This is a genomic window from Mycobacterium intracellulare ATCC 13950, assembly GCF_000277125.1.
Lineage (GTDB): Bacteria > Actinomycetota > Actinomycetes > Mycobacteriales > Mycobacteriaceae > Mycobacterium > Mycobacterium intracellulare.
In genome coordinates this window covers 1476870-1533194 of the sequence record NC_016946.1, presented here as the reverse complement: position 1 = coordinate 1533194, position 56325 = coordinate 1476870, and the positions used below count along the sequence as shown (strand labels likewise).

The 56325-nt window shown below is 64.3% G+C and carries 55 protein-coding genes and 1 pseudogene (2 of these 56 running past the window's edge); 24 read left to right on the top strand and 32 right to left on the bottom strand.

Annotated elements, in window-relative coordinates:
• The 3 genes from OCU_RS32365 to OCU_RS32355 form a co-directional block, all read right to left on the bottom strand.
• On the bottom strand, nucleotides 1–575 hold the 5' portion of the coding sequence (locus tag OCU_RS32365; RefSeq protein ID WP_009953908.1) for a 3-phenylpropionate/cinnamic acid dioxygenase subunit beta. 13 nt of this gene lie to the left of the window's left edge; 575 of the gene's 588 nt are visible here — the first part of the coding sequence; the start codon lies at nucleotides 573–575; its stop codon lies off the left edge, out of view.
• A complete protein-coding gene (locus OCU_RS32360; RefSeq protein ID WP_009953907.1) occupies nucleotides 572–1975 on the bottom strand; it encodes an aromatic ring-hydroxylating dioxygenase subunit alpha in 1404 nt (467 codons plus the stop codon). The genes OCU_RS32365 and OCU_RS32360 overlap by 4 nt, the downstream gene beginning before the upstream one ends.
• Nucleotides 1976–2286: 311 nt before the next feature.
• Nucleotides 2287–2787, bottom strand: a complete 501-nt coding sequence (locus OCU_RS32355) for an Lrp/AsnC family transcriptional regulator (protein WP_014379553.1) — start codon at nucleotides 2785–2787, stop codon at nucleotides 2287–2289.
• A 241-nt stretch (nucleotides 2788–3028) separates the two neighbouring features.
• Between OCU_RS32355 and OCU_RS32350 the strand changes: the two genes are divergently transcribed.
• From OCU_RS32350 to dmpG, 3 genes are all read left to right on the top strand, one after another.
• Nucleotides 3029–6409 carry an indolepyruvate ferredoxin oxidoreductase family protein gene (locus OCU_RS32350; protein ID WP_014379552.1) on the top strand — a complete coding sequence of 1127 codons (3381 nt, stop codon included), beginning with the start codon at nucleotides 3029–3031 and terminating at the stop codon, nucleotides 6407–6409.
• A 405-nt stretch (nucleotides 6410–6814) separates the two neighbouring features.
• Nucleotides 6815–7747 carry an acetaldehyde dehydrogenase (acetylating) gene (locus OCU_RS32345; RefSeq protein ID WP_014379550.1) on the top strand — a complete coding sequence of 311 codons (933 nt, stop codon included), beginning with the start codon at nucleotides 6815–6817 and terminating at the stop codon, nucleotides 7745–7747.
• Nucleotides 7748–7795: 48 nt separating this feature from the next.
• Entirely contained in the window at nucleotides 7796–8875 is a 1080-nt protein-coding gene (gene dmpG / locus OCU_RS32340) for a 4-hydroxy-2-oxovalerate aldolase (protein ID WP_009953902.1), read from the top strand.
• Between the two features lie 272 nt (nucleotides 8876–9147).
• Here the strand turns inward: dmpG and OCU_RS50280 are convergent, their stop codons facing one another.
• The 4 genes and pseudogenes from OCU_RS50280 to istB all read right to left on the bottom strand — a co-directional run.
• The gene (locus OCU_RS50280; protein ID WP_225323321.1) at nucleotides 9148–9753 is read right to left on the bottom strand and encodes a TetR/AcrR family transcriptional regulator; all 606 of its coding nucleotides are present in this window, start codon (nucleotides 9751–9753) and stop codon (nucleotides 9148–9150) included.
• Nucleotides 9754–9956: 203 nt separating this feature from the next.
• Nucleotides 9957–10598: a hypothetical protein gene (locus OCU_RS50275; RefSeq protein WP_014379547.1), complete on the bottom strand. Its 642-nt coding sequence runs from the start codon at nucleotides 10596–10598 to the stop codon at nucleotides 9957–9959.
• On the bottom strand, nucleotides 10577–10810 hold the full coding sequence (locus tag OCU_RS32330; RefSeq protein WP_014379546.1) for a hypothetical protein: 234 nt from the start codon (nucleotides 10808–10810) through the stop codon (nucleotides 10577–10579). The genes OCU_RS50275 and OCU_RS32330 overlap by 22 nt, the downstream gene beginning before the upstream one ends.
• A gap of 834 nt (nucleotides 10811–11644) precedes the next feature.
• Nucleotides 11645–12233 (bottom strand): annotated as a pseudogene (gene istB / locus OCU_RS32325) (IS21-like element helper ATPase IstB); the annotation flags it as partial.
• Between the two features lie 331 nt (nucleotides 12234–12564).
• Here istB and OCU_RS32320 point away from each other — a divergent pair.
• Entirely contained in the window at nucleotides 12565–13020 is a 456-nt protein-coding gene (locus OCU_RS32320) for a nuclear transport factor 2 family protein (protein ID WP_009953895.1), read from the top strand.
• Between the two features lie 377 nt (nucleotides 13021–13397).
• On the opposite strand, the gene OCU_RS50265 is transcribed toward OCU_RS32320, so the two are convergent.
• Both OCU_RS50265 and OCU_RS32315 read right to left on the bottom strand, forming a co-directional pair.
• On the bottom strand, nucleotides 13398–13790 hold the full coding sequence (locus tag OCU_RS50265; protein ID WP_020415599.1) for a DUF732 domain-containing protein: 393 nt from the start codon (nucleotides 13788–13790) through the stop codon (nucleotides 13398–13400).
• A 300-nt stretch (nucleotides 13791–14090) separates the two neighbouring features.
• On the bottom strand, nucleotides 14091–15536 hold the full coding sequence (locus OCU_RS32315) for a class I adenylate-forming enzyme family protein (protein ID WP_009953892.1): 1446 nt from the start codon (nucleotides 15534–15536) through the stop codon (nucleotides 14091–14093).
• A gap of 118 nt (nucleotides 15537–15654) precedes the next feature.
• Here OCU_RS32315 and OCU_RS32310 point away from each other — a divergent pair, with 118 nt between their 5' ends.
• The 4 genes from OCU_RS32310 to OCU_RS32295 all read left to right on the top strand — a co-directional run bounded on the left by OCU_RS32310 (nucleotide 15655) and on the right by OCU_RS32295 (nucleotide 19280).
• Nucleotides 15655–16476 (top strand): SDR family NAD(P)-dependent oxidoreductase, encoded by an 822-nt coding sequence (locus tag OCU_RS32310; RefSeq protein WP_009953891.1) that lies wholly within the window; start codon nucleotides 15655–15657, stop codon nucleotides 16474–16476.
• A complete protein-coding gene (locus OCU_RS32305; RefSeq protein ID WP_009953890.1) occupies nucleotides 16473–17615 on the top strand; it encodes an acyl-CoA dehydrogenase family protein in 1143 nt (380 codons plus the stop codon). Before OCU_RS32310 ends, OCU_RS32305 begins: the two co-directional genes overlap by 4 nt.
• Nucleotides 17612–18058: a Zn-ribbon domain-containing OB-fold protein gene (locus OCU_RS32300; RefSeq protein WP_020188798.1), complete on the top strand. Its 447-nt coding sequence runs from the start codon at nucleotides 17612–17614 to the stop codon at nucleotides 18056–18058. Before OCU_RS32305 ends, OCU_RS32300 begins: the two co-directional genes overlap by 4 nt.
• Nucleotides 18059–18161: 103 nt before the next feature.
• On the top strand, nucleotides 18162–19280 hold the full coding sequence (locus tag OCU_RS32295) for a phosphotransferase (protein ID WP_036458407.1): 1119 nt from the start codon (nucleotides 18162–18164) through the stop codon (nucleotides 19278–19280).
• 19 nt (nucleotides 19281–19299) lie between these two features.
• Here OCU_RS32295 and OCU_RS32290 read toward each other — a convergent pair whose 3' ends face one another.
• The 6 genes from OCU_RS32290 to OCU_RS32265 are packed head-to-tail and all read right to left on the bottom strand — an operon-like array spanning nucleotide 19300 to nucleotide 24838.
• On the bottom strand, nucleotides 19300–20121 hold the full coding sequence (locus tag OCU_RS32290; protein WP_020188800.1) for a mycofactocin-coupled SDR family oxidoreductase: 822 nt from the start codon (nucleotides 20119–20121) through the stop codon (nucleotides 19300–19302).
• Between the two features lie 16 nt (nucleotides 20122–20137).
• The gene (locus OCU_RS32285; protein ID WP_036390490.1) at nucleotides 20138–20548 is read right to left on the bottom strand and encodes a Zn-ribbon domain-containing OB-fold protein; all 411 of its coding nucleotides are present in this window, start codon (nucleotides 20546–20548) and stop codon (nucleotides 20138–20140) included.
• Entirely contained in the window at nucleotides 20545–21681 is a 1137-nt protein-coding gene (locus tag OCU_RS32280) for a thiolase C-terminal domain-containing protein (RefSeq protein ID WP_009953884.1), read from the bottom strand. Before OCU_RS32280 ends, OCU_RS32285 begins: the two co-directional genes overlap by 4 nt.
• A 13-nt stretch (nucleotides 21682–21694) precedes the next feature.
• Complete coding sequence (locus tag OCU_RS32275; RefSeq protein ID WP_014379543.1) at nucleotides 21695–23845, bottom strand: acyl-CoA dehydrogenase; 2151 nt, start codon at nucleotides 23843–23845, stop codon at nucleotides 21695–21697.
• Nucleotides 23846–23864: 19 nt separating this feature from the next.
• Nucleotides 23865–24473: a nitroreductase gene (locus OCU_RS32270; protein WP_009953882.1), complete on the bottom strand. Its 609-nt coding sequence runs from the start codon at nucleotides 24471–24473 to the stop codon at nucleotides 23865–23867.
• Nucleotides 24473–24838: a DUF4286 family protein gene (locus tag OCU_RS32265; RefSeq protein WP_009953881.1), complete on the bottom strand. Its 366-nt coding sequence runs from the start codon at nucleotides 24836–24838 to the stop codon at nucleotides 24473–24475. Before OCU_RS32265 ends, OCU_RS32270 begins: the two co-directional genes overlap by 1 nt.
• A gap of 240 nt (nucleotides 24839–25078) precedes the next feature.
• On the opposite strand from OCU_RS32265, the gene OCU_RS32260 reads away from it, so the two are divergent.
• Nucleotides 25079–25999 (top strand): TIGR03619 family F420-dependent LLM class oxidoreductase, encoded by a 921-nt coding sequence (locus OCU_RS32260; RefSeq protein WP_020188801.1) that lies wholly within the window; start codon nucleotides 25079–25081, stop codon nucleotides 25997–25999.
• Nucleotides 26000–26022: 23 nt separating this feature from the next.
• Here the strand turns inward: OCU_RS32260 and OCU_RS32255 are convergent, their stop codons facing one another.
• On the bottom strand, nucleotides 26023–27213 hold the full coding sequence (locus tag OCU_RS32255) for a cytochrome P450 (protein ID WP_009953879.1): 1191 nt from the start codon (nucleotides 27211–27213) through the stop codon (nucleotides 26023–26025).
• A gap of 167 nt (nucleotides 27214–27380) precedes the next feature.
• On the opposite strand from OCU_RS32255, the gene OCU_RS32250 reads away from it, so the two are divergent.
• Entirely contained in the window at nucleotides 27381–27971 is a 591-nt protein-coding gene (locus OCU_RS32250) for a TetR family transcriptional regulator (protein ID WP_009953878.1), read from the top strand.
• Nucleotides 27972–27977: 6 nt separating this feature from the next.
• On the opposite strand, the gene OCU_RS32245 is transcribed toward OCU_RS32250, so the two are convergent.
• Entirely contained in the window at nucleotides 27978–29018 is a 1041-nt protein-coding gene (locus OCU_RS32245) for a spirocyclase AveC family protein (protein WP_014379542.1), read from the bottom strand.
• Between the two features lie 232 nt (nucleotides 29019–29250).
• Here OCU_RS32245 and OCU_RS32240 point away from each other — a divergent pair, with 232 nt between their 5' ends.
• Genes OCU_RS32240 through OCU_RS32235 form a run of 3 tightly spaced genes read left to right on the top strand, consistent with a single transcriptional unit; the run spans nucleotide 29251 to nucleotide 31267 of the window.
• A complete protein-coding gene (locus OCU_RS32240) occupies nucleotides 29251–30165 on the top strand; it encodes a spirocyclase AveC family protein (RefSeq protein ID WP_014382043.1) in 915 nt (304 codons plus the stop codon).
• A 16-nt stretch (nucleotides 30166–30181) separates the two neighbouring features.
• Nucleotides 30182–30349, top strand: a complete 168-nt coding sequence (locus tag OCU_RS51260; protein ID WP_155254932.1) for a DUF7156 family protein — start codon at nucleotides 30182–30184, stop codon at nucleotides 30347–30349.
• A 54-nt stretch (nucleotides 30350–30403) separates the two neighbouring features.
• Entirely contained in the window at nucleotides 30404–31267 is an 864-nt protein-coding gene (locus OCU_RS32235; protein WP_009953872.1) for a 3-carboxyethylcatechol 2,3-dioxygenase, read from the top strand.
• Here OCU_RS32235 and OCU_RS32230 read toward each other — a convergent pair.
• Complete coding sequence (locus OCU_RS32230; RefSeq protein WP_196233644.1) at nucleotides 31259–32263, bottom strand: CaiB/BaiF CoA transferase family protein; 1005 nt, start codon at nucleotides 32261–32263, stop codon at nucleotides 31259–31261. The genes OCU_RS32235 and OCU_RS32230 overlap by 9 nt on opposite strands.
• A 287-nt stretch (nucleotides 32264–32550) precedes the next feature.
• On the opposite strand from OCU_RS32230, the gene OCU_RS32225 reads away from it, so the two are divergent.
• The gene (locus tag OCU_RS32225; protein ID WP_033722671.1) at nucleotides 32551–33741 is read left to right on the top strand and encodes a CaiB/BaiF CoA transferase family protein; all 1191 of its coding nucleotides are present in this window, start codon (nucleotides 32551–32553) and stop codon (nucleotides 33739–33741) included.
• A 13-nt stretch (nucleotides 33742–33754) separates the two neighbouring features.
• Here OCU_RS32225 and OCU_RS32220 read toward each other — a convergent pair whose 3' ends face one another.
• The 3 genes from OCU_RS32220 to OCU_RS32210 are packed head-to-tail and all read right to left on the bottom strand — an operon-like array spanning nucleotide 33755 to nucleotide 36024.
• Complete coding sequence (locus OCU_RS32220) at nucleotides 33755–35095, bottom strand: TetR/AcrR family transcriptional regulator (RefSeq protein WP_009953868.1); 1341 nt, start codon at nucleotides 35093–35095, stop codon at nucleotides 33755–33757.
• A 12-nt stretch (nucleotides 35096–35107) separates the two neighbouring features.
• On the bottom strand, nucleotides 35108–35593 hold the full coding sequence (locus tag OCU_RS32215; protein ID WP_009953867.1) for a MaoC/PaaZ C-terminal domain-containing protein: 486 nt from the start codon (nucleotides 35591–35593) through the stop codon (nucleotides 35108–35110).
• On the bottom strand, nucleotides 35590–36024 hold the full coding sequence (locus tag OCU_RS32210; protein WP_009953866.1) for an FAS1-like dehydratase domain-containing protein: 435 nt from the start codon (nucleotides 36022–36024) through the stop codon (nucleotides 35590–35592). The genes OCU_RS32215 and OCU_RS32210 overlap by 4 nt, the downstream gene beginning before the upstream one ends.
• Before the next feature lie 78 nt (nucleotides 36025–36102).
• Between OCU_RS32210 and OCU_RS32205 the strand changes: the two genes are divergently transcribed.
• From OCU_RS32205 to OCU_RS32195, 3 genes are all read left to right on the top strand, one after another.
• Nucleotides 36103–37566, top strand: a complete 1464-nt coding sequence (locus OCU_RS32205; protein ID WP_009953865.1) for an aldehyde dehydrogenase — start codon at nucleotides 36103–36105, stop codon at nucleotides 37564–37566.
• Between the two features lie 16 nt (nucleotides 37567–37582).
• Complete coding sequence (locus OCU_RS32200; protein WP_009953864.1) at nucleotides 37583–38716, top strand: NDMA-dependent alcohol dehydrogenase; 1134 nt, start codon at nucleotides 37583–37585, stop codon at nucleotides 38714–38716.
• A 169-nt stretch (nucleotides 38717–38885) separates the two neighbouring features.
• Complete coding sequence (locus OCU_RS32195; RefSeq protein WP_224112183.1) at nucleotides 38886–39713, top strand: SDR family oxidoreductase; 828 nt, start codon at nucleotides 38886–38888, stop codon at nucleotides 39711–39713.
• 30 nt (nucleotides 39714–39743) lie between these two features.
• Here the strand turns inward: OCU_RS32195 and OCU_RS32190 are convergent, their stop codons facing one another.
• Both OCU_RS32190 and OCU_RS32185 read right to left on the bottom strand, forming a co-directional pair.
• A complete protein-coding gene (locus OCU_RS32190; RefSeq protein ID WP_011724946.1) occupies nucleotides 39744–40247 on the bottom strand; it encodes a cupin domain-containing protein in 504 nt (167 codons plus the stop codon).
• 184 nt (nucleotides 40248–40431) lie between these two features.
• On the bottom strand, nucleotides 40432–41514 hold the full coding sequence (locus OCU_RS32185) for a Gfo/Idh/MocA family protein (protein ID WP_009953861.1): 1083 nt from the start codon (nucleotides 41512–41514) through the stop codon (nucleotides 40432–40434).
• Between the two features lie 143 nt (nucleotides 41515–41657).
• On the opposite strand from OCU_RS32185, the gene OCU_RS32180 reads away from it, so the two are divergent.
• Genes OCU_RS32180 through OCU_RS32160 form a run of 5 tightly spaced genes read left to right on the top strand, consistent with a single transcriptional unit; the run spans nucleotide 41658 to nucleotide 45667 of the window.
• Complete coding sequence (locus tag OCU_RS32180) at nucleotides 41658–42932, top strand: cytochrome P450 (RefSeq protein ID WP_009953860.1); 1275 nt, start codon at nucleotides 41658–41660, stop codon at nucleotides 42930–42932.
• A complete protein-coding gene (locus OCU_RS32175) occupies nucleotides 42929–43732 on the top strand; it encodes an enoyl-CoA hydratase/isomerase family protein (RefSeq protein ID WP_014379541.1) in 804 nt (267 codons plus the stop codon). The genes OCU_RS32180 and OCU_RS32175 overlap by 4 nt, the downstream gene beginning before the upstream one ends.
• On the top strand, nucleotides 43726–44160 hold the full coding sequence (locus tag OCU_RS32170; protein WP_009953857.1) for a Zn-ribbon domain-containing OB-fold protein: 435 nt from the start codon (nucleotides 43726–43728) through the stop codon (nucleotides 44158–44160). The genes OCU_RS32175 and OCU_RS32170 overlap by 7 nt, the downstream gene beginning before the upstream one ends.
• Nucleotides 44157–45080, top strand: a complete 924-nt coding sequence (locus tag OCU_RS32165) for an SDR family NAD(P)-dependent oxidoreductase (RefSeq protein WP_009953855.1) — start codon at nucleotides 44157–44159, stop codon at nucleotides 45078–45080. The genes OCU_RS32170 and OCU_RS32165 overlap by 4 nt, the downstream gene beginning before the upstream one ends.
• Nucleotides 45077–45667: a nuclear transport factor 2 family protein gene (locus OCU_RS32160; protein ID WP_009953854.1), complete on the top strand. Its 591-nt coding sequence runs from the start codon at nucleotides 45077–45079 to the stop codon at nucleotides 45665–45667. Before OCU_RS32165 ends, OCU_RS32160 begins: the two co-directional genes overlap by 4 nt.
• Here OCU_RS32160 and OCU_RS32155 read toward each other — a convergent pair.
• The 5 genes from OCU_RS32155 to OCU_RS32135 form a co-directional block, all read right to left on the bottom strand.
• Nucleotides 45664–47265 carry an AMP-binding protein gene (locus OCU_RS32155; RefSeq protein WP_014379539.1) on the bottom strand — a complete coding sequence of 534 codons (1602 nt, stop codon included), beginning with the start codon at nucleotides 47263–47265 and terminating at the stop codon, nucleotides 45664–45666. The two genes, OCU_RS32160 and OCU_RS32155, sit on opposite strands and share 4 nt — an antisense overlap.
• Before the next feature lie 16 nt (nucleotides 47266–47281).
• Nucleotides 47282–48103, bottom strand: a complete 822-nt coding sequence (locus OCU_RS32150; protein WP_014379538.1) for a mycofactocin-coupled SDR family oxidoreductase — start codon at nucleotides 48101–48103, stop codon at nucleotides 47282–47284.
• Entirely contained in the window at nucleotides 48100–48939 is an 840-nt protein-coding gene (locus tag OCU_RS32145; RefSeq protein WP_009953851.1) for an NAD(P)-dependent oxidoreductase, read from the bottom strand. The genes OCU_RS32150 and OCU_RS32145 overlap by 4 nt, the downstream gene beginning before the upstream one ends.
• A gap of 25 nt (nucleotides 48940–48964) precedes the next feature.
• Nucleotides 48965–50122, bottom strand: a complete 1158-nt coding sequence (locus OCU_RS32140) for a cytochrome P450 (protein ID WP_009953850.1) — start codon at nucleotides 50120–50122, stop codon at nucleotides 48965–48967.
• 312 nt (nucleotides 50123–50434) lie between these two features.
• Nucleotides 50435–51514, bottom strand: coding sequence for a hypothetical protein (locus OCU_RS32135; protein WP_009953849.1), 1080 nt, complete (start codon nucleotides 51512–51514; stop codon nucleotides 50435–50437).
• A 242-nt stretch (nucleotides 51515–51756) separates the two neighbouring features.
• Here OCU_RS32135 and OCU_RS32130 point away from each other — a divergent pair, with 242 nt between their 5' ends.
• Nucleotides 51757–52359 carry a TetR/AcrR family transcriptional regulator gene (locus tag OCU_RS32130; RefSeq protein ID WP_020188803.1) on the top strand — a complete coding sequence of 201 codons (603 nt, stop codon included), beginning with the start codon at nucleotides 51757–51759 and terminating at the stop codon, nucleotides 52357–52359.
• A gap of 280 nt (nucleotides 52360–52639) precedes the next feature.
• Here the strand turns inward: OCU_RS32130 and OCU_RS50260 are convergent, their stop codons facing one another.
• The 4 genes from OCU_RS50260 to OCU_RS32115 are packed head-to-tail and all read right to left on the bottom strand — an operon-like array spanning nucleotide 52640 to nucleotide 55646.
• Nucleotides 52640–52849 carry a hypothetical protein gene (locus tag OCU_RS50260; RefSeq protein ID WP_009953846.1) on the bottom strand — a complete coding sequence of 70 codons (210 nt, stop codon included), beginning with the start codon at nucleotides 52847–52849 and terminating at the stop codon, nucleotides 52640–52642.
• A 4-nt stretch (nucleotides 52850–52853) separates the two neighbouring features.
• The gene (locus OCU_RS32125; protein ID WP_009953845.1) at nucleotides 52854–53309 is read right to left on the bottom strand and encodes a Zn-ribbon domain-containing OB-fold protein; all 456 of its coding nucleotides are present in this window, start codon (nucleotides 53307–53309) and stop codon (nucleotides 52854–52856) included.
• The gene (locus OCU_RS32120) at nucleotides 53306–54505 is read right to left on the bottom strand and encodes a thiolase C-terminal domain-containing protein (RefSeq protein ID WP_041787039.1); all 1200 of its coding nucleotides are present in this window, start codon (nucleotides 54503–54505) and stop codon (nucleotides 53306–53308) included. Before OCU_RS32120 ends, OCU_RS32125 begins: the two co-directional genes overlap by 4 nt.
• A gap of 4 nt (nucleotides 54506–54509) precedes the next feature.
• A complete protein-coding gene (locus tag OCU_RS32115) occupies nucleotides 54510–55646 on the bottom strand; it encodes an amidohydrolase family protein (RefSeq protein ID WP_009953842.1) in 1137 nt (378 codons plus the stop codon).
• A 136-nt stretch (nucleotides 55647–55782) separates the two neighbouring features.
• Between OCU_RS32115 and OCU_RS32110 the strand changes: the two genes are divergently transcribed.
• On the top strand, nucleotides 55783–56325 hold the 5' portion of the coding sequence (locus OCU_RS32110) for a TetR/AcrR family transcriptional regulator (RefSeq protein ID WP_009953840.1). It continues 144 nt past the right edge of the window; the window shows 543 of its 687 coding nt (coding positions 1–543); the start codon lies at nucleotides 55783–55785; the stop codon falls past the right edge of the window.

Below are 56325 nucleotides of genomic sequence, written 5' to 3'. Positions count from 1 at the left end.
GCCAGATTCTGCATCCGGATGACGGATTCGTCGACCGAGATGATGCGACGGGCCAGCCGCCACTGCTCGCCCTCGAGCCGCAGCAGGTCCTCCCGGCCCGCGGATAGAAAGGCACCTTCCCGCACGTCGCCTCTACTCCGGAACAGGAGGGTGGCGGACTCGACGATCAGGTGGTCCGGGTCGTCGGTAGCGAAGGTCCGCACGTTCGACAGGTGGTGGCGCAGCCGGGACGGCGGATCCTCGGTCCAGGCGTGTTCGGTGAGGAAGCGGGCTACCCGGCGAGACAACGAGTACTTGTCTTCATCGAAATGTGCCATGCCAGGCGAAGTGTCGTAGCCGGCGGCCAGTGCCGTCGTGACCCTGACCGGCATCAGATAGTGGATGTCCTCAGAGAGAACCTCGAGCCACTGCGAATACGCTTGTGCGTCCAGCAGATAGGACTCGTCCACCAGCCACTGGTGGGCGACCAGGTGCCGCTCATCGTCGAATCGCAGTGTCTTGCCTGTCCGGGTGACGCGCGATGCCGACCCTCCGAGTCGGGACCGGCTGGAATGGGTGTCGGGGGCGGTGCTCATACTCGCGTCACCGTCCCGGGGCCGCCATTGACCGTCACACCGTCGGATGGTTCCGGGCGTGCCGTCTCAGCAGAACCTGCTTGTAGATCATTTGCCCAGCGCCGCAAGAGCTCTCGCTGATTGAACTCGCTGTAACCTTGACGGGCGATACCCGGTCCGCTGAATCGGTCGGCAGGCAGTGGAGGCGCTACCTCCGAGTCATCGGCGAGCAGACCCATCCGGCTGTTGAGCAGTAATCGCCGCGCCATCGAGCCGGCCGCGGTGTTGGTCAGCGACACCCAGTTCTCGACATCGTCCTGTTCGAACATGCCGGTACTACCGAAGCACATGAGATAGGCCTTGTAGGACAGCGCCTTGAACTCTTCCGGGGCGTCGGCGTCCACGGCGAACCATGACAGCACCTCGGTCTCGTCCTCGCTGATCGGCTGCCACTGCCGCAGCGTGATGAACGGAAGCACATCGTCGCTGTCGGCGACCTTCGGCCAGTTGTGCACGAATGACAGGTTGGGATACAGCGTTGCGGCACTGAACATGAAGCCGTCGGTACCGATAAGGGCGATCTGTTCCGGCGACCAACTCTGCTTCATCCGCTCGATCATCTGGTCGGGATAGCCGACGTACCGAAGCCGGTCCACCAACGATCCGTCAGGCAGTTTGTAGGTGGTTCCGCCGCCATTGCCGGCCCAGTACAGCGCGCCCTCTTTGCGCTTCTGCGCGTTGGGCTCACGAAAGAGCCCGATCTCGACCACCGAGGTGTGCGTTTGGGGCGTGTGGTACATATCGCCGGCGAAGTTCTCGGCGCCGATCTTCCAGTTGGCCTTGATCCGCCAGCGTTGTGGTCCGTGCAGCTCAATGCCACGCGAGCTCTGCCGCGTGTAGAAGTCGAGGTAGAACCGGAAGTCCCCCAGGTAATCTTCCAGTGGCGGCGCCTGGGCGTTCAGGCTGAGAAAGATCATGCCGTTGTAGACGGCAACGTTGGGAGCCGGCAGAAGCCGTTGTCCCTTGCGGGCAAATCCTTCCTCGCCGCCGTAAGCATCCTGATGGAAGGGTAATCCCACGATCCTGCCGTCATTGCGGTAGGACCATCCGTGATACGGACAACGGAAGTGCGAGGCGTTGCCCATCTCCGCCCGGCATACCTGCATGCCGCGGTGCAGACACATGTTGAAATGCGCACAGACATTGCCGTTTTCGTCGCGGGTGATGATGAACGAGTCCTCGAGAATCCGCCGCACGACATAGTCTCCTGGCTGTGCGATCTCCGATTCGTGGCCGACGAAAATCCACGCCCGGGCGAAGATGTGCTGCTTCTCCAACTCATAGATCTCCCGGTCGTTATAGATGTGGGCCGGGATCATGCCTCGGCGAACCTCATCGAGGACCACGGACTGGTCGGTCATGACACCTTCCTTCTGCAACGGGGCAACGCCCCCTTGGTGGCAGGACCGCTCTCTGCAGGAAGACATGAGCTGCAAATGAGTTGGGTCCTATGATCGGGGGCTACGTTGGACAACGCCTGTCCCACAACGACGGGATCGATACCCATGCCTGGTCGCAACTCTCCGTTCGTTGGCCCCGCGGGTACGAATAAGTCAGCTCAGATGACGAAACGTCTACTATGGATAGTACAGATTGCATAATATGTGTTCAATAGGTAACCCTTGCCCGCCGGTACGGTGCTGACAGCGAACCAGCCCCGACCGCCGACCCCTCAATCCTTCGGCGTCGACCGTCCCCAACCCGCGTTGCGCGTCATGTCCTTGAGCAGCGGCACGGCCCGAAAGGTCAGCGGAGTCGTCAGCGCCAACGTCGTCGTCGAGTGCACCACCCCCGGAATACCGACCACCTGCTCGATCAACTGTTGGAGTCCGGCCTGTGTCTCGGTAGCGACGCGGACCAGAAGATCTTCGCGCCCTGTGGTCGCGTGGATCTCCAGCACCTGAGGTATCCCGATGAGAGCTTCCACGATTGGGCCGAGGCGGCCCTGTTGCACCTCGAGTCCGATGAAGGCCTGCGTGGCGATTCCGATCCGTGCGAGGTCGAGTTCGGGGCGGTAGCCGGCGACCAGCCCGCCCTCTTCGAGTCGCTTCAGCCGGGATTGCACGGTGTTACGCGAAATGCCCAGCCTGGACGCCAGTTCCAGGACTCCGGCCCGCGCGTCGCGCGCGAGCATCTCGAGCAGATCGACGTCGAGCCGATCAATGCTGAACATTCGAGTCACCCCACTAAGTTGTTTTACCTGTACAACTGAACTATTTGCTCAGTTGAAACAAGATTAGTTGACCTGAAATCCATTCCAGACCAACCTGATAGGAACTTTCGAACCACATGCCACCCGCGACTCATTAACCCCTGAACGGCGCATCACCTTGACTGATCTTTGTACAGCCGGGCCCGACCCCGACCTCAACGCGCGGTACCGGCCATCCTCCGGGCCAGTCCTGCTGACTGGAGTGCAAGCAATCGCTCGATTGATGGTCGAACAGCACGAACGGGACGCCCGCAATGGCCACCACGTCGCCACCTTCGTCTCGGGGTATCAGGGCAGTCCGCTTGGCGGACTGGACCAGCTGTTAGCCAGCCTGCCCAACCTCGAATCCGAGCATCATGTCTACCTTGTGCCGGGAGTCAACGAAGAACTCGCCGCCACGTCGGTGTGGGGTAGCCAGAATGACCTGCCCCGTGGTAGCCGCAGCTACGACGGGGTGATCGGTGTCTGGTACGGCAAGGGCCCTGGGCTAGACCGCGCCAGCGACGCCCTGCGCCACGGAGCGATGTATGGGGCAAACCCCGCAGGCGGTGCGCTCGCCCTGGTCGGTGACGACCCCGGCGCGAAGTCCTCGAGCCTCCCGGTCGCCAGTGAGCGATCCCTGGCGGCCCTATCGATGCCGATCCTGTTCCCCCGCAATGCCGAAGAGGTCATCAGGTTCGGCATGTACGGCATCGCGTTGTCGCGCGCCTCGGGATGCTGGGCTGCCATGAAGATCGTCGCCGACGTCGCAGACGGACTCTGGACGCTGGACCGCGACTTCTCCGACTTCGACATCACCGTCCCCACCATTGAATGGGACGGCCGACCCTGGACCTACCGCCAACGCATCTGCGCCGCTCCGCCGGACAGCCTGCTCGCCGAGGCGGACCTATACGGCCCCCGCTGGGCGATGGTGCGAGCATTCAACGCCGCCAACGACCTCGACCGTATCGAGGTTGATCCCGCGCAGGCATGGCTGGGCATCGTCGCCGTCGGCACGGCCTACGACACGGTGCGCGAGGCACTCGTCGACCTAGGGTTGACCGACCCGGCCCTGACCCGATCAGGCATCCGCATCCTGCGCATCGGTATGCCCTATCCCCTTGACCCACAAATTGTCTCCCGCCTGGCCGACGGCGTCGAGCGGATATTGGTGGTCGAGGACAAATCGGCGTTCGTCGAGACGCAGGTCAAGGACATCCTCTACGGCCGCCGCGCGGCGCCCGAGATCCTGGGTAAGAAGGCGTCCAACGGGAGCACGCTGATACCCCCGGATGGCGAACTCACCACCGCACGCCTGCTCGTACCGCTTCGCGCGGTATTGAAGGAACGGGTGGCACTCGCGCCCGCCCCGCCGCCGGCGCTCGACCTGACGGTGCTGCCCTCCACCCGGACCGCCTACTTCTGCTCCGGTTGTCCACACAACCGCTCCACCGCGGTGCCGGACGGATCGCTGGCCGGCGGCGGAATCGGCTGTCACACGCTAGTCACAATGTCCTCGCGAACAGATTCTGCGGTCACTGCCCTCACCCAGATGGGAGGCGAGGGCGCGCAATGGATCGGCCAGGCGATGTTCACCGATGTCCGACACATTTTCCAAAACATCGGCGACGGAACCTATTTTCATTCTGGACAGCTTGCGGTGCAGGCATGTGTCGCCGCCGGTGTGAACATCACCTACAAGATCCTCTACAACAGCGCGGTCGCGATGACCGGAGGCCAGGACGTCGCGGCAGGACTGACGGTTCCCGAACTCACCCACAAACTCATCGCCGACGGTGTGTCAAAAGTGATCGTCTGCGCCGACGAGCCCGAGCGACACAAGGGTGCGGTGTTCGCGGACGGAGTGCTGCTGTGGCCCCGCGATCGCCTCGACGAGGCACAGCGTCTGTTGCGTGACACCCAAGGCGTCACGGCACTGATCTACGACCAGCAGTGCGCGGCAGAAGCCCGCCGCAAGCGTAAGCGCGGAATGCTGCCGCCCCGGCGCACTCGGGTGGTGATCAACGAGTCGGTCTGTGAAGGCTGCGGCGATTGCGGCGTCAAGAGCAACTGTCTGTCGGTTCAGCCGGTCGAAACTGAACTCGGCCGCAAGACCCGAATCGACCAGAGCACCTGCAACACCGACTACTCCTGCCTGGACGGCAACTGTCCGTCATTCGTGACCGTGGAAATGCCCGCGACAAAGGGCCCTTCCACTGAGATCGAGCGACCCATCCCGCCATACGCGCCCGACCCCGAGGTGGCACCGATCTCCGGTGTCTACAACGTCTTTCTGGCCGGCATCGGGGGAACGGGAATCGTGACCGTCAACCAGGTGCTGGCGATGGCCGCCCTGCGCACCGGCTTTTACGCCGAGGGCCTGGACCAGACGGGCCTCAGCCAGAAGGCTGGACCGGTCACCTCCCACCTACGGCTCAGTACCGAAGCCGTCCCCTCATCCAACCGAATCAGCGCCGGGGCGGCCGATTGCATACTGGCCTTCGACCTGCTCACGGCCGTCGATTCCCAGAACATCCGCTATAGCAACCCGGTTCGCACCGTCGCGGTCGCCTCGACCAGCAGGACGCCCACCGGCGACATGGTCTACGACGCCGCCGTCGAGCACCCGAGCGATGACTCGCTGCTGTCTCGGTTGAAGGTTCGGACTCGGTCGCTCGTGTCCTTTGACGCGCTGGCCGCCGCCGAACGCCTCTTCGGAAACACCACCACCGCGAACTTTCTCTTGGTCGGCGCCGCGTATCAACTCGGCGCGCTCCCGGTGACCGCCGCCGCGATCGAGGACGCGATTTCGATCAACGGGGTCGCCGTGCAGATGAATCAAGCGGCCTTCAGGTGGGGTCGGGTCGCCGTCGCCAACCCCGCGGAATTCCGGACCGCCACCGCAGACCCGGCCGACGACCCGACGCCTCAGGTGCCGAGCCATCTCTTCACGACGAGCACGGTCACGGGCGCCGTGCGTGAACTCTTGGAACGGCGGGCGGCGGACCTGGTCGCATACCAGGACGACCACACGGCTGCTCGGCTGATCAACCTGACACAACGTGCGTGGGATCAGGAGCGCGAAATCACCGAGCGCACCGACCTGTCTGAAGCCATAACCCGAAACTTCTTCAAGCTCATCGCATACAAGGACGAGTACGAGGTCGCCCGCATGCTCACCGACCCGGTGTTCCTCGCATCGGTGCGGTCACAGGTCCCCGGCGGGGAAAACCTGACCTTCAAGCTGCACCCACCGATATTGAAGGCACTCGGTCGCAAGAAGAAGATCAGCATGGGTCCGCGCACCCACGTAGCGCTTCGGCTCCTGGCGAAGGCTAAACGTCTCAGGGGAACGCCTCTGGACCCCTTCGGCTACACCGAGATGCGACGGCTCGAACGTCGGTTGATCACCCACTACGAAGCAACCATCAACGACCTCCTGCGGTCGCTCACACGCGACTCCTACGAATGGGCACTGGCCGTCGCCTCAGCCCCCGATCTCATTCGCGGCTACGAGGAAGTCAAGGTGCGTAACCTTGGCGCCTATCTGGCACGTCTCGACGAACTTGGGATCGCTACCGACGCGCTGCCGCTCACGTGACGGACGACGGGCGGCTTGTTGTTGGCGCAGCCGGGGCCGCGTGCTGGAACACGACCACAACGCATGATCCTGGCGCGCCGACCGCATCCCGGTCAGCTGCGCCGACTAACCCTGGTACCCGATCCGGAACTTGCTGTGCGCGCGCACATCCCCGAAGTCGGTGCAATGAAGCGCTAATCCGCAGCGGGCTCGGCGTGAACTGCAACGCTGGAGCCCAATCCTGCTCGGGTCACCGTGGTTCTCGTGCTGGGCGTCCACCTGTTGCCGCCATCGGAGACGTGGCCAGGGTCGACCTCAAACCACGACCAACGGCGGCCGGGTGAAGTTCGGGCTCAGTCGGAGATTCCAGTCGCGCTGGCTGAACCAATTCTTTTCAAACGCTGCACGCCATTATGAGGAGCACATATGCCGTCTAAGTCGTCCATCGCCATTGTCGGGTCGGGGAACATCAGCACTGACCTGCTTTACAAACTGCTGCGTTCGGACTGGCTGGAACCGCGCTGGATGGTCGGCATTGACCCGGAGAGCGAGGGTTTGGCCCGGGCCCGCAAGCTGGGTCTGGAGACCACCCACGAGGGTGTGGACTGGCTGTTGGCCCAGTCCGAGAAGCCCGACCTGGTGTTCGAGGCGACCAGCGCCTACGTGCACCGCGACGCGGCCCCCAAGTACGAGGCCGCCGGCATCCGGGCCATCGACCTGACCCCGGCCGCGGTGGGCCCCGCGGTGATCCCGCCGGCCAACCTGCGCGCGCACCTGGACGCGCCGAACGTCAACATGATCACCTGCGGCGGGCAGGCCACCATCCCGATCGTCTACGCGGTGTCGCGCGCCGTCGCCGACCTCGGCGGCGTGCCGTACGCCGAGATCGTCGCCTCGGTCGCCTCGCTGTCGGCCGGCCCCGGCACCCGCGCCAACATCGACGAGTTCACCAAGACCACCAGCCGGGGTGTGGAGACCATCGGCGGCGCCAAGCGTGGCAAGGCGATCATCATCTTGAATCCGGCGGACCCGCCGATGATCATGCGCGACACCATCTTCTGCGCCATCCCGGAGGACGCCGACCGGGACGCGATCGCCAAGTCGATTCACGACGTGGTGGCCGAGGTGGCGACCTACGTGCCGGGTTACCGGCTGCTCAACGAGCCCCAGTTCGATGACCCGTCGATCCACTCCGGGGGCCAGGCACTGGTCACCACGTTCGTCGAAGTGGATGGTGCGGGCGACTATCTGCCGCCTTACGCTGGAAATCTCGACATCATGACCGCCGCGGCCACCAAAGTCGGCGAGGAGATCGCCAAGGAGTCCTTGAGCGCGACGGCCGGAGGAGCGCAATCATGAGCCGCGCCGTCGACGATGCAGAGCGAAGCGATGAGGAGGAGCGGCGCTATGACTTCTGACATCTTCTTCAACCCGATCTGGGACGTCCGGATGACCGACACGTCGTTGCGGGACGGCTCCCACCACAAACGTCACCAGTTCACCACCGACGAGGTCGGCGCCATCGTGGCCGCCCTGGATGCCGCGGGGGTGCCCGTCATCGAGGTCACCCACGGCGACGGCCTGGGCGGCTCGAGCTTCAACTACGGGTTCTCCAAGACACCCGAGCAGGAGCTGATCAAGCTGGCCGCCGACACGGCCAAAGAAGCCAAGATCGCCTTTCTGATGCTGCCCGGTGTGGGCACCAAGGAGGACATCAAAGAGGCCCAGAACAACGGCGGGGAGATCTGCCGGATCGCCACGCACTGCACCGAGGCCGACGTGTCGATCCAGCACTTCGGGCTGGCCCGCGAACTCGGACTGGAAACCGTCGGGTTCCTGATGATGAGCCACACCATCACCCCCGAGAAGCTGGCCGCCCAGGCCCGCATCATGGCCGACGCGGGCTGCCAGTGCGTCTACGTGGTCGATTCGGCCGGGGCGCTGGTCCTCGAGGGCGTGCGTGACCGGGTCGCCGCGCTGGTCGCCGAGCTCGGCGACGACGCCCAGGTCGGCTTCCACGGCCACGAGAACCTCGGGCTCGGCGTCGCCAACAGCGTCGAGGCCGTCCGGGCGGGCGCCAAGCAGATCGACGGCTCCTGCCGCCGGTTCGGCGCCGGGGCCGGCAACGCGCCCGTCGAAGCCCTGATCGGGGTGTTCGACAAGATCGGCGTCAAGACCGGGATCGACTTCTTCGACATCGCCGACGCCGCCGAAGAGGTGGTCGCCCCCGCCATGCCCGCCGAGTGCCTGCTCGACCGCAACGCCCTGATCATGGGCTACTCCGGCGTGTATTCGAGCTTCCTCAAGCACGCCATCCGCCAGTCCGAGCGCTACGGTGTGCCGGCCCACCAGCTGCTGCACCGGGCGGGCCAGCGCAAACTCATCGGCGGCCAGGAAGACCAGCTCATCGACATCGCGCTGGAGATCAAACGCGAGCACCACACCGTCAAGGCCGTCACCGTTGACCAGACACCGCAGGGGGCCTAACCGAATTCTTTCGAGCATCAGGCGACTCGCGTGGCCGAAGGCGGTGAGCACACACAGTTAGGCAACTACGTGGCTCGCGCACCACCACAGCCACACCTGTCAGCATCTCGTCATCCGCGACGGCAAAGCAGTCGTTACCGACACCGCCGCGTGATCCGCATCTCAAACAGATACCGCATGACCCGGCTTCGCCGGGTGCCTTGGCCCTGCCTACTCACCATTCGACGAAGTGCCGGTACGGGACTGCCGGGCGGCCTCGCCGAGTCCTCCGATCAGGTAGAGGTCGCCGCTGCCGGCCTTGCCTCAGTGCTGTTTGGGCTCGCGGCGAACAGCGCCGTCACGACCGCGGGAACCTCATCCTGCTGGCTTCCGGGCAGGAGCAAAGTCGATATCACACTGCGCAGAAAGAGATCTGCAAGTTGGCGTTCCGTCAATGCTCCACTCATCACCAGCGGTGACTCGTGGGTGGCCGGACCAAGCGCTTCGACGACCAAGTCAATCAAGTTCGGGAATATGTCACGGATTAACGACAACGTGAACTCTGGTGCTACGTCAAACATCCGAGTCAGATCCGCTCCGGCGGCGTTATAGCCGGTCAGAGTATCCATAACGACTTTGACCCGCGATGAAGGATCGGGAGTAGCCGCGATAGCTTTTGCGAACGCCTCTGCGGCGCCCTCCTCGAAGTGGCGTCCCAGGTGCCTCAAAACGTCGTCTTTGCTGTCGAAATAACGATAGAAAGTGCCACGCGCTACCTGTGACGCCGCGCAAATGTCACTCACCGAGAGCTTCTGGGTGCCCTTTCGGTTAAGCGCCTTCATAGTGCCTGTCAGAATCTTCTGCACAGCACTATTGGATCGCTGGCGGTCAACAGCCATTTGCTCTCCTCTGTCATTTGCTAAAGCGATTGGACCACCGGCTCGCCGGGAGGATAAAGCCTCCTGGCTAACTTAGACTCAATGTCGGTCGCCGAGCCGTGGACGGCTGGGCGGTGTAGGCGGTTTGATACTGCCGCCGCGGATGTTTTCGATATTCATGAGCCTCGATACCGACGCGGTCGCCGACGGCGAGGCCGGCGGCTTCATCCATCCCATTTCTCCGAGTTTGCCGGTGATGGTGTCGCCGTCGTCTTGCTGGATGAGCCACGAGACGGCGTTGATAGCGCGGTATTCGCCGAAGATGTGTACGGGTTGTTCATCGAAGTCGGCGTTTCGACAGTGGCGGCGACGTGGGCGGCTGCAGTTGACGACACCATGACGCGGTGGATGGCGCGCGATGGTTGCTGCCAGTCGATTTCGATGTCGCAGCGGGCGCGGTCCAGCGTTTTGGACAGATCGCGTAGGGCTGAGGCAGTACGCGGCCCATCTCGGTGAGCTGTTGCACAAAGCCCAATGGTGCGGGCTGGGTCCGATGTCGTTGGCGGCGCTGAACACATCGATCGCCGTACCGGTTGCGGTGTCGAGCAACTGGCCTTCAGTTTCGAGAGTTCGGCGAACATGCCGACCTTTCCGCCGTCGTGGCCGGTTTCGGCGATCGGTGAGGTCGCGGGGGTGAGGGTCAAAATGATCGATCCGGCGCCGGGTGGGGACCTCAGCAGCAGGTCGGTGCGGCGGCGTATATCGGCGTCGAGTTGGTGTCCGAGCGCTTTATCGCCCTGTTGGGCTACCCCGACCGCGGTGGCCAGGCGTTGAAATCCGGCCATCACGCAGGCAACTTCGAACACCCGCCCGACACCCCGGTCACGCCGTCGCCCCTTATGCGGATGTCGTCACGCGAAGACACTGTTCGCCCGAGGGCGTCGTCAGCGACCAGGGCCGCGACGCTGATGCGGGACAAGTCATCATCACGAGTGCTCAAGGCTGACGTGTCGTGGTCCATCATGGCCGCCAGGATCGCCGCCTGCATCCGGTCGACGTCATCTCCACTGGTAGCCATTCACGATCACCTCCACATATCCGCAGCGCGGCAGCGCGTCCACGCGCCGGTGGCGAACCCATGGGCCCAGATGGCATTCGCTGCAGGTAATCATCCAACCGGCCTCTACGCTCCAGGTATAGGGGCAGGTAACGATCCTCGATCTCCGTCTCGGGTTGGCAGTGCCGAGGCGGCCACGACAGTATCGACCCGCACTCCAACAACCTGGCGCAGCGTAGCGCGCTGCGCGAAGGCCCGCAGGACTTTGGCGCTCGGCCGGGCGGCGATGGTGTCGTCGACGACGATCTGGCCTGGCCCGCCGCCGGCCCCGCTGGCAGTGGAGTCGCCGCTTCGGCTGCCACATTGGTGAGGGCGCCCAGTTGGTCATCCTCGCCAGTGTTGAAGGTGTCGATCCGCGCGCTCAGAGGGTGCCAATCAAGGCGCCGTGTTTGATCCGCATCCGGGCACTGGGTAGTCAGCGAGTCGTCGGGCGTCGCGCTCGCCAGCGATCAGACGCCGCGAGCATGTCGCGCACCGAGACGGTATCTAGTTTCGACTGGCCACCGCCCGACACCTTAATCAATGCGCCCTCGAGCAGCTTCTTCAGCCGCTTCCAGTAGCGCGGTCAAGGCGCTGGGCGGACGACGGGTGCCGGTCTGTCGGTTCCGGTCGAAAAGTGAGCAGGTGATTCCGGTCGAAAAGTGTGCACCCGCACCGACCGACGCTTCCTGCCGCGCCGGAACGTGAGATCTCCGAACCTGGAGTTGTCGTGCACGATGACGAGGTGGGCGCTGTTGACGACGGTCGAAAACTAGGCCAGGAGCGACGGTGAAAAAGTAGGCCACGTGGTCGTGGTTATTGTGCCGTGTTGTCGGCTCTGGCGGAGGGCAAGGTGTCGATTCCGGTGTCTTTGAGGCGGCAGCTGGAGCTTTTGAGGGTCAGGACGTCGGCGTGGTGGACGATGCGGTCGATCATGGCCGCGGCTACCACTTGATCTCCGAACACATCACCCCAGCGGGCGAAGGGCAGGTTGGAGGTCAAGATCAGCGAGGCGTGCTCGAAGCGGCGGGAGACCAGTTGGAAGAACAGGTTCGCGGCGTCCTGTTCGAAGGGGATGTAGCCGACCTCGTCGACGACGAGCAGCCCGATGCGGCGCAGCTTGGCCAGCTCGGCCGGTAGTCGCCCGGCGTTGTGGGCGGCCTTTGAGCCGGGCGACCCAGTCCACCGCGGTGGCGAACGCGATTCGGTGCCCGGCCTGTGCGGCCTTGATCGCCAACCCGATCGCGAGGTGGGTCTTGCCAGTGCCCGGCGGGCCGAGCAGCACCACGTTGCGGGCCTTGCCCAGGAACGCCCCTGTACCCAGATGAGCGACCATGTCCCGGTTGAGTGCGGGTTGATGATCGAAGTTGATGTCCCCCAACGATTTGCGGGTCGGGAATCCTGCTCGTACTTCGGCGGACCATGGCTGGCCACCGCGGCCGCCACGGTGTCACGCGCGATGCCAAGTTGTCGTGCGATAGCCCGCTGCGACAAACCCTCGCTGCGGTGAAGATGCCTGATCAAGGCCCAGTCTTCCAAGAGATCACCCCATCCAATCTGATCGGGTGGCCTACTTTTCAACCGTCGCAACTGGCCGGGTCTTCAACCGTCGTCAACAGGCGCAACCTGGTGCTCACCGGACCGCCACCGAAGTTCCACGGAGCTCGGGATATCTTCGAGTTGTTGCTGGGCCAGCCCTAGTCGGCTAAATCGGTGCTTGTGCGCCTTCAGAGAGGATGGTCGTGAACGACTACGAAGCGATCAGACGCGTTATCGCGTTGCACGCTCAGCTACTCGATGAGCGTCGATGGCCCGAACTTGCGGCGTTATTTTGCCCGGATGGTGTGCTGCCGTGGGGTGGAAACACGTTTCGGGGGCGCAAAGAGATCATCGAGGGACTGCCCGGGACGCAACCGAAGATCCCGCACAGGATCAAACATTTCGTGTACGCACCGGTAATCGAGATCTATGGAAACGATGCCAGAGCCTGGAGCGATGTGATCGTGTCGCTGGTACCTGAAGAGGGCCCCGCCGAGATGTCGTTTGTAGGGCGCTATCACGATCACCTTCGTCGTGAAAATGGGCGCTGGCTACTGTCCAAGCACATCACGGTGAAAACCGGCGACGCGCTGCCTGACGACGAACGATTGCCGTCAGGGCTTTACGCCGACGACCGGACCCGCCAGGAGTAACCGCCGATGCTCACTGAGCGCCACCGAAGTTCCACTGAACACGGGACATCCTCTCGCAGACAAGAGGATTCAATGACGATCTATCTAGAAGATAAGTGGTCAGGGTAACGCAGGCTCGCCGATAATGACCTAAGTGCTGGAAGGCGCTCGCGATCGACCCCGGTCTAATGTGACCCGCACACCAGCCAGTCTAGTGGACACACGCGATTCTTCAGTCGCAGACGCCAATATCCTTGGTGCAGAACACGGGTCTGCTGCACGGATAGGTGACATGTAGACCTGATCGTGCAGCAGACCCGGTGGCTGCCTGCGAGCCATCGCTTGTCGTAACATCGAGTGCGGGTAGTCAGGCCCTGAGTGAGTACAAAAAGGTTGCCTCAGTAATAGGTACCGGGCGCGGATGCTCCGCCCGGAGGTTGGTAGCCAGCGGCTGAGTTCCGCAGCTGCCATATCAGCTCAGGGCAAAGCAAGTTAACCGCATAGGAGACTAGGTAATTAGCCGCGAACTCATCGTTGGGGGTGACGTCACTCTTGACCTCACCCATGACTTGCCCGTAGCCCTCGCCCCGGCCGACTTTGTCGCAAATTCCGTGGCCATAGCCCAGCGCGTCATTGTCAGGAAATCCGTAATGCCGCCGCACCACCACGTCGTACACGTACTCGACCTCGGGCGCCGGAGCGGCATGTACACGCGGTGGTGACGACAACAGGAGCCCGGCGATGGCAACTGCGCCGGCGATCAAAGCAGCCAGCGATTTCCAACGCTTCATGGTTGGCGGCTCGAACGTGTGGCCTGCATCGCCACAATTGGGTCCAAAAGTGCACCTTGGTCCACCCGTTGAGCTGATCGGCTTCGCACGGCAGTGGGCATAGATCCAGACGTTAAACTATATAACGGATAAGGTCCAGGTGCGTCACCATAGAAGTACAGGCAGACCACGCCCTGGCCGACCCTGATCGGGATTCCCATCGGTGAGATGGGCCAACGGGTAGGGCTCCGACAGTTGCGCCTACGCCAGATCCTCGGGAGCGCGACGCCCCCGCCTCCTGGTCCGGCGTGTGCAGATAACTCAAGTTGACGCGCCGTGCTGACGCTCAAGATGTGCCGCCCGAAGTGTGGCGCGAACGACTTTGCCTGCACTGTTCAGCGGCAGCTCGGTGACCGAATACCAATACTGTGGAATCTTGAAACCGGCGAGCTTGACCCGGGCGAAAGACCCTAGCTCCTCGGGCCGTGGCGGATGCACCAAATCTGTAGGAACTATGAACGCGGCCAGGGTTTCTCCGAGTCGCGTCTCTGGCACGCCCACGACGCCGACGGCGGCAACCCCGGGGTGGGCGCTGAGCACATTCTCGACTTCCAGCGGATAAACGTTCTCTCCACCGCGAACCACCATGTCGTGCCGACGACCGCAGAGGCGGAGATAACCGTCGGCATCCACCACACCCAGATCACCGGTGCGCAGCCATCCGTCGGCCGCCTGGCCGGAAAGGTGGGCCGCGGCGGCGAACACTTCGCCGATTCCTGCCGGGTCCGGCTCGTCGATCTGCAGGCGAAGGCCGTCCACCGGCCGGCCGACGGTAGACAGAATGTCGCGATCCTTAACCGCGGCCAACCGGTGGTCCGCTGGGCCCAAGCTGGTGATCGGACTGCCCTCGGTTTGGCCGTAGAGGCTGACCATCGCGACGTCGGGCAACACGTCAAGAACGCGTCGCAACGTGTCGACGGTGATCGGCGAGGCACCGTAGATCAATGTCTTCAGCGGAACCGCGTCGAGTAGCCCCTTGCCGAGCAGCATCTCGATCATGGTCGGAACGAGTAGACAGTGGGTGGCACCGAGTTGCTTCAGGCTGTGCCACCAATCGAAGGAGAATCTGTTGGTACAGATAACCGCCGCCCCGGCCGTGAGCGCCACCAGGACGTTGCCCAGTCCCCCAATGTGATGCAGCGGTGAGCCGGTGGCGTAGCGGTCGTCGGGGTCAATCTCGATCAGGCGACGCAAAAGCGTAGCGCGAGCGTCGAGCACTCGCTCAGTGAGTGGAACGGCCTTCGGGAATCCGGTCGTTCCCGCAGTGTGCAGGTAGATCGCCGTGGGACCTGGTTCCGGATGCAACGACCGATCCGACACCGGCAGGAAAGGTATTGTCACCGCCCGTATCCCAACCGCGTCGGCGACCTGCCGGGCAGCCCCGGCGAACTCGGCCTCAACGAGCAGGACTGGCGAGCCGCTCCGACGCACCATTGCGGCCAGCTCTGTCGGAGTCTGCCGCGGCCCAAGTAAAGCGAGCGGTCTGTTGGCGGCGGCGCCGCCCAACAGCAGGGCAAGCGCGCAGGCATTGGTGGTGAGCAACGCGGGGATCGGTTGACCTGCCGGCACGTTGAGGTCGCAGAGCAGGTCCGCGGCCGCGACCGCCTTACCGATCAGTTCGCGTCCACTTACAGAGCCCACTTCGCCGATGACCGCCACGCGTTCACTGCGTTCGTGGACTGCGCAAATCCGCTCGAGCCACGTCATCCGAGTGATTGAACCGGACTGGTCGGGTGGGTATCTCTCAACATCTCTCCTCACCGTTTCACCAAAGCGATAAATAGTTTACTGTTTGTGTGGACTGTACGAAGGAGGCCGTCGCACCGTGCGCATTATCGTCACCGGTGGAAACAGTGGCGTCGGGAAGGCGACCGCGCACGCAATGGCCGCTGCCGGCCACGAAGTGGTCATCGCCTGCCGCTCCTTGACGAAGGCGCACCAAGCCGCAGCGTCGATGCCCGGCGACGTCACGGTGCGCGAGCTGGATCTGGCCGACCTCACCAGCGTGCGCAAGTTCGCCGACACCGTCGACTACGTCGACGTGCTGGTGAACAACGCCGGTGTGTTGGGCTTGCCACTGACTCGGACAGCCGACGGCTTCGAGGCTCACATGGGCATCAATCACCTAGGCCATTTCGCGTTGACGTGCCTGCTCGGCGACCGGATCCGCGACCGGGTCGTGCTGGTGGCCAGCACCAACTACAACACCGCCCGTATGCACTTCGACGACCTCAACTACCACCATCGCCGCTACAACCCGTGGTCGGCGTACGGGGAGTCCAAGCTGGCGAACCTGTTGTTCGTGCGCGAACTGGTCGCCCGCGGCAAGACCGCCTACGCCTCCGATCCCGGCATGACCGACACCGGGATCACCCGCAACGGTTCGGGCGTGTTGCAGTGGGCAGGCCGAGTGCTCTCGCCACATATCGCGCAGAGCCCGGCCGACGGTGCCCGCTCGACCATTCAGGCGATCACCACGACGCTGCCCAACGGCACCTACATCGCGCCGCGCGGCCTGATGCACCAGTGGGGAAAACCAAAGCCCACCACACTCAGACACAAGGCCCGCGACGCGGACAGCGCGCGACGACTCTGGGACATCTCTGCCGAATTGACCGGTTGCGAGTGGCAGGACAGCCATCCATGACCGTTGACCGACTGCTGCCGACACCCGAAGCACGCGAACTGGTTCGACTGGCGGCCGATGTCGCGGACAAGGTGCTTGATCCGATCGTCGATGAGCATGAGAAGAACGAGACCTATCCCGAGGGAGTTTTTGCCACCCTGGGTGAGACCGGGCTGCTGACACTGCCGCACCCGGAGCAGTGGGGCGGTGGCGGGCAACCGTACGAGGTGTACCTACAGGTTCTCGAGGAGTTGGCGGCTCGGTGGGCGGCAGTCGCCGTAGCAGTCAGCGTCCACGTCCTGTCCTGCCATCCGTTGATCGCGTTCGGCACCGACGAACAGCAGCAGGAGTGGCTGCCGACCATGCTGGGTGGTCACACGATTGGCGCCTACAGCTTGTCCGAGCCGCAGGCCGGTTCCGATGCCGCCGCCCTGACCTGCAAGGCCACCGCGACCGACGGTGGTTACCGCGTCAACGGCGCCAAGGCCTGGATCACCCACGGCGGCATAGCCGATTTCTACAGCCTATTCGCCCGCACTGGTGAAGGTGGACAAGGTATTTCGTGCTTTTTGGTCGATAAAGACACCGAAGGACTCACGTTCGGCAAACCCGAGGAGAAGATGGGCTTGCACGCCATTCCGACCACCACGGCGCACTATGACAATGCGCTCGTGTCTGCCCAACGCAGGATCGGCGCCGAAGGGCAGGGCCTGCAGATCGCCTTCAGTGCATTGGATTCCGGACGCCTGGGCATCGCCGCGGTAGCCGTCGGACTGGCGCAGGCAGCCCTCGACGAGGCCGTTTCCTACGCTCAGCAACGAACGACGTTCGGTCGCAAGATCATTGACCATCAGGGCCTGGCTTTCCTGCTGGCGGACATGGCTGCCGCGGTCGACTCCGCGCGTGCCACGTACCTGGACGCGGCGCGGCGCCGCGACGCAGGACTGCCGTACTCGCGCAACGCTTCCGTGGCGAAGCTGATCGCCACCGATGCCGCCATGAAGGTCACCACCGACGCCGTGCAAGTGTTCGGCGGCTACGGCTACACCAGGGATTACCGTGTCGAGCGCTACATGCGCGAAGCCAAGATCACCCAGATCTTCGAGGGCACCAACCAGATTCAGCGGCTGGTGATCGGTCGATCGTTGGTCGGATCATGAACTACCAACGTCCCCAGTTGCGATTGGCGCCCAGCCCTACCGCCGAGTCGCTTGCGTTCTGGACCGGTGGTCGCAACGGCGAATTACTGATCACCCGCTGCCACGGCTGCGGCCACTTCTTTCACCCGCCGGGCCCGGCCTGCTGGCGCTGTCGCAGCACCGACGTTGCACCAGAACCCGTCTCCGGCCGGGCAACAGTCGCGGCATATACGGTGAACCGCCAGAACTGGATTCCTGGTTTCGAACCGCCCTACATCGTGGCGATGGTGGAGCTTGCCGAGGAACCCGATACCCGGTTGATTTCGAATGTGGTCGACGTTGCCCCGGAGGCGATCAGCGTCGGGATGGCCGTCGAGGTGTTCTTTGAAGACTGGACCGCGCTCTCGGGCGAAGAGGACAGCCGGGTGTGGGTGCCGCTGTTCCGGCCGGTCAAGACGAGGTAGTAAGCCGGTCCATCCAAAGGGTCCCAAAACCAGTTCATGCCTTGGGTCCGGTGATAACGTGACAGTCGACTGTCATTGTTGAATCTCACAGATGAGGATTGTGATGACCGGACAAGCCCTGCACGTCACGCTTCAGTCCGCCGAGGACATCACGCCTGCGATTCTGACGTCGCTGTTACGCCGACACGATCCCGAGGCGACGGTCACCCGCGTCACGATTGGGCACACCTGGCAGGGCACTACCTCGCACCTGCACCTCGACGTGGCCTACGCCGATCCGCAAACCCGACTTCCACAGCGGCTCTTCATCAAAACGCAATTGGGAACTGTGCACGACCTGCCGGAGGCGTTCGATGAGTCGCTGTCCGAAGGCGGCGGCGGGACCGTGTTGTACGACGACGAGACGAGGTTCTACCGCGACCTGCGCCCAGACCTGAGCGTCGAGACCATGACGACCTACTTCGCCGACCACCTCGACGGCCCGTCGCAGTTCCTGATCCTCGGAGAGGACATCACACTGCGCGGCGCGCAGGTCCCCGATGCGGTAGCCGGCCTTACTGTCGAGCAGGCCGACGCGCTGCTCGCAACGTTGAGCCAACTGCACGCTCCGTTCTGGGGCAGCCGACGGCTGGCGAACGGCGGCGACCTGTCTTGGTTACAGGACCCCGTCACCGGCGGGTTCGCACACTTTCTGCGCGACAACGGGTTCGCGATAATCCGCGCTCTCGTTGATGCCCCCTACAAGAAGGCGCTGCTCGATGCTGCCGGCACTGACATGGACGGAATGGAGGCCGCTTTCTGGAGACTCCAGGACCGGGTGGCCCGCGAGCCGGTCACGGTGCTGCACGGGGATCCACACCCACGCAACACGTATGTGCTGCCCGACGGCCGAATGGGTCTCCTCGACTGGCAGCTGATTCGGCGCGGCTCGTGGTCACACGACGTCGGCTATGCGTTGATCGCCGCGCTATCCCCGGAGCTTCGGCGGGCCCACGAGCGCGAGTTGCTGGACAACTATCGCGGCCGGCTGCTCGACGCCGGCGCCACCTCGCTACCCGACCGCGAGTCCATGTGGACCGCGTATCGCCAGAGCCCGGCCTGGGGCTTCTGCATGTGGGCGATCGCGCCCGACCAGATGTATTCGGTCGAGGTCGTGGGCGCCGTGCTTGGCCGCTTCGCGGAGGCCTATTACGACCTGGGCACCGGCACGGTGTTGAGCTGACTCCGTGCGGCAGCAGCCGTCAGGTCATGTTCATGCCGGCGTCGAGCATTAGCGTTGTGCCCGTGTAATACCGGCCACTGTCCGAGACGAGGAACAACACCGTCTCCGAGACATCAGACGGTTCGATCACCGTCACCGGTAGGGCGTTTGCCATCGCCTTAGCGAGATGCTCATTCTGGGCGATCACCTCAAACAGCGCAGGATTCTCCACGATCATCGCGGTGTTGACACCGGTCGGTGCGATCGCCATGACACGGATATTTTTGGCTGCCATACGCTGTGCGTAAGCCCGTACCAGTCCAGTGACGCCGATTTTGGCCGCGGCGTACGCATCCGCGCCGCCGCTGCCGTCAGTCAGTGCCTTCAGACCAGCCATCGAGCTGGTGGCGACTATGGCACCGCCGCGATCGGACTTCATCATGTGGGCGCTTGCGATCTGCAGGGTGTTCCACACACCGGTGAGCAGCACGCCGATGCCGAGTTCCCACGCCGCCTCGGGATCGGGCTCGTCGACCCGGTTCAATACGATCCCCGCGTTAGCCACCACCGTATCTATGTAGCCGAATTCTGCGACGCCATCGTCGAAAGCGGCCTGTAGTGTTTTGCGATCGCGGACATCAGCCTGACGGGCGATCATCCGCTGACCGGTCTTCTCCACCAAGTTGACGGTCTCGTCGAGGTCTTCCGGCGTCGCCATCGCATACAGCACGCCGTCGAGTTGGCGACAGATGTCGACACCAACGATGTCGGCACCTTCCTCGGCTAACCGGACAGCGTGCGACCGTCCCTGGCCCTTGCCAGCTCCGGTGATGAAGGCGACGCGACCGTCCATTCTGCCCATCTGCCACTCCCAGCCTTTACTTGGTGACGAATTCGGGTATGCGATAACCACTTTCGCCGAGATCGACGATGCGTAGCTCAACGTCCTGTCCGATTCGGACGTCGGCGGGATCGACGTCGATGACGGCGTTGATCCGCAAGCCCGGCTGCTCCGCAAGTTCGACCAGCCCGACGACATAGGGAGGCGTACGGCCGGGGACAAGGGCCTGGCGGACGACGATGTAGCTGAAGATCGTGCCGGCACCGCTGACTTCCTCGAAGTGCACGGGACCACCGGTGTACCGGCTGCGTTCCAACGGCGGATGGATCCATTTCCCGGTGTCGTCGCAGCGGCACAACATCAACTTACCGTTCTTCAGACCCTCCCAATACGGCGCCGAATCAGGGTCGGGTACCGGAATTGGGGCTACCAGTGCAGGATTCGTCACGGGTGCTCCTTGCTGTAGACGTTCGCACCACCGAAGGGCCCGCCGCCCGCGGTAACCAGTGCCAGTTGAGCGCCCTCGACCTGACGCACACCAGCCGCGTGGCGCAGTTGCAGCGCTGCCTCGTAGTGGTGGTTGAGGCCGTGAATATAGCCCTCGGACAGCAGCCCACCGTGCGGGTTGACCACCACGTCACCGCCGTAGGTGGCGCGTCCGGTCGAGAAGAACTTGCCCACTTCGCCTTTCTCGCAGAAGCCGAAACCCTCCATGGTCGCCATCACCGTGTACGTGAAGCAGTCGTACATGCAGGCGACATCCATGTCGGCAGGGGTAAGCCCCGTCTTCTCCCAGATCTTCGGTCCTGCTGTGCGCGAGTACATCTCGGTGGGATCGTCCCACTCGCTCCAGCCGGCACCACCCTGTGAATTCGACGATCCGACCAGCCACATCGGGGGCTGCTTGGTGTTGCGGGCGATGTCCTCTCCGACGATCAGCACCGCTACCGCGCCGTCGACCTCCGAAGTGCAGTCCAGTACCCGGAACGGCTCGTTGATCCAGCGCGCCGCCAGATAGTCGTCCATGGTCAGCGGTTCGCGTCTCAGAGCGTGTTCGTTAGGCCCCGCATGATTGCGTTGAGTGATCGCGATGTGCCCCAAATCCTCACTGGTGGAACCGTACTCATGCTGATGGCGACGGGCCCACATCGCGAACCACTGCGGCGGCACCATGAAACCGGACGCCGTGTCGAACTGGTCGTGGTGCTGCACCTGCATCGGTCCCTCAATATGGCCGAACCGGTAGCCCGAGCGGCCGTTGAGCGACCGGTACACCAGCACGGCCTTGCACATGCCGGCCTCGATTACCGCGGCGGCGGTGGCGATTTGGTCAGCCACGAGATTGCCGCCGCCGTACATGGCGTTGGCCCAAGCCAATTCGTCGATGCCAAGCGCCCATCCGACGAAGATCGGCTGCTCGGAGTCGTTGGCCATGAAGGTGCAGATGCCGTCGACGTCGGCCGGCGTGAGGCCGGCATCAGCGATGGCATCGCGGCAGGCAGCCACGGCCATCCCGCGGGTCGTGCGGCCGGAGTTGCGGGAGTACTCGGTACGACCGATCCCGACGACGGCACAGGTCATGTGGCTCTCCGATCTACTTAGGCGCCGGATCGCGGGGCAGGCCCAGAATGCGCTCCGCGATCAGGTTTCTGACGATTTCCGACGTACCGCCAGCGATAGTCAGGCACCGGCTGAACAGATAGTCGTGCACAACTTCGGGTTCCTCACCGACCAGGATGGCCCGGTCGGCAATCCGCAGCGCCAACTCTGCCACCCGCTGAGCATGCTCAGCCCCGAACAGCTTGGCGATGTTGCCTTCGATCCCGGCCCCGGCGTCGAAGACGGCGCGGGCAGCCTGCCGCAGGTTCAGCGTGGCCAAGGTGTAGGACTCGATCAGCAATGCACCGACCTCGCGGGCAACGCCACTGTCGCCGGGTCGGTGCCGCTCCAACAGATCGATCAAAGCTTCGGCCGTCATGGTGACAGAGCCACCGCCGATCGACACCCGTTCGTTGCCGAACGCCGCCATCGCCACGCTCCAGCCGTCGTTCACGGCGCCGACAACGTCGCGATCGGGCACGAAGACGTCGTCGAAAAAGACTTCGTTGAACAGCGTCTCGCCGGTGATCTCGGTGAGCGGGCGGATCCGCACCGCCGGATCGGAGAGGTCAATGATCATCGCCGTAATGCCCTTGTGCTTACGCGCTTTCGGATCGGTGCGCACGGTGGCCAGCCCGCGTTGGCAATTCACCGCATCACTGGTCCATACCTTTTGACCGCTGACCACCCAGCCGTCGGCGACCCGCGTGGCCTTGGTGGCAACTGCCGCCGCGTCCGAGCCCGCGCCGGGCTCACTAAAGAGTTGGCACCACCGCAGCTCGCCCTCGAGGCTCGGCCAGATCAATCGGTCTACCTGCTCCTTGCTGCCGTGCTGCAGGAGCGTCGGAACCACCCATTCGCCGAGTCCGAGGCTGGGTTTGTCCAACCCATCCAGGGCGTCCTCGATGATCAACTGCTCGACGCTGTCAGCGGCCCGTCCGTACGGCGCGGGCCAGTGCGGTTGCAGATAGCCGCTACGCGCCCAGAGCCGTTGGCGCTCAACGGCGTTGGACGCCTCGAGTTCGGAACGGAAATCCAGGGCGGCCTGCCGATATTGCTCGGCACCCTCGGGTAAGTCCACCGATTGACGCCGGCGCACGCCGTTGAGCTGCAGCGCGATGACCTTGTCCCGCAGTGCATCCTGATCACCGGCGAAGGCCTGCAGGACGGTGGCCCGCCTGATGTAGAGGTGGGCGTCGTGCTCCCACGTATAGCCGATGCCGCCGTGCACTTGCACGTTCTGCAGCGACACCCGCTGATAGGCGGTCAGCGCGTGTCCGGCGGCCATCGTGGCGGCCAGTTCGGCCTCCGCACCGACGGCGCGCGCGGCGTCCCATGTCGCGGCAGTGGCGAGCTCGGTGTCGACAAGCATGTTCGCGCAGTGATGTTTGATCGCCTGGAACGAGCCGATGGGCCTACCGAACTGCTCACGGCCGGCGGCGTACGCCGTGGCCATCTCGGTGCAGGCGCCCAAACCGCCGACGGCTTCGGCCGCGGCCAGCAGACGAAGGATCCGCACCGCTACCCCGGCTGCGCCGGGGAAAACCTCGGCGACGTGAACGGAGTCCAGGCTGGCCACGATCACCGGTGCGAGCAGCTGATCCACTGAGTCAATGGTTCGGATGCTGACCCCGTCACCGGCCTGCACCAGGACGAGGTCGTCGCCGGAAGGAAGCAAGAAAAGGTCGGCGGCCGCTTCGGCCAGGGCGGGCACCGCAGCCGCTGAGACCGTCGAATCACGAACGGCGACATCGCTGTTCGTGCCGATACCCGCGACCACGTCACCGGATACCAGCCGCGGCAACCACCGCTCACGCTGCTCGTCGGTCCCTACTTCGGAGATCACCGCGGACACCGCGACCGTGGGAAGAAATGGCCCACCCACCGCGGCGCGACCGAGCTGCTCCAACACAATCGTCAGTTCAGGCAGTCCGTAACCCTGACCGCCGAATCTTTCGTCGATGTGCAGCCCAAGCCACCCGGTGGAGACCATCTCTTTCCAGAGCCCATCGGTCGACCACCACGCACCGCTCTTTTCGCGGTCGAGCAGGATCCGGCGGGCACCCACGGTGCCCGCGCGCCCGGCCACCATCGCGGCCGCGACTTCGGCGAGCGCGCGATGATCTTCGGTTATCGCCAATGGCATTGGCAGCTCTCCGTTCTGGTCACCACGGGTTACCGAAAGCCTCGCGGTAGGTCACCGACGTCGCCGGGCGGCGGCGCGGTGGTGAAAGCTTGCGTGCGGGCAGGCCCACGTAGACCGCGGCCATCGGTATCAGGTTCTGCGGCAGCTGCAGCAGTTCCCGCACACGATCGACACCAAAGGTAGTCAGACCGGTGGTCAGACACGAGCCATATCCCAGGTCGGCAGCGGCAAGCAGCATGTTCTGCACGGCGGGGTAGATCGACGACGGTGCATAGATCTCCTGCACGCGATCCGTGTCGGCGCACACCACTATGACAACCGGCGCCGCGGCGAAGCCGCCTTTGCTGAAACCGAATTCGAGGTCGGCGACCAGCACCTTGTCTTCGACACTTTGCTTGACGAAGTCGCCGCCGCCGGCATTCCACGTCTCCGTCCACCAAGACGCGAGAAGTGCACGGTTGCCCTCGTCGCGAACCACGATGAACGTCCAGGGCTGAGAATTCTCCGCGCTCGGCGCGTGCACGCTGGCCGCCAACATCTGCTCGACGTCGGAATCGGGTACTTTGCCGTCCGGGTCGAATCGCCGACACGCCCGCTGGGCGCGAATACCGGCGAGCAGCTCGCCCACTAGCGGTCCGCCTGCACGCGTTCGCCGCGCGGCGTCCATCCCGTGAGCGACACCGTGGTCAGATCAAGCCACTCCCCTAGTGTGAGGGTTCCGGCCATGACACGTTTTAGAAATTCCGCCATGACGACATCGGGCTCGTTGTCCAGCTCGTAGATCACCATGTAACGGTGGGTCGGCGGCGGGAGCTGGGCCGGCAGATCCTCGTCGTCGGGCACCTTCAGTTCGGTGATGTCGTAACGCTGCGCCGCAACCACTCCCGGAACGTCGAGCACCTCCGGTACATGTTGAGCGTCATACCACTTGTTGAAGGCATCATCTTCACCCTCGATCGGGTTGGTGAGCGCTATAAACAGGTTCGGAGCCACGTGACACGCCTTTCGCAACAACCAGGGATTGGACCCACAATATGACAGTCCACTGTCACAGTCAACGTCAGACTCATGGTTCGCCGACGGCGTGACCTGACCGGGCGCCGAACCGGCTGGGTCCGCCGCCGGAACCTTGACGTTTGTCAGTAGACTGCCATAATGGGCGGGCCACGGTCGGGTGCGCGAGAACCATCAGTCGGCGCTCCGCCCCCGGACCACGAAATCGGAAGGCGCCAGATGAGATTCACGGTTTACCTACCCAATTGCATGCACGTCGCCGCCATCACGCAGCCCTGGGAACATCAGCTCTCCGGTGCCGACATTGCGCGAGTCGCCCAACACGCCGAGCAGCTGGGTTATTCGATGGTATTTCTGCCAGAGCACTTCCTCACCCCGACGGCTCATCTCGAGTTGTCCGGGGATCATTACTTCGACGCCACCACTGCCCAGGCCTTCGTCGCAGGCGCCACCTCGACGATCACCGTCGGCTCGATGGTCACCATTCTGCCGCTGCACAATCCGATCATCGCCGCGAAGCAGATCGCAACGTTCGACTGGCTCAGTGGCGGTCGCGCTCAGACCACCGTCGGTGTCGGCTGGCTTAAAGAGGAGTACGACGCGATCGGTGTCCCGTTCACCAAGCGCGGCCGCATGGCAGACGAATATCTCGAGGCGATGTTCGAGTTGTGGCATAGCGATTCGCCAAGTTACGACGGTGAATTCGTCAAGTTCGACGACATCGCGTTCGGGCCCAAGCCGATCTCCACACCGCACCCGACGGTGTGGATGGGCGGAGACGCCGACGCGGTACTGCGCCGGGCGGCCCGGTTCGGAGATGGCTGGGCGCCATGGCTCACCAAGCCCGACGAGCTGCCGGCCAAATTGGATTACCTACGCTCGCAGCCCGGGTTCGACGACCGGCCGTTTTCGGTGTTCTACAGCCTGGCGGTGTTGTCCGTCGGTCAGGAGCACGCCATCGTCGACGACCCGAATGCGCAGTTCGGCCAAAGCGCCCAGCAGGTCATCGACAACTGCAACATGCTGGCCGAGCGCGGCGTCACGGACACGTGGGTTAACCCACCAGCGCTGGACGGGCTCAGCGCCTACCTCGACCACATGCAGTGGGTAGCCGAGGAAATCATCCCCAAGGTCGGATGAGCGTTCCGCGACAGCCGCGAGATCTATTGACCCCTCGACGACGGCTTGATGTTCAGCGGCACCGATTGCAGCGACATCGTCCCGGTCGGCCAGGGCATCTGTGGCGGCTTGCCCAGCGCCAGAGTGTATTCGGGAATGCGTGAGTGCCACTCCTCGAGGATCAGCCTTAGTTCGAGACGCGCCAGATGTGAACCCAGACACCGGTGCGGTCCACGCCCGAATGCGAAGTGCACGACCTTGCTGTCGAGATGAATCTGGTCGGCATCCTGGTATCGACGCGGATCGCGGTCGGCGCTGCCATAACTGAGCATGACCGTGGTGTCCTTGGGCACGAACCTGCCCGCCACTTCGACCCCCTCCGTGGTGACACGTGGCGCAAACGGAACAGGACCGTCGACGCGCAAGATTTCTTCGATAAACGCCGGTATGAGCGTGAAGTCGTGCGCAATACGCCGGCGCATGTCGTCGTCGGCCGCCAGCCTGGCTAAGGAGAACCCGACGGCGGAGGTGACGGTGTCGAGCCCGGCCAGCACGAACATGAAGCACAGGCCCAGGATCTCGTTGTCCGACATTCCGCCCTCGTCGGTGTCTTGGATCAACTGGGTGAGCATGTCGTTGCCGGTTGCATCGGCGCGCCGCTCGGCGATGTGCTCGGTCAAATAGCTGAACAGTTCCAGCGCATGAGCCATCACCTCCGGGGTCGCTTCGGTGCTACTCGGATCGGTGAACTGCAAGATCGCGTCCTTCCACTTCACCAGCCGGTCGCGGTCGGCCATGGGCAGCCCGAACAGCGTCAAAAACACCTGGGAGGGAAAAGGTGTCGCGAGATCGGGTACCACGTCGCACTCACCGCTCGCGACAATGGCATCGATCAACTCGCCCGCCTGCCTGCGTAGTTCGGGCTCACGCTCGGCCATTTTCTTCGGGCCGAAGAACGGGTCAAGCATTCGGCGGAAGCGGGTGTGATCTGGCGGATCGATCGCGATCGGTACCAACGGAACCGGACTTCCCAGCCGGTCGAAAGCCCGTGCCGACGAGAAGATCTCAGGTTTCTTGGCCGCGAACTCGACGGCCTCGGCACTGGTGAGCACGACCTCCTCGCCAGAACTCACCGCCTCGCCGGCCTCCCGCAGCTCCCGCCAAGCGCGCGTGCGGTCCTCCGCGAAGGGCAGATCGTTGATGTTCAGCGTTCCGGTCATGCCGAGCTCGGTCATTGAGACGAGATCCTCCCTACCCGCGCCGGCTGGCGCTCAAGTATCACTATGACAGTGCACTGTCATATATTGGGAAGTATCGTCGGTATCACCACGAGTGTCAACGATGTGCCGGCACCCGGAGTCGTTGTACTGTCGGGACACCCAGACGGGAAAGGGGATGGCGGATGGCCCGGGGCGACCGATCACCGCGGGACGCGCATGCGGACCGGGTCCGCAATGCTCTGCTGAACGCGGCCCTGGACCTGTTCAGCACCAACGGTTACGACGAGACCACCACGGACCAGATCGCCGAGAGGGTGGGCGTCTCGCCGAGGACCTTCTTCCGCTACTTCCCAACCAAAGAGTCGGTGCTTTTCTTCGGCGAGTACGACTTCATCGACGCCGTGAGCGGGGTCTACCTCGCTCAACCGGAGGAGGCATCAGACTTCGAGGCGTTAGCGAATTCATTCGCGTTGCTTGCACCAGGACTCAAGCGCATCCGTAAACGGATCGCGCAGTACCACGACGCCGTCGCATCGTCGCTCGTGTTGCTGGGCCGCGAACGCAAAAACCACGAGGCCAACGCCGAGACCGTCGCTCAGGTGATCGCGGAACGACGCCGGATGCCCGCCCCCGACAGCGAATGCCGGCTCTTGGCGGCCGTCGGCATGCTGCTCGTCGAGCGCGCCCTCAATCAGTGGCTTTCGACGCCAGGCCGTTCACTAGACGACCTGATCCGCCAGGAATTCGCCGCCCTGCCCGCGGTGCTGAAGTAGGGCGAGCTAGCGATCGTCGAAACGGGTGCCGTCGGGGCACGCCCGCGGGGTGCCCGGTCCGCAGTACTGCGTGCGCAGATAGCTCGGGTAGGTCTGGGTCGGCCCCGCGTAAAGGCCCGCGAAGTTCACCGGCAGGTCGTACACGCCGATCGCCACCACGTGCAGAAACCCGGTGACCGCGAGCACCCTCAGCAGTCCTCTGGCCCGTGGCCCTGCCCACCCCAGCGTCTCCACACCCGCCTCCACCCTGATCTGGCCGGCGCGGTTGCGAAAGAACATCAGCGCTCCGCTGGAGCTGAGCACCAGCGACCACAGGATCGGGCCGTAGAGCGGTATCTGCATCGTCTGACCCGCCCATAGCGTGACGCCGGGAATCGACGCCGGATAGCCGAGCAGGCCGTGGCGCACCGCAAAGATCTCGAGCGGAAACTCGATGACGTACACCGCAAGCCAACCGGCGCAGAAGGTGCGGACGGGCCCCAGCGTCGGCCATCGGTGCCGCGCCCGTCCCATGGTCCACCGGGCGATCGAGCCCATGGCCAGCGGCATCCAGATGTAGATCATTCCGATCATCAGCACCGGCTCGGCCATCAATCGACCGTCGGGGCTGAGCCAGCCGGGGATGTTCTGCGTCCAGTTGCCGAAATTGAGCAAGCTGGCGTTGTAGAACAGTGCCGGCTGAAACCAGTTGATGAGGGGATCGTGCCACCATGCGATCGCCGATCCGATCACGATGGCAGCTTCGACGCAGAGTTGACGCTCGCGCACGCTCTTGCGGATCACGTAGCCGATGGCAGCCAATGCCAGTATGGGGCAGGCGATCTGGAAGGCGGTCATCGCCCAGTGGGTGGCCGCGGGGATCGGGTCGGGACCGGGATTCACCGGGGTCGCATTGCCCGACACGATCCAGGAGATGTAGACGTAAGCGGCGATGACGACGCACACCGTGCCGAGGCTCGACCAGAACAGCACCGGCCGAATCGTCTTGATCTGCGGAGGCTCGATGGCCGATGGCTCTGCCCGGCTAGAGGACTTCAGATCCGTCACTAGTAGCTCCTTTGGCACGACCTACCAAAGATGACAGTTCACTGTCATAGTGTCAATGTCCGGCATCGGATGCCGGACCGCAACCGGTATGCCGCAGCATTCAAGCCGTCATACAGCGGAGGCACACTCCATCACAGATTCTGGTGACAAACGAAATATAGTCAACTAGGTTACATATGTAGAAGATCGGCTGAACGGAATGGGGTCCGCTCCCTCCAGCTGAGAGGCAACGATGCTCTTCGCCACATCACAATTGGCACCACCGGCAACCCTCAACCCATCTGGCGTCTGGTTTTTCAACTGGGTGATACCGATCGCCGGCAGCATCTTCATCGTTCTGGCGATCGCCGACGTCATTCGTCGTCGGCGCCTGACCTGGGGATTCCTTTTCCTGTTCAACAGCCTCGCGGTGTATTGGATGGAGACCATCGGGGACTGGGGCCAGATGCTCTTCTACAGCCCGGCGTTCGCCCAGCACCATCTGCTCGAATGGCTACCGATCAAGACCCGTAACGATCCGTTGTTCATGCCGTTCGCCTACGCGGTGTACTGGGGAGTGCACGCGCTTCTGGTGTTGTGGCTGAGTCAATGGGTGTCCGCACGGTTCGGCTGGAGCATGCTCAAATCCATGTTGGTGCTTGCGATTCCAGTCAACTACATCTGGGACTTCGCCGTCGAGGGCACCGCCACGGCGATGGGATGGTGGACCTACGATCCCGGCATGGGGCCGGTTCTGGAGTGGGGCAACGGCGGTCGCATCACACTGCTCTGGACCATCGGCATCATGTGCATATGGCCCAACCTGATCGCCTATTGGGCCGGTAAACCGCCGATTCGCGGCCTCAACCATATTGAGCGATTCTGCCGGTTAGATCGCTTCACCGTCCCGCGGACCGCATTGCATCCGGCTGCCGACACCGAAAGTCGCGGCGGGACAGCCGTTGCCACCAAGCAATTGGTCTCGACCAAGCAGCAAGAATTCGACGACTACCTCAACTACGACGTGGCGATTCCGCGGTGGCGCTTCGAAATCTTGCGACTGGGCGCCTGGTTCATCATCTTCCAGGTCACCTTCTTTGTGTTCCTGATCATTCCGCTGGTGGTGTTGCGCACCGTGACCGGCGCCGACAGCCCCTACATTCCGTGATCCGAAAGGAGTCGTGGTGGCAAGCGAACGCATGAACAAGCTGCCCGCTGAATTCTTTCTTCCTCCGCAGACCAATGCCGCGCTGCAGCGAGAAACCGTCCGGCTTGTCGCGGCATGCGTGGCGTTCATCGTGATCCTCGGCGTCATCGTGGCGTTGACGCAAGGCATCGTCATTACGGTGTGATGCCGTGGTCGGCCGGCGACTGATCTAACATTAGTGTCACTTCTAGCGGAGGTGATGGACGTGACGCCAGAGCGGCTGGTTGTCTGTGCAAGCCACAGCCCGGGTAAGGAGCGCGATGTCGAACGCGCCTTCGGTCGCAGGTTCCGCTCGGCACTGACGTCGGCGGCCGAACGCGCGCAACACTTCGATCCCGACGTGGTGATCGTGTTCGGCGGTGACCACCGCCGCGCGTTTCGACACGTGGTACCCGCCTTCGGGGTCGCGTTGTCCGCATCGATTCTGGCCGAAGGCGGCCACCCGGCCGGCAACCTTGATGTCCCGTCCGCGGTGGCACGCCGACTGTGCGAACACCTGCTGTCGGCCGGGTTCGACGTCGCGGCATGTCGTGACATCGGACTGGATCACGCGTTCGCCCAGCCCGTTCGGGATCTGCTCGGCGACTTGGCGGTCAAGCCGGTCATCCCGCTGCCGGTGAACTGTGCCACGGCTCCGCTTCCGACTGGCCGTCGAGTGGCCGAGTTCGGCGCGGAAGTTGGCCGGTTCCTCGACGGGATCGCCGAGCGGGTGCTGGTGATCGGGACCGGAGGGTTGTCACATTCCCCGCCGAGTCTGGAGGTCGATACCTACGACCTCAGCGACGAAGACCGGGCTCGGATCATCGCCGAGGGTATGGCGGCAGCGCGCACCAAGATCCGTCCCGATTGGGACGCCGAAGTGTTGGACGCCATGTCGAACTGGGACGTCGCTTCGCTGATTCGGCTCGTCGACACCGCCCACACCCGTGCGGGCGCGGGCGCCAACGAGGTCAGGACCTGGCTTGCCGCGGGCGCCGCGGGCGGTGGGCGGCCGGTAACCCCGATGGTCTATGAGCCTGTGCCGGAATGGATCACCGGGATGGCCGTCGCTGCGTCAGCGTGATCGAGGCGCCACGCGCGCGGGCCGCGGTTGCGCGGCCGGGGTTCGGGAGAAGCGCGGCGCGGACGCCGGTTGACGGATCCCATCGATGTCGACGAACACGTTGCGTGCCCGCATATGCGGATCGTCGATCGCCTCGGTCGCGGTCAGAACCGGCGTGACGCATGCGTCGCTATCCGAGAAAACCCGCGCCCAGTGGTCCCGAGTTTCCTCCCGGAATTTGTCCGACAGGGCATCCCGCATCGCGGGCCAGCCGGCACGCTCCCGTTGCGGGCCCAGAGTGTCCGGGTCGATCTCCAGCAGCCGCAGCAACTCGGCGAAGAAGGCCGGTTCAAGCGCACCCACGGCGACGTAGCCACCGTCCGCGCATTCGTAGGTGCGGTAGAACGGCGCCGAGCCATCAAAGATGTTGTCACCCCGCCCGTCTGACCACCGGCCGTCGCCGAGCATCGCCCACAGGATGTGGCCCAGCATCGGTGCGCCGTTGACAATCGCGGCATCGATCACCTGGCCTCGCCCCGAGGCGTGTCGCTCTAGCAAGGCGGCAAGGACGCCCACGACCGCGAATAGCGAGCCACCACCGTAGTCGCCGACCAGATTCAGGGGTGGCGCCGGCGGACGATCCGGGTCACCCATGGCGTGAAGCAATCCGGTGAGGCCGACGTAGTTGATGTCATGGCCGGCCTGTCGAGCTCGGGGACCGGTCTGGCCCCATCCGGTTATGCGGGTGTAAACCAATCTCGGGTTACGACGGCAGCATTCGTCAGGTCCGAGGCCGAGGCGTTCGACGACGCCGGGTCGGAACCCCTCGATGAGAACGTCAGCATCGTCGATGAGGTGGCGCACCCCGTTGAGCTCGGCGGCGTCTTTGAGATCGGCGAAAACGATCCGGCGCCCACGCAGCTGGGCGCCCCCACCACCACCCCCGGGCCGCTGAACCCGCGTCACTTCGGCACCCAGGTCGGCGAGCAACATTGCGGCGTGTGGCCCGGGTCCCATGCCCGCGAGTTCGACGACCTTGATGCCATTCAGAGGACCCGCCGGTGCCTGCGGGCAGCTATCTACCACCTGATGAGCCTAGCCATAATCTGACACCGCATACATATGGTGTTTTCTGTCTGCGCAATGCATCCAGGGGCTACGAGGTCATCCTGATATGATTTTCTGACGTATCCGTCATCTAATCCTCGGGGGTGCTGCACTGTGTGCGTCCGCGGTTCGGGTATTACAGCCGAATACGAGGCAGGCGGTTGGACCGGTCAGCCGGCCCGGAATTCGCCGGCGACATGACGAGTGCGCCACTGGCCGGCATAACCGTCGTGAGCCTCGAGCAGGCGGTCGCCGCGCCGTACGCCACCCGACAGCTGGCGGACCTCGGCGCACGGGTAATCAAGGTCGAGCGTCCGCAGGGCGGCGATTTCGCCCGCGGCTACGACCGCACAGTGCACGGGGAGTCGAGCTACTTCGTCTGGCTCAATCGTGGCAAAGAGTCGTTGACTGTCGACCTCAAGCAGCCCGAGGGCAGACGCATCGTTGAGCGTCTACTCGAGGGCGCCGACGTGCTGGTGCAAAACCTGGCGCCGGGTGCCGCGGCTCGGATGGGCTTGGACACCGAATCGGTGGCGCGCGCGCACCCACGGACCATCACGGCGACCATCAGCGGCTATGGACAGGACGGACCTTGGCGCGACCGCAAGGCCTACGACCTTTTGGTACAAGCCGAGGCCGGGTTGTTGTCGGTGACCGGTTCGCCGGCGGAGGTGGCGCGCACCGGTGTATCGATCGCCGACATCGCCGCCGGCATGTTCGCCTTCTCCGGAATCCTCACCGCGCTTTACACCCGCGCCACCACCGGCGCGGTGCGGCCGGTCTCGGTGTCGTTATTCGACGCGTTGGTCGAATGGATGTCCCAACCCCTCTACTACGGCCGCTACGGGGGAAAGGCGCCACCACGCACCGGCGCGCGGCATCCGACGATCGCCCCGTACGGCCCGGTGACCGCGGGCGACGGCGGCACCGTGTTGCTGGGCGTGCAGAATTCAGCCGAATGGCTGAGGTTCTGCGAAATCGTCTTGGAAAGAAGAGATCTCGTCGACGAACCGCGGTTCGCTACGAACCCTGATCGGGTAGCGCACCGCGATGAGTTGGAGTCGATTATCACCACCGTGGCGGCGCGGCTGAGCGCTGAAGAACTCGAAGCGCGCCTGCAGAGCGCCGGCGTGGCGCACGCGCGCATGAACGGTGTTGATCACTTGTGGCTACATCCGGTACTCGTCGGCCGGGATCGATGGCACGAGATTCAGACGCCCGGCGGTCCGGCTGCCGCGCTGCCGCCGCCCGCGGGCCTGGCAGGCGTCGATCCGGTGATTGGTGACGTGCCCGCGCTGGGCGAGCACAGCCGAAAGATTTTGCACGAGTTGGGATATTCCGCACAGGCGACCGACGAACTCATCGCCGCTGGTGTTACGACGGCATAGCTCAGGACTCGATCTACTTCGCGCGTCCGAAGAATCCGCGGTTGATGCAAGTCATTAACACATCGACGAGCTCGTCGGCGTCAATCGGTTCGGGCAGATCGAGAGCGGCCTGCGGCACCCGGGTGACGAGCGCACGCAGGATCAGTGCGGAGACCACCGGGTCGAACGGATACCGACCCGGTCCGCGGATCAGCATCCTGGCCGCGCCGATATCCATCTGCACCTGGCCGTTCTCCCCGATGCTCACGATGGTGGGGTCGTCGGTGGCGCCTTCGGCCCACGCTTCGATGCATCCCGAATACCGGTCGTAGAACTCGACGTAGGTACGCAGCCAGTGCCGCAGCGTCGACTTCTTGGCCACTGGGTCGACGTCGGCGATCCGGTGGGCGAATGCCGTTCCGGCCCCGTAAATTTCGGCGGCCACGGCGGCGAGCAGATCCTGCTTGTCGCTGAAGTACTTGTAGAACGTGCCCCGCGCCACGTTGGCCGCCTCGACAATGTCATCGACACTGGTGCTGCGATAGCCTCGGGCGCGGAACTGGGCTGCGCCGGCATCGGCCAAAGCATTTACGGTGGTGACGGCGCGCTTACTGAGGCTGGTGGTGCGCTCGCTGATCGAGAGCCCCGCGATGTCTGGGGCCGGAGGTGCCTTGAGGGCGTCGATGTCGGCCGCCGGATCCGTGCTGGCGTGCAAAGACAGTGACCGCAGCACCGATCGTGGGGTGTCAGGGAACAACATCAGCTGCAGGAATACCGACAACGTGTCGACCGCATCCTTGGCGCTACGGCCATAAGCGCGGTCGGTATGTACGAACAGATTGATGCGGTGCACCAGCGCGGTCATCGCCATGGCCGCGACCTCCGGGTCCAGGCCGTTGAGGCCCGAGCCGGCGAGCCGCTCCGCGAGGCGGTGGTTATAACCGCGTACAAACCGGGTGATTTCGGGACGCACCTTGGTGTCCGACGAGGCGATCGCCGTCCACTGCACGAACATCGTGGAGTATTTGTCGAACACCCAACTCCACTCCCCTAGCCACCAGTTCAGATTGTCGAAGCCGACCTCGTCCGGGCCGAGCGGACCGATGCGACGCGCCACCCGAAACAACGCGCTGCCGCATTCGTTGAGCAGCTCCAGGAAGATCTCGTCCTTGCCTTTGAAGTACTGGTACAGGGTGGCCCGGGACACCCCTGCCGCTTTGGCTATCGCGTCGACCGAGGTGTCGAAGTAGCCCACCCGGCCGAATAGCTCCAGCGAGACCTCGGCGATACGGCCCCGGGTGTTGGCACCGCGAGCGCCCACTGCGGGGCTGGAGGGGCCGTAGCTGGCCCGGCGGACGATCGAGGCTTCGGACATAATGTTTCCAGCCTATGGCCGATCCGCGTCACCCGCGCCGCATCGAGCGGCGTTCCGCGGGTTGACGAACTCGGCCGTGCCGGTGATCGCGACGCCGCCCGTCTGCCGGGTAGCGGTCAACTCCACGATCACCCGTTCGGCGTCAGGCTCCGCCGACACGGCGGTCACGGTGCCCGAGCAGGTCAACACGTCGCCCGGCCAGACCTGCTCGCGAAAGCGGACGCCGAAACGGCGCACGCTGCCCGCGCCCAGCCAATCGGTGGCGAACCCGGCCAGTAGCGCCGCGGAGAACATGCCCTGGGCGAACACCGAAGGGTAGCCGGCGGAACGCGCGAGTTGATCGTCGTAATGCATGGGGTTGAAATCACCGGACGCGCCTGCGTAGCGGACGAACATCTGCCGAGTCAGTGGTCCGAACTCGCGGACCGGCGCCTGCACGCCGACACGCAATGCGGTGGTCGTCGTGGTCTGTCCGCCTGCGCCGTCGCCGGGACTCATCGGGGGGCCGTCTCGATGAAGGTGGCTTTGGCCTCGGCGACGAGCGCTCCGCCGGCGTCGCGGTACTCAGTAACCACGGTGGCGAAACGCATCGTGCCCCCACGTTTGCCCGGTTTCGAGTACCGGTCGACGATCCTCTCCCGTGCGGTCAGGACGTCACCGGCCGCGGGCGGGGCGGAGTGAAAGGTGTATTCCTGTTCGCCGTGCAGCAAGCGCTTGCGGTCGAAACCCACGTCAACCCGGACACCGGCCGGGGCCCAGCGGCCTGCGGTCGTCAGGAATGTCGGCGGGATGATCGCGTCAGGACCACGGTAGGCGGGATCGTCGCACAACATGGCCTCAGCGAACTCGGCGACCTTGCCCTGCTCCACGACCAGGTCCCACGGCCGTCCGGAATTACCGTCGGCGTCGTTATCGGGCGATGCAGTCATAGTGACCAATACTGTCAGAAAAAGTGAAGACCTGAAACTAAATCGTCGCTTCGTAGCCAATGGACTGCTTGTCCAAAGATGACATTGCTGCCAGAATCGGTGCCCATGGTGGAGTTGGCGGCAAGCTATGCCGCAGGCAAATGGGTGTCGGGCGCGCACGCCGGAACACTGGATGTGACGTCGCCGGCCACCGGCGAGCTGCTGGGCACCGTCGGTATTGCCGGCCCCGACGACGTGGGCGCCGCGGTCGCCGCCGCCCGCGGCGCGCTGCAGTCGTGGGGGCGGGTCGCTCCTGCCGATCGCGGTGCCGCATTGGGGCGACTCGCCGACGCGCTGAGCGCCCGCAAGGGTGAACTGGCCGACCTGACCACCGCGGAGATCGGCTCGCCGCGATCCTGGAGCACCTTCGGTCAGGTCATCACCGCGGTCGGCGTGCTGCGCGCCTACGCGTCGATCACCCCGCACTATCCCTTCTCGACCACCCGTCCATCGGTGACGGGCGGCACCGTCGAGGTGCGTCAGCTTCCCGTCGGCGTGGTCGGCGCCATCGTGCCATGGAACACACCGCTGTTCATCGCAGCGCTAAAGCTCGGCCCCGCCCTGGCGGCGGGGTGCACAGTGGTGCTCAAGCCGGCGCCCGATGCCCCGCTCGAATTCGGCGTGCTGATGGAGGCGATCGAGGAAGCTGGACTGCCCGACGGAGTCGTCAACGTCGTCAACGGGGGCGCTGAAACCGGCGAGCTGCTCACCGAACATCCGGGGGTCGACAAGGTCAGCTTCACCGGCTCGACGGCCGTCGGTGCCAGGATCGCAGCGTCGTGTGGCTCCCGAATCCGCCGCTGCAGCACCGAACTGGGCGGCAAGTCCGCGGCCATCGTGCTGCCCGATGCGCCGCTTGAGACGACGGTGCCGGGTTTGGTCGCCGGCGTGATGGGCAACAACGGTCAGCTGTGCGCCGCTCTGACGCGAATCGTGTTGCCGCGCAGCCGCTACGACGAATTTGTGGCCGCACTGACGGCCGCCGTCGCCGAGCTGATCGTCGGGGATCCCGCCGACCGGGTCACCGATATCGGTCCGCTGATCAACGAGGCTGCGCGCGACAGGGTCGAGGGGTTCCTGCGGCGCGCGCGGCAGGACGGCGCCACCGTGTTGGTCGGCGGCGAGCGGCCCAACCGTCCAGGGTGGTTCCTCTCTCCCGCGGTCGTCGCCGCGACCAACGACATGGAGATCGCCCGCGAAGAGGTCTTCGGACCGGTCGCGGTCGTGATCGCCTACGACGACACCGGCGCCGACGACGTCGCTGAGGCGGTGGCCATCGCCAACGACTCCCGGTACGGGCTGGTCGGCGCGGTGTGGTCTGCCGACACGGAACGGGCGGCGGCGGTGGCGGCCCAGCTGCTGGTGGGTTCCGTGGCCGTCAACTCGACCGCCGTGCTCGACTTCGCCAGCCCGTTCGGCGGATTCAAGCAGTCCGGCATCGGCCGCGAGGGGGGCCCCGAGGGCATCGCCGGGTTTGTCGAGCATCAAGCCATCATCCGTTGAGCCGGAAGGGATTCCAGTGCAGACTCAAGCAGCGGTCTTGTTCGAACGCAACACACCCTGGTCCATCGAGTCCATCGAGCTCGACGCGCCGAAGGCGACCGAGGTGCTGATCGAACTACACGCTTCGGGCATGTGTCACTCCGACGACCATCTCGTCACCGGCGACATGCCGATCCGATTGCCCTGCATCGGCGGGCACGAGGGCGCGGGCGTGGTCAAGGCCGTCGGTGAGCACGTGTCGTGGCTGTCGCCGGGCGACCACGTGGTGTTCAGCTTCATCCCGTCGTGCGGACGGTGCCCGTCGTGCTCGACGGGCCACCAGAGTCTGTGCGACCTCGGCGCAAAGATCTACTCGGGCATGCAGATTCACGACGGCACCGCTCGCCACCATCTCGGTGGCGACGACCTCGCGCTGGCCTGCGGTATCGGCTCGTTTGCCCACCACACCGTGGTGCACGAGGCCAGTTGCGTGAAGATCCCGGACCACTATCGCCTCGACCTGGCCTGTCTTCTGGGCTGCGGCTTCATCACCGGTTGGGGATCATCGGTCTATGCCGCCAACGTCAGGCCGGGCGACACCGTTGCCATCGCCGGGGTCGGTGGCATCGGCGCCGCGGCAGTCCAGGGCGCGCGGCTCGCGGGTGCCCGCACCATCACCGTCATCGACCCCTCGGAGTACAAACGGGCCGAAGCGGTCAAGATGGGAGCCACTCATACCGCGGCCGACTGGAACGAGGCGAAAGCCGTTGTTGCCGAAGCTACCTGGAACCGCGGCGTAGACAAGTTCATCTGTGCTATGGGAGTCGGTGACGGCCAACTGGTCGGCCAGGCGCTGGCCATGACGGCCAAGCGTGGCCGGCTGGTGGTCACCAACATCCACCCAATGCTGGAACGGGAGATCCGGGCTAATCTGATGGACCTCACCCTGACCGAGAAGCAGATTGTCGGAACCCTCTACGGCTCGGGCAATCCCCGTGCCGACATCCCTAAGATCCTCGAGTTGTACAGCGCCGGGCAGGTGGACCTCGAATCCATGGTCACCCGCACCTACCCCCTGGAGAAGGTCAACGACGGCTACGCCGACATGCACGCCGGCGCCAATATCCGTGGCGTACTGATTTATCCGCCCGCCGAGGGATCACTCGGCTGAGGCGATGCGGTCTCACATACGAGGTCCGCTGGGCACGTGACCGGACGATCTGGCGGCACATCGACCGAGTGCAGCGTGAGAAAGGAAGCGAGATGTCATCTCCTCGGCTGAAGTGCGTGGACACTGCCGGGACGCTCGCGACCGCGGGATGGCTCTGGGGAGGAGCGACATGATCAGCAGACGTCTGGCAGGCAAGGTGGCGCTCGTGACCGGTGCAGCCAGAGGACGGGGTCGAAGCCACGCGCTACGTTTGGCCCGCGAAGGCGCAGACATCATGTTGGTAGATCTGTGTGACAACATCCCTTCGTGTGACTATCCGCTCGCCACTAGCGAAGACCTCGACCGCACCGCTTGCATGATCGAGAAGCTCGACCGACGAGCGGCGGTGTACCGCTGCGATGTCTGCGATCGAACCGAAATGGAGATCGCAGTCGACACCGCGGTACGGCAACTCGGCGCGCTCGACGTCGTCGTCGCGAGCGCCGCCATCGCCCCAACTCGGGCGGAAGCCCCGATCGCGGCCTTCATCGATACGTTCGACGTCGACTTTCTCGGCGTGGTAAACACTTTCAGCGCCGCGATGCCACGATTGAGCGAAGGCGCGTCCCTTATCGCTTCTGGTCCCTCATCGTCGGCGCAAGGACCTCTCCACGATCGGCCGCAGGGACCCGGCGGGGCGGCGTATGAACTCGCGCAGTCGATGGTTTCGCAGTATGTGCAGATGCTAGCTAAACAGCTTGCGCCACTTGGTATTCGGGTGAATACCGCCAGCGGTTCGGAGAACGGCTACGACTCTGGCTACGCCGGACGGCTGTATCGGCCCGTCATGCTCGACGTTGATCGCGTTGGCGCGGCGTCGCTTTCCACCATGTCATGGCCTGTTACGACCTGGGCTGACACGGATGCGTCCGCCGCGGTGGCATTCTTGGCGGCGGACGAATCGCGAGCGATAACCGGCCGGCACGTGACGGTTGATGCCGGCTCGTCCCTCAACTAACCCGACGACCGGGCGCTACACCCGCGCGGCTCAGGTCGACGCCACCCAGTTGGTAATCGATGAGGTGAATGAGGCACCCAGTTTGGCACGTATCCACGGCGGTAGATTTTTTGGCATCGGTAACGGTACCGACCGGGCGCCACGCGCCTCGAGCAGTGCCTCGTACGCGGCGGTATCGCCGCCGAACGGTTGTCCCTCACCGGCGATGAACCCATACAGTTCACACCCCTGCGGGCCGGCCTCCCAAGGTCCGAATACGTCCCCCCACTCAAGCATGATGTGCGTGCCTGCGCGGGCGACCACGTCGCCGCAGCGGATCTCGCCGGCCAGGATGAAATTGCTGTGATCGCCGGTGTGACCGTGCTGCGAGGAGATGGCCCCCGGGTCCCACTTGTTCCAGAACGCGAAGTACCGGGGAGACAGCTCAATCCACTTCTCCCATATCGACGCCGTACGGCCATCTGCGAACTCATAACGCAGCATCTCCTCAGCCGGTACGTCGTCGAGATGCTTGATCGACGGTCCGCCTCTCATTGGGCACTTCCCTTCCGCTACTGATTACGTCCCGACTACAGCCCTCTGCGCTTGACGATCAATCACATCGTCGGAGCCAACGGCAGGCGATCACGACGTTGCAAGCCGCGCCGTTGTTCACTCTTGACGCAGTTCATTCGGGTCGCGCCACCGTCGAGGTGAAGCCTATTTTTAGTCGCACATCTCAAACCTGCACCTGCTCCCACCCTCCGCCTTCGGCGGAGCGGTGCGCGGCGTCGATCACCGCGAGCGACAACAGCCCGTCCTCGAAGGTAGCCGCGCCGCTGGGACCACCGTCGAACGCGGGCAGCCAGTCCTGCAGCATCAGCGCCATAGCCCTGCTGGCGTGACCCGCCAGGCCCCCGGGCAACCGCTCGGGGTGCGCGGGCTCGCGTTCATCCACCGTCAGGGGACTCAATCCCGCATCGGTGGCGGCGCCGAGGCTGTATGCCGCGGAACGCAAGTCGCCGTCGCCGATGATGGTGCCATCGGAGCCGAACAATTCGAGGCGGTAGTGATCGGCGTGGGCGCCCATAACGGAGAGGCTCAAAATGACGGTCACCCCCGACTCCATACGCATCAGCAGTGCCGCGGTGTCATCGGCGGTGACCGGTAGGGTCCCCCCGTCGGGCAGTTCGCGGACAGGATCGCTGGTGCGCACCTCCGCGCACACCGACACCGGGCGGCCGAGCAGGCTGGTCAGGAAGTCCAGATCGTGCACCAGCATGCCGGCCAGATAGCCGCCGCCCTGCTCGCGGTCGTACATCCAATGTGCCTGCAGTGGATGACTCGGATGCCAATACGACGCGCTGCGACTGACCCGGGCGAGGTACTGCGAACCGAGAAAGCCCGAGCGCACCTTGTCGGCGACTGCCAACCAGTCCGGGTTCCACCGGTTTTCGAAACAGCAGGCGGTGGGCAGCTTGGAATCGGTCGCAGCACGCACCATGTGGCGGGCCGCTTCGAGGTCGCCCGCCAGCGGCTTCTCGCACAACACCGGCTTACCCGCCGCCAGTGCGGCGATCGTCATTTCGTGGTGCAGCACGGTGGGAGTCGCGACCGAGATGACGTCTAGGTCGTCGCGGGTAACGAAAGACTGCCAATCGGTGGAGGTCTGTTCGATGCCCAGTTTGGCCGCCGCACGCTCCAGCCGATCGGGTGTACGCGCACAGAGCGCGACGGGCTCGAAGCCCTTCGCCGCCCGGAAACCGGGCACCTGCACACGTGCGCCCCACCCGACGCCGATGATGCCGACCCGTAAAGTCATGTGCTCTTCTCCGTTCCTCCGTTTGCAGTGACACTAACGTTAGATAACTCGTGCCGCGAGCGAACAAATATTGAGACATTGCCCGATCTGATCTAGCACCCCGGCATTGCCTATAAGTGACATGGGTGCCAGAATCGGGTGCTGTGAGCGCGATCGACACCGACGAGCAGCAGTTCGCACCACTGATCGATCTGCGGTGGTGGCAGGAGCGTCCGGCTGAACGGAGCGAGCTCTACCGGCGCCTTCGCGAGGCCGGCGGCCCGGTGTTCGTCCGCACCAACCGACCCGACTCGCCGCGGCCCCGCGGGTTCTGGGCGATCGGCGCCCACCGCGACGTCGTCGACATCAGCCGCCGCCCCGGCGACTTCAGTTCCGGGCAGGGCACGCAGATCTTCGACCAGACCGCCGAGATGCGCGAATACCGCGGCTCCATCATCGACATGGACGATCCCGAACACATGCGGCTGCGCAAGATTGTCTCGCGGGGCTTCACCCCCCGCATACTCTCCGAGCTGCGTGGCCTGGTCGAAGAGACCACCGCCGAGATCCTCGAGGAGATGCCGCGCACGGGTGAGTGCGACTTCGTCTCTTCGTTCGCCACGCTGCTGCCGCTGCGCATTATCGACACCATGCTCGGCGTTCCACGCGAACACGAACAGTTCATCCTGCGGGCGACCAACATCGTGCTCGGCGCCTCGGACCCCGAGTACGTACCCGACCAGACCGTCGCGGGCATCGGAGCCGCGGTCACCGAGATCAGCGAGCAGCTCATCGAGTTGCTCAAGGGCATCGCCGAGGACCGCATCGCCCATCCCCGCGACGACGTGATCAGCAAACTGGTCAACTCCGACGAAGAAAACCTCACACCCCAGGAGCTGGCGAAGTTCTTCATCCTGCTGATCGGCGCGGGCAACGAGACCACCCGCAATGCACTTACCCACGGGCTGCTCATTCTCAGCGCCCACCCCGAGCAGCGCGACCGACTGTTGGCGAACTACGACGACATGGTGTCCACCGCGGTCGAGGAGATCCTGCGATACGCCAGCCCGGTGATCCACTTTCGCCGTACGGTGACCCGCGACGGCGTGACGCTGACCGACGCCCACGGCGAGGTCACCCACACCTTCAACGCCGGCGACAAAGTTGTGGTCTGGTATCCCGCCGCCAACCGCGACCCCGCGGTCTTCGACCAGCCGGAGCGCTTCGACATCGCGCGGAAACCCAACAACCACATCGCTTTCGGCGGCCCGGGACCGCACTATTGCCTGGGTGCGCACCTGGCCCGGCTTGAGCTGAACGTGGCATTCCAGATGCTCTACGCGCGCTACCCTGACATCACCGCCGCGGGCGAACCGGTCATGCTGAGGTCGAACTTCGTTAACGGCATCAAACACCTGAAGGCCACGTACACACCATGAACACGCAGGCAGCAGTTTTGTCCGACATCGCGGACGGCGTCTTGACGATCACCCTGAACCGGCCCGAAGCCGCCAACGCGGTACGTCCCGACGACCGCGATGCCCTCATCGCGCTACTGGCCGCCGCCGACGCCGACGAGAAGGTACGTGTGGTGGTGTTGCGGGCCAACGGCAAGCACTTCTGCTCCGGCGCCGACGTTGGATCGCTCGCCGAACGGCGCGCGCGGGGCCAGAAGCGAGTGCTGGAGCCTACCCGGCGCATCATGAACGGCGCCCAGAAGCTGGTGGCCAGCGTGCTGGACTGCAATAAACCGGTGATTGCCGCAGTGCATGGTGCGGCGACGGGCCTAGGGGCCCACGTCGTGTACGCCTCCGACCTGGTGATCGCTACCGAAAACGCCTACTTCGCAGAGTCATTCGTCAAGCGTGGGCTGGTTGTCGACGGCGGCGGCTGTTATCTACTGCCCCGCCGCATTGGCATGCAGAAAGCCAAGGAGATGGCGTTCTTCGGCGAAAAGCTCTCAGCCACCGAAGCATTCACGCTGGGTCTGGTGAACCGGGTGGTCAGCGCCGCCGACTTCGACGCTACGGTCGCCGACTTCGCCGGCCGGCTGGCCGGAGCGCCGACCTCCGCGATCGCGTTCACCAAACGGCTGCTCAACGACTCACCCGACACCGACCGCTCCGGTGCATTCGTCGCGGAGGCAATGGCACAGGAGATCCAGTCGTATTCACACGACTCCACCGAGGGCGTGCAGGCGTTCGTGGAGAAACGACCGACCGAGTTCACCGGGTGGTAAAGGTGGCTCGCGCTGACATTCCGACCATCGACGCGGCAAGCGCTCCCTACTGGGAGGCCGCCAGGCAGGGTCAATTGTTGATCGCCGAATGCTCAGCGTGCGGCAAGGTCCATCACTACCCCCGCCCGTTCTGCCCGTTCTGCTGGAGCGAGGACGTTGCGCCCGTACAGGCCAGCGGAACTGGAACCCTTTACACGTATTCGACTGTCTACGTGAATGATCTGGCGCCGTTCAAGGAGCGAGTGCCGTATGTCGCCGCGCTCGTCGAACTGACCGAAGGCCCTCGGCTGATGACGACGATTGAAGGCGCGGACTTCGACGACCTTCGGGTCGGAATGCCGGTTACCGCCGTCTTCCGCCCGGTCGACGACACCGATCCCGACAGCCCCTATCTGACAGTCTTCACACCTAGCGAGGAGAACCCATGACCGGACTGCTCGATGGCAAAGTCGCCCTGGTGACCGGGGCGGGGCACGGCATCGGCCGGGGCCACGCTCTCGAACTCGCCAAGCACGGCGCCACCGTGATCGTCAACGACCTCGGCACCAGCCTGTCCGGCGAGGGCACCGGCAAGGTGGCCGACGAGGTGGTGGCGATCATCGAAAGCCGCGGTGGTACCGCTGTTTCCGACTTCAGCGATGTCGGCGACGAGGAGCAGGTCGACCTCGCCGTCGAGCGTGCCTACTCGCAGCTGGGGCGGCTGGACATCGTCGTCAACAACGCAGGAATCGTTCGCGACAAGGCGATCTGGAACATGACCGCCGACGATTTCGACCTGGTGATGCGGGTGCACGTTCGCGGTAGCTGGCTCACCAGCCGCGCGGTCGCTCGCAAGTGGCGCGCGGAATCGAAGGAATCCGGCGGAAAGGTCTACGGCCGAATCATCAACACCACCTCCGGCGCCGGTCTGCACGGCCACTTCGGGCAGACCAATTACAGCGCGGCCAAGGCCGCAATCGTCGGTCTGACCCAGACACTGAGCCTGGAGTTGGCGTCGATCGGCGCCACCGTCAACGCGATCAGCCCGGGTGGGCGCACCCGGATGTCGGCCTCCATGCCCGGCGCGCAGGCTCCGATCGAGCCCGACGAGCGCGCGGAGGACGAGTTCGACCCCAAGGACCCCTCACTGGGGTCGCCGGTGGTGGCCTGGCTGGCCAGCCCCGAGGCCGGCCACGTCAGCGGTCAAGTGATCCGTGCGATGGGCGAACATCTCCAGCTCCTGAAGGGCTGGCACCCCGTCGCGTCTGTCTCGAATGGCGAAAAGCGCTGGGATGCACAAAAACTCGGCGCCATCATGGCCACCGACGTGTTCGGCACCCGAAACACGGGCCTGCGGCTCGGAGGATGAAAACCACGGCGGACGTCGAAGAGGTCGAGCGGGAGTTCCGGCGGTATTTCATGACCGGGCCGGTACTCGAGGACTGGCACGCCTGGGCACACCTGTTCACCGAAGACGCGACGTACTTCGACCACTTCTACGGAACGTTCACCGGCCCGGCGGAGATCACCAAGTTCCTCGAGGGGACGATGGGAGCGGCACCGCAGGTCTACAGCCCGCTCGTCTGGTACGTCGTCGACGGCGCCCGCGTCGCGTACAAGGTGGTCAACCGTGCCGACAACCCGGAGCCGGGCGGGGCGCCCATCGACTTCCCCTCGTATCAATTCATCGAGTATGCCGGCGGCGGTAAGTGGCGTTCCGAGGAGGACGTTTGGATTCCGGCCGAGATGAAGCAATTCGCGAAGCGCTATGCCACGGCCGCCGACGCACATCCGCAAACGCTGCAACAGAAGTTGCGCCGCGAGGACTGGGGCTCCTGGGTGGACTGGGCACGCCCCGAACCGGGACATAAGGCAGCGCCGTCATGGCTGGACAAGGCCGGCTTCACGCCGTTCTCCGGCATTGCGGACATCGACTTCGGGGTCCGGTCACACTAACGCCCAGCGGCGCCGAAGTGGTCACTGCGCAGTTGCGCTTTGCGCACTTTGCCCAACGACGTGCGCGGTAGCTCGTCGACGATGGCGAGACGTTCCGGGGTCTTCTGCCGGGCCAGCCCGGATGCCGCGAAGTGGGCCCGCAGGTCGTCGAGGTTGAGCGCATACCCGGGTTTGAGCACCACGACCGCGGCGACCACGTCGCCGTAACGCGAATCCGGGGCTGCGACGGCAACACCGTCGGCGACCGCAGGGTGTGCGTTGAGCACCTCTTCGACCTGACCCGAGGAGATGGTCTCGCCACCGCGGATGATGACGTCCTTGATCCGGTCGGTGATGGTCAATCTGCCGTGGGCGTCAAGGTGCCCGAGATCGCCGGTGCGAAACCAACCGTCGTCAGTGAACGCCTCAGCGTTCAAAGCGTAATCCTGGTAGCCGACGAATTGATCGGGACCGCGCACGACGACCTCGCCATCTATCCCGATCGGGCAGTCCGCGCCGTCGGACCCGACGATGCGAATCTCTGAGCCCGGGAGCGGTTTTCCATCGGTACTCAGCCGGGCCCACTGCGGCTGTCCCTCGTGTTCGCCGGTGATGGTGGGATGTTCGGTGGCGCCGTAACTGCGGAAGGTGCTGATCCCCGCTTGCGCAGCACGCCGGCCGATCTCCTCGGCGACCGGTGCGGCGCCGACCAGAAACTCCCGCAGACTTGCCAGCTTGTCTCCGGTGTCACCCAGATCAAGGATGCCCGCGAGGTGAAATGGTGTGCCCGCAGTGCAGGTCACGCCGAAACGGTGCACCACCTCGACCGCCTGCGCCGGGTCCCAACCATCCATGAAGACAGTCCGGGCGCCGCTGAGCAACGGCCGCAGCATCGACCCGACGCCCGCGATGTGGCCCGGCGGAAAGGTCACCAGCGACACGTCGTCGGGTTTACCGGCCAGCAGCGCCGGCATGGTTCTCTGCTCGGCGAGAACCGTGTTGTGGGTGTGCTGTACACCTTTAGGCGCCGACGCGGTGCCCGATGTGTACAGCAGCAGACAGATATCGTCGGCGGCCACTGCGGGGCGCCGGTACCGGGCGGCGGATGTGTCCAGTTGCGACCACGCGAGATAGCCCTCGCCCGACTCGGCGTCTAGCATGACGACATGCTGCAGTGAGTCGATCCGCGAAAGATCTTGCAGCCTTTTGCTATACACGATCGATCCGTGCCGCTCTGGCATGATCAGTACCTTTGCAGCCGACTGGTCGAGAACGAAGGCCACCTCGGCCATACCGTAGATGTGCACGATCGGCACCAGCACTGCCCCGCACAACAACACCGCCTGATAAGCGACTGCACACTCGACACGATTGGTCAGCTGTACCGCGACGGCGTCGCCGTCGCGCACCCCCAGCCGCTGCAACGACGCCGCCAACGCCACGGCCCGGTCGTGGATTTCGCATACCGTCGGACTGGACACCGAATCGCCGATGATGAAAGTCAACGGCACGTCCTTGTGCTCGACCGCCCCCGCTTCGAAGGCGTCCAGGCAGGTGCGGTCGGAGTACCAACCGGCGCTATACCACTTGTCGCGCAGCTGACGGTGGTCGAAAGGCATCAGATCCGGCGATTCGCTAGAACTGCGCCATGCCCTGGTCGACCGACAAACGGGTGGCGGTCACATAGCGCGACTCGTCGGAGGCCAGCCAACACACCGCGGCGGCAACGTCTTCCGGCTCGCAGGCCCATTGCGGCAGGAACGGGGTCCCCATGTTGTTCAGCGTGGGGTTGGTCTCGATCGCGGCGAACAGCGCGGCAATCATGTCGCCACCGCCCATCGGAGTGTTGACCGGACCGGGATGCACGCTGTTGACCCTGATGTCGTGCTTGCCCAGCTCCGCGGCGAAGGCCCGGGCCATCCCTGTGACGGCATGCTTGCTAGCGGTGTAGTGCACCATGTAGGGCTGCACCTTGACACCGGCGTAGGAGCTGATCAGGATGATCGACCCGCCCCGACCCCCGTCGATGATCCGCTGCGCGCCCGCCATCACCGTGTTCCACGTGCCAGTCACGTTGACGTCGATGATGTCGCGAAACGACTCGGGCGTGATCTCGTTCCACGGCGCCGGGACACATATTCCGGCGTTGGCCACGATGACGTCCAGCCGGCCGTAGGCCTCGACGCCCTCGTCGACGGCCGTCCGCAGCGCATCCAGATCGCGGATGTCCGCGGCGGTAGCCATGATTCGGCCACCTGTCGCTTTCACCATCTCCACCGTCTCGGCGAAGTCATCGGCGGTGGCCGACGGGTAGCGCACTGAGTCAGGTAATGGGCCCGCCAGGTCGACGGCGATGATGTCGGCCCCTTCTTCGGCCATCCGCACCGCGTGTGCACGGCCCTGTCCCCTTGCGGCGCCGGTAATGAAGGCCACCTTCCCCGCGAGCCGGCCCGTCATCGGTCTGACCCTGCGGTCGCCGAGTCGACGTCCAGGGCCAGCGGCCCCTCGCGCACTGCGGTGCCCAACAGTCCCAGCTCCACACCCGCCTCGGCCGCCGCCTCACGGCACGCCGAGATGTCCTTCCGCAGGAACGGCCCCGCCAGTTCTTCGAAACGATCCATCCCGCCGATGCGATGGGCGTGGGCGGCCACATGGCTCCCGGCGCTGCACACCTGCAGGGTGGACAGCAACACACTCGGGTCGACACCTAGCCGAACGCCCAGATGCGTTGCTGCACAGAGAAGTTGAGCATTGGCTGCGAATAGAAGATTGTTGATCAACTTGAGCGCCAACGCGCTGCCCAGTGCGCCGGTCGCCACCACCGGGTCGGCATATGCGGCCAGGATCGGCGTCACCGATGCGACGGCATCACTCGGCCCGCCGATCAACACGGTCAGCGTGCCCGCATCGATGTTCTCGACGGTGCCACTGACCGGCGCGTCGAGGACGATCGGCGCCGCGGCAGAACTGTCCCGCAACGCCTCGAGGGTGGACAGTGTGCCGGTCGTGTGAGAGACGAACACCGCACCCGGCTTCGCATTGGCGATGAAACCCTCTGGACCGAGCCCGGTTTCGCGCAGCTGGGCGTCGGAGAAGAGGCACGAGATGAGGACGTCGCTCCCGCGCGCGAGGTCGGCCACCGAAGCGGCCGCCACCGCACCTTTCGCCTCCAAACGCCGGCGAATCTCCTCGCGGCGGGCGTACACCGAGACATCGTGGCCGGCGCCGAGCAATCGCTCGACCATCGGCTCGCCGAGTTGTCCGGCGCCGAGGAATCCGACGGTGTTGGGCATTGTGCTTTCCTATGGGTCGACGGCCTCAGCCCCACGTCAGGTTCAGCGAATCCACGCCGAACACCTGACCGCCGTGCTCGATAGGCTGCCCCGAGACTTCGTACTCCGGAATGCGCTTGTGCCACTCCTCCAGCACCACCGCCAGCTCCTGTCGGGCGAGATGCGAACCCAGGCACCGGTGCGGGCCGCCGCCGAAGGACAGGTGACGTGTGACGCCGCGGTCGAAGTCGACCGTGCGGGCATTGGGGTAGGCCGATTCGTCCCGGCCTGCGAACGCCAACGAGAACGACGCCATGTCGCCCGCCTTGACCGGGCACCCATGGAAGTCCATGTCCCGGGTCGCCTTTCGCGCGGTCTGCACGATCGGATAAACCCGGAGCAGTTCCTCCACGGCCCTCGGAATGAGCTGCGGTTCGGCGACGATCCGGGCGCGGTCGGCCGGATGGGTGGCCAGATGCAGCATTGCGTACGACAGCTGGTTGGAGACCGTGTCGAGCCCGGCCATGAACAACAACAGCAGGCAGTTGAGCAGCTCCAGGTCGTTGATCGGTTCGTCGTCGATGGTCCAGTCGATGGCCTTGCTGACGATGTCGTCGGCATCCGGGTCACGGTTCTCGCGTCGCTGTTGAATCAGGCCCGAGAAGTAACCCATCACATGCGTCATGCCCTCGAGCCGGGCCGCGTTGACTTCCTCGCCCACCCCGCTCTGATGCAGGATCATGTCCTCCCAGGCCAGGAACTTCTCGAGATCCTCCACGGGCATGCCCATGATCGTCAGGAAGACCGTCGACGGGAACACCCGCGAGATCCGCGCAACGAAGTCGCACCCACCCTCGCCCGCGACCTGGTCGATCAGTTCCGCGGCCAACTTCTGCTGCGCGTCGCGCAGGCCCTTGACGCGACCCGGTGAGAAGTACTCGGCCAGCACATGGCGCCACTTGGCATGGTCGGGCGGGTCGATCATGATCGGGATCCACTTGTACGGCGGCTCCGGTTCCGTCGGCACGATGACGCTGCTGGACCAGAGCTCCGGGTGCTGGAGTCCGTCCAGGATCACCGAGTTGTCGGTGAACACCCAGTAACCAATGCCGGCCTCGGTGTTGCGGAAGACCGGCCGGGCCTCGTCCTGACACTCATCCAGCAGATGGAAGTGCGCTAGCGCCGGCGACTCCGGAGTGTTCATCTCAATATTCTTCACGGGACATGTTGCCGTAGGCCGATTCTCGCTCATGACGTCCTTCCGTAGCGGCAGCGAACGAGCGCGAAGTCCAAGCACCCGCGGGTCGCATACTACGGCAGTCGACTGTCATAATCGATCGAAATCGTGGCCGATGCTCGCCCGGCGACTCAGCACACTAGGTTAACTATGTTAAACGGCGAGCGCAATACCGCTGGCTGGGTCGGGGGCATCCCCTCTGGACGCCCGATTCTCGTCGATCACCGGCGCGCCATGCTGACGGTATCGGGGCTCGCCAAGATGACTACGTGTGGGGCCTTACGGTGTTAGTAGTGGTGCGCCGCTGCCGAGGGGGCTGGTCAGTCCCCATTCGGCAAAACAGGTGTCGTTTTCGCTGTCTTTGATGGGGATGGTCTTGCCGTCGGGTGAGGTGAACTGGCCCTGACTATGCACGAAGTAGTTGTAGTGCGTCCGTGTGCCTTCAGAGAGTTGGAACGAGTAGATGGATCGGCTGTAGGCGGTCAGCGCCAGCTCGACCCGGCCTTCGGGCGAGTCGAGCTTCACCCGGAATTTGACCGGAGGCCGGATGTGGGTCTGCGGGTCGAACCAATACTCTTCCTCTTCGACGGTGACCTGGTCCCAGTCGTAGAAGATTTCTTTGCCGTCGGTGAACACCACTCGGCTGTAGACGACGCCGGAATCAGGACGTGCGTAGAGGAAGATCTGCAGTTCGTCACTGCGATACAGGTGGTAGAAGTATTGGACCGGGAAGGAGCGGGCCTCGACGACCCAGTTCTCCCCGAAGACGAGATGCTCGTTGATCGAATACGAGTGCTCCTCGAGTTCATATTTTTTGCCCCTGGCGGTGATGGTGCCGCTGGTTTTGGCCCAGAAGTCGCGGCCGCCGCGTCCCTCGGTGGGAAGGTCTTCCCACGTGCCGATGTACCAGTCGGGTTCGCTCGTTCGCTCCATGGTGACATCGACATCGACGCCGAGGTGTTCACCCGTGATGTCCCAGAAGGGAGGCCGGGCGATGATTGCCCGGTCACCTGCCTGCCAGACCACCCGGTCGGTTTCCTTCGTGATCGTGTAGTCATCGACGCGGTGGATCGGGTCGATGCGATGGCTGATGAAGTCGTTGTCCTCGATTTTCTGCCGGTCATACGGTGCGGCGTGGAACGTGGTGTTGTTGATGATCGTGTCGCCGACTCCCCAGACAGATCCACCGACGCGGTAATGCAGAGCGATGAGCAGAACATTCTCGCCCTTGGCTTTTCCGAAGATCCCAGCCCCCATGTCCTCGAGGAAGTGGATACCGGTGTACCGGTCGGCCAGCTCTTCACGGCGGCCGATCTCTTGGTCGAGAGTGATGGCTGGCGAGGCTTCTACGTTGGTCATGTGTGTGCGATCTCCTCAGACGTCGGTGTCTAATCCATGGATCGGTCATGGCGTGGGCCGGCATGGCGTGGTAGGGATGACGGCTCGGCTGAGCAACCATCTCAAGGTTTCATGATCACTGATCACGCAATGCTTGACGCTAGCGTTATGGGGAGGTCGACGCAAGGTTTTGGGCGCATTCTCCCGACGAGATTCTTCGGCGCCTAGGCAGCTCACGCTCGCGTCGACGTAGGGTGCAGGCTGTGGCCAGACCAAAGATTGAGCGCGATCCAGCCGTGACCCAACGCATTCTCGACGTGGCGCTGGACGTGATGACTGAGTACGGGACGGCGGCTCCGATGCGGGAGATTGCGCGCCGTGCGGGCATCTCCTATGGCGTTGTGTACAAGCACTTTCCAAGCCAGTCGGCGCTCTTGGCGGCGGCCACCGGGACTCAGTACAGGCGAGTTCAGCAGGCCTGGCTGGCGGCCCAGGACATTGAAGATCCGATCGATCGGATCATCGCTATGTGCATCGCGCCCTTTGAACTCTTCGCAGAGATCGCCGGTTTCCGGTCCGCGTCCTTCATGACCGTAATCGCCGACCCGAATACGAAAACCCGAGTGAGTGCGATCGCCGCGTCGGCGACCGGGTTGTTCCATCAAGCCATTCAGCAGGCCCAGCAACAGGGCTACTTCCGAGGCCTCCCCGAAGACGCCCTTACCCGAATGCTCATCGGCATCCCGGTCGTCTATACCTCGGACTACCTTGTGCCCGAAGAACCGGATTGGCGACAGCTCGAGCAGGACATCGGCCGCCTGATCCGAGAACTCGCCGAGGCGACGCGAATCGCCTCGGCGGTGTAGCAATCGCCGCGGTAACGACTCGAAGACGATGCTCTTGGCGCATACCGCAAACATCGAATAGATGCGCCCTGCTGCGAGTCTCGGGAAGTATGCGGTGGGCTCGCCACAATCTTTAAGCAGAGCCTTCAGGGTCCGGGCAGTCCAGTGTCGGGCTAATTGGTGATGGCAACGGCATTGTCGCCGGGCGGCCGCATGTGAAGGTTCTGTTTCCGATCCGCTCCGGCCATAGGGCACCGGTAACGCGAGATTCTGCCCGAATGCACATCCAGCTCCTCAACGATTATTCGGCCGCACTGCCCGTGTGAATGCGGGCTTGCCGCAGGCCTTCCTGCGGATCGTCGACGTCGACGTCCCAGTCGCCGCACGAGCACGTACAACGGAAGTGACCATTGACAGGCAGGATTGCCTGGCCGTCACACGATCCTCCGGTGTTGGCAATGCTGGTGAGGAACTCCAGGGGCTTTTCGTGGAGAGCGCTGTCATCGGACATGGCGTTACTCCTTGGCGTTGGGGGAGGCCGCGGCTCGGAAGACGGGGAGCATCCAGCCATCCGTAATCGGTGAAAAATCAACGTGCACAGACATTCCTATCGTGATGTCGGCGGGTGCGACGTCGACGATGTTCGAGACCAGTCGCGCACCGGGCGCGTCGGGCAGGTCGAGGACCGCGGGCACCAACAACAGATCGGGCATGCCCGGGAAGCCGTGCACGACGGCGAAGCTGTAGACGACCGCCTGGCCGCTGAGTTCGACCCAGTTCACCGCGTTTGATTGGCAATTGGGGCAAAACGGTGTCGGGGGCAGCCGGAAGGTCTGACAGTCGCCGCACTGCGGGGCCACCAACCGCCGCTCCTTCGCGGCGATCCAGAACGGCTCGGTGTCCTTGTTGACCGCGATCCGCACGTGTTCGCCCGGAATGGTGGTGGCCAGGGTGACCGCGGCGGTGCTCATGCGGCGCGTCCCAGAATCAGCCCGCTCACGGGCAGGCTTGCCGGCCCGCCGGTGACCAGAGCGAGTTCGGCGTCGCGGACCTGGTTGATGGCGGTGCCGCGCATCTGCTCGACTCCTTCCATGATGTGGGTCATCCCGATGATGTAGGCCTCGGAGAGCTGACCGCCGTGGGTGTTGACCGGAATCGAGCCACCGTCGTAGCGAATCGCTCCGCTTTCGACGAACGCGCCGCCCTCCCCCTTGCCGCAGAATCCGTAGTCCTCGAGCTGCATGAGCACCATCGGGCTGAAGTGGTCATAGAGCACGGCGACGTCGATGTCGGCGGCGCTGATAGCGGCCTGCTCGTAGAGCCGCTTGGCGATGGGCGCATTGCCCGAGGAGGCGAAGTATTCGTCGGGCATGCCCATCCAGGCGAACGCCCTGCCCCAGTCGCGGACGCCGCCGTGGGCGGCGGCAACCACCGGCACCGGCGGTTGCCGCAGATCCCTGGCCCTGTCCATGCTGGTGGTGATGACTGCGACGGCGCCGTCGGTCTCTTGACAGAAGTCGTAGAGACACAAAGGTTCTGCGATCATCCGCGCATTGAAGTAGTCGTCCAACGTCAGCGGTTGGCGATGCATGGCCTTTGGGCGATTGAACGCATTCGCCCGCGTGGAGAGTGCGATCTCGGCGAACGCCTCGCGGCGCGTGCCGTAGAGGTGCATGTGCCTGCGCGCCAGCACCGACATCAACTGACCGGGCCCGAACAGGCCGGATGGTTGGAGGAACGAGTTGATCGGATCGGGGTCCATGGCCGAAAACACCGAGCCCAGGCGTTGTTTGGACTGTTGCAGCGCCATCACCGTCACCACCACCGAGGCGTCCCCGGCGACGATGGCCGCCCGCGCCAGGCCGATCGCGCCCGCGGAGCCGCCGCCGCCGGAGGTCAGTGCGGCGGTGAACCGGACTTCCGGAATGCCAAGCGTTTCCGTGAAGTCGGCGGTGTCCATCTTCTCCGTGTAGCCCGCGCTGGCGCCTGAGTAGTAGGCGAACCCGTCGACGTCGGTGACGGGAAGGCCGGCGTCATCACACGCCGCCAGGATGGCCTCGCCGGCCAACTCGGTGATCGACTTCGGTAATGACCCGCCGCGCTTGTAATAGGGCGTGGCACCGACACCCACAATCGCAACGTCGCGCAGTCCAGACGAAGTAGCCACGCGCTCAGAACTTTTCGGCCGGGATGGGCGGCACGTCGGGGAACAGTTCATAGAACGTGCCCTGGGTGATGCGCAGCCGGGTCTCGTCGCTGACCCCGTCGAACAGTCCCTTCAGGGTGTCCTGGGTGTGCCCGAAGGTGCCTTCCATGTGCGGGTAGTCGCTGCCGAACATCACGTTCTTGTAGCCCATGTGCTCGTAAGCGGCGACGGCGGTCTCGTCGTGCTGGAATGACGCATAAACCTGGCTGTAGAGAATCTCCTTCGGACTACGATTCAGCTTGGGCCGCACCGCCATATGGTGCTGGCGATAGCCCTCGACCATCCGGTCGCCAAGGAACGGCACCCAGGTGGCGCCACCTTCGGAGATCAGCACCCGGAGGTCGGGGTGGCGGTCTAAGGCACCGGAGGCGACCATCTTCATCGCCGCCCGCTGACCGGAGAACGTGGTCTCGGCGTAATTCATCACGGCCCCGCCCGGCCCGCGGTACACCATGCCCGCCCCGCCGCTCGCGCCACCGACCGTCATGTCGACCGGATCGGTGCCGATGTGGAACGCGATCACCATGCCGGCTTCCTCGGCTGCCGCCCAGAACGGTTCCCACTCCTTGCGGTGCCAGTCCGGAGCGCTCGGATGAGGAGTGGTCGGCAAGAACACGGCCTTGAAGCCTTTGCCTGCGGCCCAATGCAATTCCTCGATTGCGTCCTCCACGATCAGTGTCGACACCTGGGCGGTCACCACATAGCGCGGTGACACCGCGCAGATCTCCTCGAGTGCCCATTCGTTGCTGGCGCGCATGCACGCCTTGAGCAGTTCGGGGGTGCGGAAAGTCGATCCCCACATGCCCAATGACGGGAAGATCACCTCACCCCAGACACCCTCCTTGTCCAAGTCCGCCAACCGCGCCTTCGCGTCGCGGATGCCCTGCGGCTTCATGCTCTCCTCGATGAAGGCCTCCATCGCCGAGGACGGCAGCTTGCGCCGGAAGATCTGTCCGTCGACCGAGACCGTCTCGTACTCGCCGTCGGGATCCTTCTCCGCGTGCGGCGTCAGCTCGGCGAGCGCCTTGGGCAACCGGGACTGCCACAGGTCGTCGGGCTCCAGGAAGTGGGAGTCACCCGAATTCGTCCAGATCATGCTCATTGGCCCTCCACGGATCCGTCGCTCCTTCGGATGATGCCAGCTGCTCTCGCGCAAGTCCAGTATTTCTAATACATAGCCATTATTATTTGGTCCAAGGTGCGACGCCAGTAAGACTTAGGCGGACTGGAGGAGGCCCATGGCGGAGCTGCGAACTGAGTCGGCCGCGGGCGCGCGGAGGCGCAACGCGTCGGGTGAGTCGACCCGGGTGATGTTGATGGAGGTCGCCGAGCGGCTGTTCGCCACGCGCGGCATCGAGGCGGTGACGTTAAGGGAGATCCAACTAGCGGCCGGGCAGTCCAACACGTCGGTGATTCGCTATCACTTCGGCTCTCGCGAGGGTCTGATCCGCGCCCTAATCTCCTACCGCCAGGCGTCCCTCGGGATCGATCGCCAGAAGATGCTCGCGAGCATGCGCGAGGAAGGAAAAGAGGCGGACCCGCGCGCCGTGGTGTGGCTGATGGTGCGCCCACTGGCCAACAGCATCGCCGCGGGCGAGATGTTCGCGCCGTTCCTGGCCCGGCTCATGGAGGATCCGCGGGCCCGCAGCGACTACTGGCCGGACCACGTCGACGACGAATGGACACAGGAGAAGCTGGAGAAACTGGTAGACGCCGCGCTGCAGGACCTGCCTGAGCGGATCCGGCGCGGCCGTACGTTTCAGCTGTACATCAGTCTGATC

What these genes read in the sequence shown, in the direction of transcription:
- OCU_RS32360 (WP_009953907.1), bottom strand. Translation starts at nt 1,975, where the DNA reads ATGACCGACCAGTCCGTGGTCCTCGATGAGGTTCGCCGAGGCATGATC.
- OCU_RS32355 (WP_014379553.1), bottom strand. Translation starts at nt 2,787, where the DNA reads ATGTTCAGCATTGATCGGCTCGACGTCGATCTGCTCGAGATGCTCGCG.
- OCU_RS32345 (WP_014379550.1), top strand. Translation starts at nt 6,815, where the DNA reads ATGCCGTCTAAGTCGTCCATCGCCATTGTCGGGTCGGGGAACATCAGC.
- dmpG (WP_009953902.1), top strand. Translation starts at nt 7,796, where the DNA reads ATGACTTCTGACATCTTCTTCAACCCGATCTGGGACGTCCGGATGACC.
- OCU_RS50280 (WP_225323321.1), bottom strand. Translation starts at nt 9,753, where the DNA reads ATGGCTGTTGACCGCCAGCGATCCAATAGTGCTGTGCAGAAGATTCTG.
- OCU_RS32330 (WP_014379546.1), bottom strand. Translation starts at nt 10,810, where the DNA reads ATGGCTACCAGTGGAGATGACGTCGACCGGATGCAGGCGGCGATCCTG.
- OCU_RS32320 (WP_009953895.1), top strand. Translation starts at nt 12,565, where the DNA reads ATGGTCGTGAACGACTACGAAGCGATCAGACGCGTTATCGCGTTGCAC.
- OCU_RS50265 (WP_020415599.1), bottom strand. Translation starts at nt 13,790, where the DNA reads ATGAAGCGTTGGAAATCGCTGGCTGCTTTGATCGCCGGCGCAGTTGCC.
- OCU_RS32315 (WP_009953892.1), bottom strand. Translation starts at nt 15,536, where the DNA reads ATGACGTGGCTCGAGCGGATTTGCGCAGTCCACGAACGCAGTGAACGC.
- OCU_RS32305 (WP_009953890.1), top strand. Translation starts at nt 16,473, where the DNA reads ATGACCGTTGACCGACTGCTGCCGACACCCGAAGCACGCGAACTGGTT.
- OCU_RS32300 (WP_020188798.1), top strand. Translation starts at nt 17,612, where the DNA reads ATGAACTACCAACGTCCCCAGTTGCGATTGGCGCCCAGCCCTACCGCC.
- OCU_RS32295 (WP_036458407.1), top strand. Translation starts at nt 18,162, where the DNA reads ATGACCGGACAAGCCCTGCACGTCACGCTTCAGTCCGCCGAGGACATC.
- OCU_RS32290 (WP_020188800.1), bottom strand. Translation starts at nt 20,121, where the DNA reads ATGGGCAGAATGGACGGTCGCGTCGCCTTCATCACCGGAGCTGGCAAG.
- OCU_RS32280 (WP_009953884.1), bottom strand. Translation starts at nt 21,681, where the DNA reads ATGACCTGTGCCGTCGTCGGGATCGGTCGTACCGAGTACTCCCGCAAC.
- OCU_RS32275 (WP_014379543.1), bottom strand. Translation starts at nt 23,845, where the DNA reads ATGCCATTGGCGATAACCGAAGATCATCGCGCGCTCGCCGAAGTCGCG.
- OCU_RS32260 (WP_020188801.1), top strand. Translation starts at nt 25,079, where the DNA reads ATGAGATTCACGGTTTACCTACCCAATTGCATGCACGTCGCCGCCATC.
- OCU_RS32255 (WP_009953879.1), bottom strand. Translation starts at nt 27,213, where the DNA reads ATGACCGAGCTCGGCATGACCGGAACGCTGAACATCAACGATCTGCCC.
- OCU_RS32250 (WP_009953878.1), top strand. Translation starts at nt 27,381, where the DNA reads ATGGCCCGGGGCGACCGATCACCGCGGGACGCGCATGCGGACCGGGTC.
- OCU_RS32240 (WP_014382043.1), top strand. Translation starts at nt 29,251, where the DNA reads ATGCTCTTCGCCACATCACAATTGGCACCACCGGCAACCCTCAACCCA.
- OCU_RS32235 (WP_009953872.1), top strand. Translation starts at nt 30,404, where the DNA reads ATGGACGTGACGCCAGAGCGGCTGGTTGTCTGTGCAAGCCACAGCCCG.
- OCU_RS32230 (WP_196233644.1), bottom strand. Translation starts at nt 32,263, where the DNA reads ATGGGACCCGGGCCACACGCCGCAATGTTGCTCGCCGACCTGGGTGCC.
- OCU_RS32225 (WP_033722671.1), top strand. Translation starts at nt 32,551, where the DNA reads ATGACGAGTGCGCCACTGGCCGGCATAACCGTCGTGAGCCTCGAGCAG.
- OCU_RS32220 (WP_009953868.1), bottom strand. Translation starts at nt 35,095, where the DNA reads ATGTCCGAAGCCTCGATCGTCCGCCGGGCCAGCTACGGCCCCTCCAGC.
- OCU_RS32215 (WP_009953867.1), bottom strand. Translation starts at nt 35,593, where the DNA reads ATGAGTCCCGGCGACGGCGCAGGCGGACAGACCACGACGACCACCGCA.
- OCU_RS32210 (WP_009953866.1), bottom strand. Translation starts at nt 36,024, where the DNA reads ATGACTGCATCGCCCGATAACGACGCCGACGGTAATTCCGGACGGCCG.
- OCU_RS32205 (WP_009953865.1), top strand. Translation starts at nt 36,103, where the DNA reads ATGACATTGCTGCCAGAATCGGTGCCCATGGTGGAGTTGGCGGCAAGC.
- OCU_RS32195 (WP_224112183.1), top strand. Translation starts at nt 38,886, where the DNA reads ATGATCAGCAGACGTCTGGCAGGCAAGGTGGCGCTCGTGACCGGTGCA.
- OCU_RS32190 (WP_011724946.1), bottom strand. Translation starts at nt 40,247, where the DNA reads ATGAGAGGCGGACCGTCGATCAAGCATCTCGACGACGTACCGGCTGAG.
- OCU_RS32185 (WP_009953861.1), bottom strand. Translation starts at nt 41,514, where the DNA reads ATGACTTTACGGGTCGGCATCATCGGCGTCGGGTGGGGCGCACGTGTG.
- OCU_RS32175 (WP_014379541.1), top strand. Translation starts at nt 42,929, where the DNA reads ATGAACACGCAGGCAGCAGTTTTGTCCGACATCGCGGACGGCGTCTTG.
- OCU_RS32165 (WP_009953855.1), top strand. Translation starts at nt 44,157, where the DNA reads ATGACCGGACTGCTCGATGGCAAAGTCGCCCTGGTGACCGGGGCGGGG.
- OCU_RS32160 (WP_009953854.1), top strand. Translation starts at nt 45,077, where the DNA reads ATGAAAACCACGGCGGACGTCGAAGAGGTCGAGCGGGAGTTCCGGCGG.
- OCU_RS32155 (WP_014379539.1), bottom strand. Translation starts at nt 47,265, where the DNA reads ATGCCTTTCGACCACCGTCAGCTGCGCGACAAGTGGTATAGCGCCGGT.
- OCU_RS32150 (WP_014379538.1), bottom strand. Translation starts at nt 48,103, where the DNA reads ATGACGGGCCGGCTCGCGGGGAAGGTGGCCTTCATTACCGGCGCCGCA.
- OCU_RS32145 (WP_009953851.1), bottom strand. Translation starts at nt 48,939, where the DNA reads ATGCCCAACACCGTCGGATTCCTCGGCGCCGGACAACTCGGCGAGCCG.
- OCU_RS32140 (WP_009953850.1), bottom strand. Translation starts at nt 50,122, where the DNA reads ATGAACACTCCGGAGTCGCCGGCGCTAGCGCACTTCCATCTGCTGGAT.
- OCU_RS32135 (WP_009953849.1), bottom strand. Translation starts at nt 51,514, where the DNA reads ATGACCAACGTAGAAGCCTCGCCAGCCATCACTCTCGACCAAGAGATC.
- OCU_RS50260 (WP_009953846.1), bottom strand. Translation starts at nt 52,849, where the DNA reads ATGTCCGATGACAGCGCTCTCCACGAAAAGCCCCTGGAGTTCCTCACC.
- OCU_RS32125 (WP_009953845.1), bottom strand. Translation starts at nt 53,309, where the DNA reads ATGAGCACCGCCGCGGTCACCCTGGCCACCACCATTCCGGGCGAACAC.
- OCU_RS32115 (WP_009953842.1), bottom strand. Translation starts at nt 55,646, where the DNA reads ATGAGCATGATCTGGACGAATTCGGGTGACTCCCACTTCCTGGAGCCC.